Source organism: Aliihoeflea sp. (assembly GCF_052435475.1).
Taxonomy (GTDB): domain Bacteria; phylum Pseudomonadota; class Alphaproteobacteria; order Rhizobiales; family Rhizobiaceae; genus Aliihoeflea.
On record NZ_JBQVMV010000014.1, the window covers coordinates 1 to 56,008 of the forward strand.

Consider the following 56,008-nt stretch of genomic DNA (forward strand, 5'->3'; position numbering starts at 1 on the left):
ATCAAACTCTCATGGTGAAGAGATTGATTTTTGGCATATCTGGTCACGCTTGAATTGACGAGAACATTCACACCTGGACAAACCATCCGAAGACAATCCATCCTGGTAGACTTATTCTCTAGACAAAACGTGTCCGCCAAAGTCTCGTTCGGTACCATCAGACCCTAAGGCCCTCAAGTCCCGCGAGCACTTCGCCGCCCACGTATCTCTTTCTTCTCAATATGCAATTGTCAAAGAACAGACATTCGCCCAACCGGCAAAACGTCCCGGTCCATCCGCTTGCGCCTCAAGACCTCAAAGTCGACGCTCACATAAGAGCGATACTTTGTTGTGTCAACCAACTTTCGCTAAACTCAGAGGAAAACCTCCTCGTCGCCAGCAGCGTCGCCGCTGTCGTTGTTGAGCGGGTTATAGTCCCCACTCCCCAAAACTGTCAACGACCAATTCAAAGTTTTTGCGAAAGTTTTGTGTCACCCAACGGAACTCCCGACGGAAGATTTGCGCAGCGCCCTTCGCATACGCGCGCGTGCCTAATTGGTGCCCCATTGAATTCGCACGGAACGGGAAGCCGTGGATGGGCCGCGCCCGTTCCGGCCCTTTCGTTGACTTCGCAGGTCCCGGCGGGCAATTGTCCGTCACGCACTGCAAATCGGCCGCCCCGGTCCAGCGAATCGGGTGGCCCCATGAAGAGATTGCATGAACGATTTCGATCTGGCCGCACGGGAACTGGGTGACGAGCCGCCGCTCAACGGCGCCGGCCGCTCCGGCCCGCCCGACCGACGGGAGATATCGGCGCGCTGGCTGTCCGGCACGTTCCTGACGGGCATCACCTCGAGCATCCTGATGGGCGTCGCGCTCTTCGCCGCGCTCGATGCCGGCAACATCGTGCTGCGCGCCTCGCAGGCCGCCACACCGCTGCCCGGCGACCTGACCACGGCCGTGTCTGGCGAAGCCACCAAGACCGGCCGCCTCGTCGCCTCGCGCATCCTGGCGAGCACGTCCGACCGCCGCCGCATGGAAATCTCCACGCTCCAGCGCGAGGACGACGTCGACATCGTGCGCACCGTTCCATTCGTCCATGTCGACATGGCACTCGCCGCCGGCCACTCCACCGACCGCGACTATCCGGCCTTCGATCCGCTCGAGGTCTTCGCCGAAGAGGCGCCCGCCGCGCCCGCGGTGGCGATGGGCCAGATCTACGGCGCCAAGGTGGAGAGCGAAGTCAGCCTGCGCACCACCGCCTTCCCGCTCGCCGACGCCACCTACGATACGCGCAGCGAGTTGTCGGCCGAGGAGGTCGAGGCGGTCGTGCGCAACACTGGCGCGATCCTGACCGATGGCGACATTCAGGTCGCCGCGCTTCATTATGTCGACCCGCAGCGCTTCGGCGACGGCCTGGCCGGCACCGCGCTCGGCAATTACGGTATCCGCGTCGTCCCGGAGAACGTGTCGATCGCACCGCGCGATGCGCCAGCGGGTGCCGCCGCGCACGAATATGCCGAGGACATGGTGGTGGCCCGCAGCGAGGAGCCGATCGCCGAGCTGCTGGCCGAGGCCGGCTATGACGACCCGCCCTCCGTGGCGATGGCCGAGGCCGTTGCCAAACTCGTCGACAGCGAGACGCTGGCCGCCGGCTCGGTGCTGCGCATCGGCCTGGAAATCCGCGGCGACCGCGCCAGCATCATGCGCGCCAGCCTCTACCAGGAGGCCGCCCACCGCGCGACGGTCGCCATCGACGATCGCGGCCAGTTCGTGCCGGGCGACGAGCCCGAGCCCAATCCGGCGATCTCGATCGCCATGCAGGGATCGATCCCCGTCGTCGGCGCGACCGGCAACCTGCCGACTGTCTATGACGGCATCTATCGCGCCGCCTATTCCTACGGGCTCAACCGCGACATGACGCGGCAACTCATCCGGCTACTCGCCGCCGAGGTCGACTACCAGTCGCGCCTCGGACCGACGGACCGCATCGAGCTCTTCTTCTCCAACCCGGACACCGACGACAACGCGACCGGCGATTCCGAACTGCTTTATGTCAGCGCGTCCTTCGGCGCGACCACCCGCAGCTTCTACCGCTTCCAGATGGAAGACGGCACGCTCGACTATTTCGACGAGGAAGGCCGCTCGGCACGCCAGTTCCTGCTGCGCAATCCGGTCCCCAACGGGCGCTTTACGTCCGGTTTCGGCGGCCGGCGCCATCCGATCCTCGGCTATGTCCGCGCCCATACGGGCGTCGACTGGGCCGCACCCCGCGGCACGCCGATCATCGCCTCGGGCAACGGCACCGTCGACAAGGCCGGTTGGACCGGCGGCTATGGCCGTCAGACGATCATCCGCCATGCCAATGGCTATGTCTCGTCCTACAGCCACCAGCACGCGATCGCCGATGGCGTCGTGCCCGGCGCCCGCGTGCGGCAGGGCCAGGTCATCGGCTATGTCGGCTCGACCGGACTGTCGACCGGCAATCACCTTCACTACGAGCTGATCGTCAACGGCACCAAGGTGGACCCGATGCGCGTGCGCCTGCCGCAGAACCGTTCTCTCGAAGGCCCGGAGCTCGAAGCCTTCGCCTATGAGCGCGAGCGCATCGACGCGCTCCTGAACGGCGATCCCGTCCCGCCGCTGCGCATGGCCGCAACCAACTGAGCCAAAGAATAAGGGCCGCCGAAGCAGCCCTTATTCGTCCCTGTCGGTCCGAAACCCTATTCCTGAAACTCGACCGTCACGCCCTTCGAGACGAGCTTGGCGAGTTCCTGCGCATCCCAGTTGGTGAGCCGGATGCAGCCATTCGAATAGGTCTTGCCGATCTTCGACGGCTCGGGCGTGCCGTGGATGCCGTAGGTCGGCTTCGACAGCGCGATCCACACGGAGCCCACCGGCCCGTTCGGGCCGGGCGGGATCGTCAGCACCCGGTCGTTGTCGCCCGGGTTGAAGTTGTTGTTCGGATTGTAAGTGTATTCGGGGTCGAGCGCGATGCGCTCCACCGTGTGGCTGCCGGTCGGCGACGGCGTCGCCTGCGAGCCGATCGTCGCCGGATAAGCGACGACGAGCCTGCCCGTCGCATCGAAGGCGCGAACCTGCTTGGAACTCTTGTCGGCGATGATCCGGACGACCGGCTCTCGCTTGGGTCGCGGCACGTTGGCGACGCGGATTCGCGTTCCCGGCCGTTCGAAGTTCACGCCGGGATTGAGCGCACGCAGATAGTTCTCGTCCATGTGGAATCGCTCGGCGAGCTTTTCGGCGACCGACGTGTAGCCCAGCGTCTCGAGCTGCGCCTTCTCGCCGTAATCCTCGGGAACCGAGGCGATAAACGGACCGGCGGCATCGACGGGCGTGATCTCGTATTCGACGAAGGCGTCGCCGCCGGTTTCGGCAAGCACGTCGTCGATCGACTGCTTGTCATAGGTGCGCATGGCCTCGCCGCGCAGCTCCTGATAGGTCGCGATCGCCTTGTTGACGTTGTCGCCCATCCGGCCGTCGATCACGCCGGGCGAAGCGCCGATGCGCGACAGGACGATCTGGATCTTGGCCACGTCCTCGCTGGCGCCGGCAAGCGAAGCGCGCGGCGTCGAGATGGAGGGCGGCTGCGTTCCCGGATCGATCTCGATCACCGTTCCCGGCTGCGTCAGCCCTGCCGGCTCCTCGCCGGAAACGCTGGCGGTCGCCTCGTTGCCGAGCGGCTGGCGCTCGACGCCGCCGGCCGGCGGCTGCATTTGCGGCTGCGGTGCTGCAAGCTGGGGCGTGCTCGGCTGGGGCTGCGGAGCCGCCATTCGCGGCTGCGGCGGGATCGGCGGTGGCTCGCGAAATTCGGGGAAGCCGTCGGACCGGCCGCCGGGATAGCGCCCGAGTTCGCGCAGCCTTTGCTCACGGCGCAGGCGCTGGTCGTCCTCATACGGGTCGTAGCGCTCAGGCGCGACATAGTCGCCGCCCCACGGATCGGGCTCGATGAAGCGCTCGCGCTGGACCGCTCCGCCGCCGCCCTCGCCGACGATCGCGATGACCTCGCCCGTATAGGGGTCGACGAGAACTTCGCGCCCGAACTGATCGTAATAGACGTCGACCTCGCGCTGGGCGACCTGCACGCCATTGCGCGCATCGGCACGCCGTTCCGGCGGCTCGGCAACCGAGATGGCGGCGCCTGCGGTGCCGGCCGAAAGAAGCATGCCGAGAAGGGTGAGGGAAAACGGTCGTGCGATCATGTCTATCAAACCAGCCAGTTGCGTTACGGTTGCACGCAGTGATCAAACTTGATCACCGCCTCGCGGCGACGAGCCGACTATGGTTCATGAAGGATGAACGGGACATGAAAATGGCCGGCCCGGGCCTTCGAGGCTGCCCGGACCGGCCTATCTGAAATTATGATCAGGCCGCTTCGACGATGGAGGCGTCGCCATTCGCCGTGCGGAAGTTCAGCCGATCCGAACCGGACGTGACCTTGACACGCGCCCCGTCGAGGATGTCGCCGAGCAGGATGCGCTCGGCAAGCGGGTCCTGCAGCTCCTTCTGGATCACGCGCTTCAAGGGGCGCGCGCCATAGGCGGGGTCGTAGCCTTTGTCGGCAAGCCAGTCGATCGCCTCCTGGTCGAGCGAAAGCGCGATCTTTCGATCGGTCAGGAGCCGCTCCAGCCGCTCGAGCTGGATCGCCACGATCTTGCCCATGTCCGCGCGGCGCAGCCGGTGGAACAGGATCACCTCGTCGACGCGGTTGAGGAATTCCGGCCGGAACGAGGCCTTCACGACCGCCATCACCTCGTCGCGCGCCGCGTCGGCATCCTGGTCCTCGCCCAGCGCGACGAGATACTCGGCGCCGAGATTTGAAGTCATGATGATCAGCGTGTTGCGGAAATCGACCGTGCGCCCCTGACCGTCGGTCAGGCGCCCATCATCGAGAACCTGAAGCAGCACGTTGAAGACGTCGGGATGCGCCTTCTCGATCTCGTCGAACAGCACGACCTGATAGGGCCGGCGGCGCACGGCCTCCGTCAGCGCCCCACCCTCGTCATAGCCGACATAGCCGGGAGGCGCGCCTATCAGGCGCGAGACGGAGTGCTTTTCCATGTATTCCGACATGTCGATGCGCACCATCGCGCTCTCGTCGTCGAACAGGAAATTCGCGAGCGCCTTGGTCAGTTCGGTCTTGCCGACGCCGGTAGGCCCGAGGAAGATGAACGAGCCGATCGGCCGGTTGGGGTCCTGCAGTCCGGCGCGCGCGCGGCGAACGGCCTTGGACACAGCCTGCACGGCCTCGCCCTGGCCGACGACGCGCTTGCCGATCTCGTCCTCCATGCGCAGCAGCTTCTCGCGCTGGCCTTCCAGCATCTTGTCGACCGGAATGCCCGTCCAGCGCGAAACCACCTGCGCGACATGGTCGGGCGCGACGGTCTCCTCGACCATCGAGCCGACATTGTCCTGGCTTTCGGCCTCGGCAAGCTTCTTTTCGAGCTCGGGAATGCGGCCATAGGCAAGCTCGCCTGCCCGCTGGAATTCGCCTTTGCGCTGCGCAATCGCGAGTTCGTTGCGCGCCTCGTCGAGCTGGCCCTTGAGGTCAGCCGCGAGTCCGAGCTTTTCCTTCTCCGCCGCCCACAGGCTCGTCACCCGGGCAGATTCCTCTTCGAGGTCGGCCAGTTCCTTTTCGAGCCGCGCGAGGCGGTCCTTCGAGGCGACGTCCGTCTCCGTCTTCAGCGCTTCCCGCTCGATCTTGAGCTGCATGATGCGCCGGTCGACCTCGTCGAGCTCTTCCGGCTTGGAATCGACCTGCATGCGCAACCGCGACGCGGCCTCATCCACCAGATCGATGGCCTTGTCCGGCAGGAACCGGTCGGTGATGTAGCGGTTCGACAGCGTCGCAGCGGAAACGAGCGCCGAGTCGGAGATCCGCACCTTGTGATGCTGCTCGTACTTTTCCTTCAGCCCGCGCAGGATCGAGATCGTGTCCTCGACCGTCGGTTCGGCGACGAAGACCGGCTGGAAACGGCGGGCGAGCGCGGCGTCCTTTTCGACATGCTTGCGGTATTCGTCGAGCGTCGTCGCGCCGACGCAGTGAAGTTCGCCGCGCGCCAGTGCCGGCTTCAGGAGGTTCGACGCGTCCATCGCGCCGTCCGCCTTGCCCGCGCCGACCAGCGTGTGCATTTCGTCGATGAAGAGAATGATGCCGCCGGCGGCCGACTGGACCTCGGACAGCACGGCCTTCAGCCGCTCTTCGAACTCGCCGCGATACTTCGCGCCGGCGATGAGCGAGCCCATGTCGAGCGCCATCAACTGCTTGTCCTTGAGGCTTTCCGGCACGTCGCCATTGACGATGCGCAGCGCCAGCCCCTCGGCGATCGCCGTCTTGCCGACGCCGGGCTCGCCGATCAGCACCGGATTGTTCTTGGTGCGCCGCGACAGGACCTGGATCGTGCGGCGGATTTCGTCGTCGCGGCCGATCACCGGGTCGAGCTTGCCCGCCCGCGCATCGGCCGTCAGGTCGCGTGCATATTTCTTCAGTGCGTCATAGGCCTGCTCGGCCGAAGCCGAATCCGCCGTGCGGCCCTTGCGGATGTCGTTGATGACCTGGTTCAGAGCGACCGGCGTCACGCCGGCCTTGGCGAGGATGTCGGCCGTCTTCGCCGATTTCTCCATCGCCATCGCCGTCAACAGTCGTTCGACGGTGACGAAGGAATCGCCCGCCTTCTTGGCGACCTCCTCGGCGGTGGTGAACACCTTGGCGAGCGGCTGAGCCAGATAGAGCTGGCCGTTGCCGCCCTCCACCTTCGGCATCGCCTCCAGCGCCGTCTCGACGCCGAGGCGCACGTCACGCACATTTCCACCCGCACGCTCGATCAGCGAGGCGGCAAGGCCTTCCTCGTCGTCGACCAGCACCTTGAGCAGGTGCTCGGGCGTGAACTGCTGGTGATTGCGCGACAGCGCCATGGTCTGGGCCGCCTGGATGAAGCCGCGAACCCGCTCGGAATACTTTTCGATATTCATGTTATCTGTCTCCGTTCCGTCCCCGGCCTGACGGGCAGCACCGGTTCAGATTGTGGTGACGCGCCCCCGCTTGCTGCTGGCGGGCTCCGTTGTCCGAATATGGGAGCGGCAAGAGGCGCGCTCAAGTAAGCGCCGCATCGCCGGACAACAAAAAAGGGCGGTGGATGACCACCGCCCTTTCGGAATTTTCATCGCTGGCCCGATCAGGCCGCCGCCTCGCCGACATCGTCCGACTTCTCGTCGGCCGGGCCTGCGCTTTCGCCCTCCTCCGCCTTCAGGCGCGGACGGCGCGTGCGGCGCGGCTTGCGCTCGCCGGTATCGTCGCCGGCAGATTCGGCGCTCTGAACGCTTGCGGCAAGCTGGGCCGGGCTCGAGACGGCCGCAACCTCACCTTCGTCGGCACCCTGCTCGGCGCGCGGTGCACGCTCGCGGCGCGGCGCCCGCTGCCTGCGGCCTTCACCGACGGCAGCATCTTCCTGGTTGAGCGCGACCTCGGCCGGAACGCCGTCGATCACCGGCTGCGGACCGCTGCCGTCGGCAGCCGCCTGTTCGTCGCGGTTCTCGCGGTTGCCGCGATTGTCCCGGTCGCGATTGTCGCGGTTCGGGCGGTCGCCACGCGGCTGCTGGTTCTGGTCGCCGCGCTGGCTCTGATTGTTGTTGTTGCCGTCGAAGCCGGCATCGTTGTCGTCGCCGTCCTCGTCGTCATCATCGCGCGTGTCGCGCTGCTGCTGCTGCGTCGCGGCCTGCTGCGCAAGCGCTGTAGCGATGATGCGGTTATAGTGCTCGGCGTGCTGGAGATAGTTCTCCGCCATCACGCGATCGCCCGAACTCTGCGCATCCCGCGCGAGCGTCGTGTATTTCTCGGCGATCTGCTGCGCGGTGCCGCGGATCTTGACGTCCGGACCGTTGCTCTCATAGCTGCGGGTGAGCGGGTTCGGCCCCTTGCGGTTGTTGTTGTTGCCGTTGTTGCTGCTGTTATTATTATTGTTGTTGCCGCGTCCGCGCATGCGCCTGTTCTGCTGTGGCCTCATCAGTTTCTCTTCATCTTTCAGGAATATCCATGCGGCGCCCGGGCCTTGCCCGTTCCGCAATATCGCTCCGGCGATCAGCCGCTCGAAGCGCTATCGCCACTTGTCCCGCTTTTCGGTTTCGCGTCACGCCCGGACATTCCCCGCGCGAAGCAAAGGCGTCTCATACGCAGAAGGCAGTTTGTGTCACGGGAACCGAATCGATGACAGCACTGCCTGCTTCGTCACATCCGGTAGCCGAAACCTAGCGGGATTGCTTTGTTTTGCCAAGTCCTTTTTGCGGGGCATCCCCGGTCAGCCGCGCCGCCGGAAGATCAAAACGCGATCGTTTCCACCGAGATCTTTGCGTGCCGCCTGGTACGCGAAACCTGCACTCTCGAAGATTGCGGTGACCGCGTCCTTCTGGTCATGCCCGATCTCGACGCCGATCGATCCTGCGCTGGTCAGATGCGCCCCGGCGCCCGTTGCGATGGTTCGGTAGCAATCGAGCCCGTCCGGTCCGCCATCGAGCGCTGCTGGCGGGTCGAACCCGCGCACATCAAGATCGAGATCGGCGATATCTCTTGTCGCGATATAGGGCGGATTTGAGACGATCACGTCGAATTCGCCCGCGACACCCGCAAACCAGTCCGATTTCACTGTCCTGAACCGGTCCGCGACACCGTTCAGGTCGGCATTGGCGGCCGCCGTTTCAAGGGCATCGTCCGAAACATCGACCGCGACGCCGCTTGCCTGCGGCAGTTCGGCGAGAAGCGCGACCAGGATCGCACCCGTCCCGGTGCCGAGATCGAGGATGCGCAGCGCCCCCTCGCCCGCGACCGCCAGCATCGCATCGACCAGTACTTCCGTGTCCGGCCGCGGCTCCAGCGTCCCGACCGATATCCGCATCGGCAATCCGTAGAATTCGCGCGTCCCGAGGATGCGATGCACCGGCTCGCGCCCCGCCCGCCGCGCCAGCGCCGCCTCGATCTCTTCCACATGCGGCCCGGCGACGAGCTGGTCCGGCCGCGCGATCAGGTCGAGCCGCGTCGTCCCGGTCACATGCTCGACGATCAGCCGCGCGTCGATCTCGGCGCTGTCGATGCCGGCTTCCTCGAGGCGCCTCTTCGCCCGCCGCATCGTCTCGCCGAGTTCGACCGGCTCAGCCATGTGTGCCCATGTCGGCGAGCAGCTTCGACTGATGGTCCGAGATCAGCGCGTCGATCACCTCGTCGAGTTCGCCCTGCATCACGCGGTCGAGCTTGTAGAGCGTCAGATTGATGCGATGGTCGGTCAGCCGGCCTTGCGGGAAATTGTAGGTGCGGATGCGCTCCGACCGATCGCCCGAGCCGACCTGCGTCCGCCGCGATTCCGAGCGCTCGTCGGCGAGCCGCGTGCGCTCGATGTCGTAGAGCCGCGCGCGCAGGATCTGCATCGCCTTGGCGCGGTTCTGATGCTGCGACTTCTCCGCCGAGACCACCATGATGCCGGTCGGCAGGTGCGTAATGCGCACCGCCGAATCGGTCGTGTTGACGTGCTGCCCGCCCGCGCCCGAAGCGCGCATCGTGTCGATGCGGATATCCTCGGCGCGGATGTCGATGTCGACCTCCTCGGCCTCGGGAAGCACGGCAACGGTTGCCGCCGAGGTGTGGATGCGCCCGCCGCCTTCCGTCTCCGGCACGCGCTGGACGCGATGGACGCCCGATTCGAATTTCAGCTTGGCGAAGACGCCTTTGCCGGAAACCGTGGCGATGATTTCCTTGTAGCCGCCGACCTCGCCTTCGCTGGCCGAAATCAGCTCGATCTTCCAGCCCTGCGCCGCCGCGTAGCGCTCATACATGCGGAAGAGGTCGCCGGCGAAAAGCGCGGCCTCGTCGCCGCCGGTGCCGGCGCGAATTTCGATGATGGCGTTCTTTTCGTCGGCCGAATCCTTCGGCAGCATCAGAATCTGGATTTCCTGCTGCAACGCCTCGACGCGTTCGTCGACCGCCGGCCGGTCGGCCTCGGCAAGCTGGCGCATCTCCTTGTCGAGCGAGCGGTCGGCCAGCATCGCCTCGAGGTCGGCCAGTTCGCCCTCCGCCGCCAGCAATTCGCGCACCTTGCCGACGATGTCCTGCAGTTCGGAATATTCGGAAGCGAGCTTCACATAGGCGTCGGCCTCGGGCCCGGCCGCCATCTGCGCCTCGAGCATCTCGAAGCGCTTGATGACCTGGTCCATCCGGTCGCGCGGCAGTTCGATCATTCTGTGGAGTTCCTAAAGTGAGACGCCGTGCTGGTCGGCAAAGCCGGAGAGCAGCGCGCGTATATCGGCATGTTCGGCCGTCGTGTCGAGGGCGTCGTCGAGCACCCGCGTCAGCGTGCCAAGCGGCAGGTCGCGCAGCATCGCCTTGACCGGCCCGATCGCCGCCGGCGACATCGAGATCGAGCGGAACCCGACGCCCAGCAGCGCCATCGCAGGCAGCGGCCGTCCGGCCATCTCGCCGCAAAGCGTCACCGGCGTTGCGTGCGCCACGCCCGCCCGCGCCACCTGGCGCAGGAGCCGAAGGAACGGCACCGAAAGCGGCGTGAACCGGTCGGCCAGAAGCGTGTTGCCGCGATCGGACGCGGTCACGAACTGGAAAAGGTCGTTCGACCCGACCGAGACGAAATCGACCTTCGCCATCAGCTCGTCGAGTTGCCAGAGAAGCGAGGGCACTTCCAGCATCGCGCCGAGCTTGAAGCTCGTCGGCAGGTGGTGGCCAAAGCGGGCAAGATGGCGCACCTCGCGGTCGAAGATGTCGCGCGCCGCGTCGATCTCGGAAAGCTCCGTCACCATGGGCAGCATCACGCGCAGCTCGCGCCCGCCGGCCGCCTTCAAGAGCGCGCGGATCTGGGTGCGCAGGAGGCCAGGCCGGTCGAGCGTCAGGCGGATTGCGCGCCAGCCGAGCGCCGGGTTTTCTTCCTGTCCCGCGCCCTTGAAATAGGGCAGCACCTTGTCGCCGCCGATGTCGATCGTGCGGAAGGTCACCGGCTTCCTGCCGGCCGCCTCCAGCACGTCGCGGTAGAGCCGCTCCTGCGCCTCGGCGCGCGGGAAGGTCGCCGCCACCATGAATTGGAGTTCGGTCCGGAAGAGCCCGATCCCCGCCGCGCCCGCCTCGGTAAGCTGCGGCAGGTCGACCGCAAGGCCCGCATTCATCATCAGGTCGATATGGACGCCGTCCTTGGTCTCCGAAGGCTTGTCGCGCAATTCGCGATAAAGCTCCTGCCGGCGGGCGCGAAAACGTACCTTCTCCGCATAGGCCGCCTCGACGTCGGCTTGCGGGCGCAGATGGACCCGCCCTTCCTCCCCGTCGACGATGATTGCGTCGCCATTCTCGGACATCGAGACGACGCCCTTCATCTGGCCGGTGACGGGAATACCCATCGCGCGTGCCACGATCACCACATGGCTCGTCACGGCACCCTCTTCGAGCACCAGCCCGCGCAGCTTGTCGCGCGGATAGTCCAGAAGCTCGGCCGCGCCCATCTGGCGCGCGACGACGATGGCATCGCGGTTCATCAACGCCGCCAGCACCTCGGGACCGCGCCCCATCAATTGCCGCAGGAGCCGGTTGGCGAGATCGTCGAAATCGCTCATCCGCTCGCGCAGATAAGGGTCGGTCATGTGCAGCATGCGCGCGCGCATGTCGGACTGCACCTTCTCCACCGCCGCCTCGGCGGTCAGGCCGTTGCGCACGGCTTCTTCCAGCCGCCTGATCCAGCCGCGGTCGTTGGCGAACATGCGGTAGGCTTCCAGCACCTCGCGATGCTCGCCCTCGAAGGCGACGTCCCGGCGCGACAGCATGTCGTCGATCGACAGCCGCAGCGAGCCGAGCGCCTCGCCGAGCCGCTCCAGTTCGGTGTCCGTGTCTTCGTTGAAGAGGTTGGTGACGACGATGCGCGGCTCGTGCAGCACGACATGGCCGAGCCCGACGCCGTCATTGAGCGGCAGTCCGACGAAGCTCACCGGGCGCGACAGGTCGAGTTCCAGGCCGGGCCGCGTCAGCCGCGCCAGATCGCCGGTGGCGATCATCTCGGCGATGACCATGGCGATGGTTTCCAGCGCCTCGACCTCGTCGTCGCGATATTGCCGCATCGTGCGGTTCTGCACGACGAGAACGCCGAGCGTGCGCCCGGCCCTGAGGACTGGTACGCCGAGGAAGGAATTGTAGATCTCTTCGCCCGTCTCCGGGAGATAGGCGAAGGCGGGGTGCTTTTGCGCGTCGGAAAGGTTGAGTGCTCTTGCGCTCGCTGCGATCGTGCCGACGAGACCCTGGCCGAGCTTGAGCTGCGCCAGATGGACCGAACCGGGGTTCAGGCCCTCGGTGGCGTAGAGTTCGAGGATGGAATCGGCGCGCAGCACGTAGAGCGAGCAGACCTCGGCGACCATGTTGGAGGCGATTTCGCGCACGATCCGGTCGAGCCGCTCCTGCGGCTCAAGCGCTTCCGCCATGAGCTCGCGCAGCCGTCTCAGCAATACGCGCGGTCCCGCCGCCATGTCACGCATCGACCGTTCTCTCCAACGGCTCTACCCGGCCCTCGATCGTCGAGGGCCGGCAACCGACTCCGTGTCGGCCGTTCCCCTTCTTACTGCTTATCCAGCCCGTAGACGGAATGCAAAGTCCGCACGGCCAATTCAGTGTAGGCCGCGTCGATCAGGATCGAAATCTTGATCTCGGACGTCGTGATCGCGCGGATGTTGATGCCGCGGTCGGCCAGCGCCTTGAAGGCGATCGCCGCGACGCCCGCATGGCTGCGCATGCCGATGCCGATCACCGACACCTTGGCCATGCCCTCGTCATGCTGCAGCGCGTCGAAGCCGACCTGGTCCTTGTTCTTCTCCAGCACCGCAACCGCCTTGGCGACGTCGGCCGAAGGCACGGTGAAGGTCATGTCGGTGCGCGAACCATCCTCGGAAATGTTCTGGACGATCATGTCGACATTGATGTTGGCTTCGGCGAGCGGGCCGAAAATGCCGGCGGCCACGCCCGGACGGTCGGCGACGCGGCGCAGCGAAATCTGCGCCTCGTCCTTTGCGTAGGCGATGCCAGTGACGACTTGCTGTTCCAAGATTTCATCCTCGTCGCAAATGAGCGTGCCGGGCGGGTTGTCGAAATCGCCCATGCCGGGGGCGTCCGGATCTTCGAAGGAGGAGCGCACGAAGGTGCGCACCTTGTGTACCATGGCGAGTTCCACCGAGCGCACCTGCAGCACCTTGGCGCCGAGCGAGGCCATCTCCAGCATCTCCTCGAAAGAGATCTTGGCAAGCCTGCGCGCCTTCGGCTCGATGCGCGGATCGGTCGTATAGACGCCGTCCACGTCGGTATAGATGTCGCAGCGATGCGCCTTGACGGCGGCGGCGATGGCGACCGCGCTCGTGTCCGACCCGCCGCGCCCGAGCGTCGCGATCCGGTTGTCGGGCGCCAGCCCCTGGAAGCCGGCGATCACCGCCACCTGCCCCTCGCCGAAGCGCTTGGCGAGGAACGAGCCGTCGATCTCCTGGATGCGCGCGGCGCCATGCGCATTGTCGGTCTTGATCGGTATCTGCCAGCCCTGCCAGGAGCGCGCATGGACGCCCAGCCCCTGCAGCGTGATCGCCAGAAGGCCAGCCGTCACCTGCTCGCCAGAGGCGACGACGGCGTCATATTCGCGCGCATCGTGCATGGGCGAGGCTTCGCGGCACCATGAGACGAGCTCGTTGGTCTTGCCCGACATGGCCGAGACGACCACGGCCACCTCATGCCCCGCATCCACCTCGCGTTTGACGTGGCACGCGACATTGCGAATGCGGTTGATGTCGGCGACGGAGGTTCCGCCGAACTTCATCACGATACGCGCCATGAAAGGGAATTCCTCGGGGCAAAGATCGGTTCATGCCGCCCGTTCGCGAGGATCGGGCGGCGGCGCGGGTTGCATACTGAAATACCCTGCCTTGTGCAAGCGAAGGCGACCCGCGATGGAAAGCCGGATTACTTCTTGAGCCGGTATCCGGTGCGGAACATCCAGCTCACGATGCCAAGGCAGATGACGAGGAAGAAGAGTGTCATCGCCAGGCTCACCCAGACGCTTACATCGGAAGTGCCGATGAAGCTCCAGCGGAAGCCCGAAACGAGGTAGACGACCGGATTGGCGAGCGAGATCGTCTGCCAGACGGGCGGCAGCATGTCGAGCGAGTAGAACGTGCCGCCGAGGAACGCCAACGGCATGACGATCAACAGCGGAATGATCTGCAGTTTCTCGAACCCGTCCGCCCAGATGCCGATGATGAAGCCGAACAGCGAGAAGCTGACCGAGGTCAGCACGAGGAACAGCACCATCATGAAGGGATGCTGGATCTGCAGGTCGACGAAGAACGCCGCCGTCGCAAGAATCACGAGCCCGATCATCATCGACTTCGTCGCCGCCGCGCCGACATAGGCGAGCACGATCTCGAAATAGGAGATGGGTGCGGAAAGCACTTCATAAATCGTGCCGGTGAATTTGGGAAAATAGATGCCGAACGACGCGTTGGAGATCGACAGCGTCAGGAGCGACATCATGATCAGCCCCGGCACGATGAACGCGCCATAGGAAACGCCGTCGATCGTTTCGATGCGCGAACCGATCGCCGCGCCGAAGACGACGAAATAGAGCGAGGTGGAAACCACCGGCGAGATGATGCTCTGCATGATGGTGCGGAACGTGCGCGCCATCTCGAACGTGTAGATGGCCTTGACGGCGTGGAAATTCATGCTCGTTCCCTCACCAGGTCGACGAAGATGTCCTCGAGCGAACTTTGCCGCGTCTCGAGGTCGCGAAAGCGGATGCCTTCGCTCGAAAGTTCCGCCAGAAGCGCCGTGATGCCCGTTCGCTCGCCTTGCGTGTCGTAGGAATAGACGAGCCGGCGCCCGGCATCCGTGATCTCCAGCCCCCGCGCAGCCAGCCCCGCCGGGAGTTCGGACAGCGGCTCGACGAGTTCCAGCTCCAGCTTCTTCTTGCCGAAGCGCTGCATCAGCGTCGCCTTGTCCTCGACGAGGATGATCTCGCCTTTCGAGATGACGCCGATCCGGTCGGCCATCTCCTCGGCTTCCTCGATATAGTGCGTCGTCAGGATGATCGTGACGCCTGTCGCGCGCAGCCCGCGCACCATCTCCCACATGTCGCGCCGCAATTCCACGTCGACGCCCGCCGTCGGCTCGTCGAGGAAGAGCAGCTTCGGCTCATGCGCCAGCGCCTTGGCGATCATCACCCGCCGCTTCATGCCGCCCGACAAATTGATGACCTTTTCGTCCTTCTTGTCCCACAGCGACAGCGCCCGCAGCAGGCCCTCGATATGAGCCGGATTGCGGCCCTTTCCGAAGAGGCCCCGGCTATGGGAAACCGTTGCCCAGACACTTTCGAACGCATCCAGCGATACTTCCTGCGGCACGAGACCGATGATCGAGCGCGTCTTGCGGTAGTCGACGACGATGTCGTCCCCATGCACGTGAACGACGCCGTCGCTGGCATTGACCAGCCCGCACACGATGCCGATCAGCGTCGTCTTGCCGGCCCCGTTCGGCCCCAGCAGCGCAAAAATCTCGCCCGGCTGTACGTCGAGGTCGACGCCTTTCAGCGCGGTGAATCCGGAGGCATAGGTCTTGGTGAGATTTCGGATGGAGAGTGCGGGGGGCATGGCGGACTTTCGAAATGCGTGAGGCGCAGCGCATATAGGTCGCAGCACCAAGGACGCAATCGCCGCCCGCAATCCGACACCACGCTCCTGACATCGCGCGCGCTTGACTTTTCGCCGCCCTCGCCCGACTTGACCACCTCTGAAGGAGACACCCGCATGTCAGACGCCCAGCGCACCACCATCGACGCCGGCGAGGTCGAACGCTTTTCGCGCCTCGCCCAGGAATGGTGGAATCCGAACGGCAAGTTCAAGCCGCTGCACAAGTTCAACCCGGTGCGCCTCGCCTATATCCGCGACCAGGTGGCGACCCATTTCGGCCGTGATCCGCGCGCGGCCAAGCCCTTCGACGGCCTGCGCCTGCTCGACATCGGCTGCGGCGGTGGCCTTCTCTGCGAGCCGATGGCGCGTCTCGGCGCGGACGTCGTCGGCGCCGACGCCTCGGCCACCAACATCGAAGTGGCGAAGATCCACGCAGCCGAGGCGCGCGTGAAGATCGACTACCGCGCCACCACCGCCGAGGCGCTGGCAGATGCCGGCGAACAATTCGACGTCGTCCTCAACATGGAAGTCGTCGAGCACGTCGCCGACGTCGACCTCTTCCTTTCGAAATGCGCCCACATGGTGAAGCCCGGCGGCCTGATGTTCGTCGCCACCATCAACCGCACTCTGAAGGCGTGGGGCCTGGCGATCATCGGCGCGGAATACGTCCTCGGCTGGCTGCCCAAGGGCACCCACCAATACGACAAGCTCGTCCGCCCAGAGGAACTGGACAAGGGCCTCGCCGACACCGGCATGTCGATCGTCGACCGCACCGGCGTCACCTACAACCCCTTGACCGACCAGTGGAACCGCTCGCGCGACCTCGACGTCAACTACATGATCCTGGCGACGAAGCCCGCCTGACTGCCCAGCGCCACGCGCGAAGACCCGTCGAGATTCGGCCCTGAGCGGCCTGCAAACGGTGGCGTTCGAGAACCGGAGCGGAGCGTACACCAGTACGTGAGCACCGGAAGCGCAGAACGCCGCCGTTTGCAGGCCGCTCAGGGCCGAATATCGGCGGGTCTTTTAATTATGGTCGTCCGGAAACGTCGGCAGCGGCATGAAGTCCACACCGTCCTCGGCGAGGCTCTTGACCTCCTCGACCGACGCCTCGCCATAGATGCCACGCCGCTCGACTTCGCCGAAGTGAATTTTGCGCGCCTCGTCGGCGAACTTGTCGCCGACATAGTCAGCGTTCTGGCGCACCTGGTCGGCCATTTCCTTCAGCTTTGTCAGCATCTGGCGCTGTTCGGCGCCGACCGCGAGCGCGATCTTCTCCTGCTTGCGGCCCGTCGAGACCGCGGGCGCCATCAGCGCCTTGCCGACCTTGGCCGAATGGCAGGTCGGGCACGAAACGAGCCCGCGCTTGTGCTGGCCGTCATAGTCGTCATTCGACCGGAACCAGCCATCGAATTCATGGCCCGCATCGCAAACGAGATTGAACCGGATCATGATGCGTCGGCCAGCCCTGCGCCGTCGGCGATGGTGAAGTCGCGCGCGTTCTTCAAATTCGGCACCTTGCCCCGCGCGGCCGCCGAGGCGGCAAGGTCGATCTCGGCCAGCACCACGCCCGGCTCCGCGCCGTCCGCTTCGGCCAGAACTTTGCCCCACGGATCGACGATCAGCGAATGGCCATAGGTTTCGCGGCCGTCTTCATGCACGCCGCCTTGCGCGGCGGCGATGACGAAGGCGCCGTTCTCGATCGCGCGGGCGCGGATCAGGACATGCCAGTGCGCCTCGCCGGTCTGCCGCGTGAAGGCGGCCGGCACGGTCAGCACCGAGGCGCCGGCCAGCGCCTGCGCGCGGAAGAGCTGCGGGAACCGCAGATCGTAGCAGACGGCCAGTCCCACGCGCGAGAAGGGCAGGTCGACGACGGTCGAGACCCTGCCCGGCTCGTAGGTCGCCGATTCACGCCAGCTCTCGCCATTGTCGAGATCGACGTCGAACATGTGGATCTTGTCGTAGGTCGCAAGCCGCTTGCCGTCCGGCCCGAAGACGAAGGCGCGGTTGGCGACCTTGCCGTCCGGCCGCGCGATCGCGGTCGAGCCGACATGGACGACGATGCCGAGTTCGGCCGCAAGCGTCGCCGCCCGGGCGACCAGCGCATCCTTGTCGTCGGAAGTGATCATCGCCTTCAGCGCTGCCCGGTCGCGCACCAGAGCGCCCGTCATCTCGGGCGACTGGACATAGGTCGCGCCTTTGCCCGCCGCCTCGCGCACCAGCGCCTCGAAATCGGCGATGTTGCGCTCCAGCGACGTCGAGGACCGCATCTGCAGCGCGGCGACCTTGACCGTTTCGCTCATGCCCGGCCACCCTTCAGCATCGTGTCGAGCCGGCCTTCGTGATCGAGCGCATGCAGTTCGTCCGAACCGCCGACATGGCGGCCATGGATGAATATCTGCGGGAAGGTCGACCGGCCGTTGGCCTTGGCGATCATCTCCTGACGCAGTTCGGAAGAAAAGCTGGCATCATGCTCGACATAGGCGACGCCCTTCCTGTCGAGCAGCCGCTTGGCGGCCGCGCAATAACCGCACATCATGCGTGTGTAGATTTCGACGTCAGCCATCAATGCCCATATCCAGTGGGGTTTCCTTGCCCGACTATATAGGCTCTGGCAGCGCGCGCCGGAAGTCCCCGGAACGCCGGAAATCCGCAGGAAGCACGCGCGCGAAAGTCAGGACGGAGATTTCGGCAGCCCCCGCCCGCCGCAGGCACCGGGCAAGCGCCGAAACCGTCGCACCCGTCGTGTAGACGTCGTCGACGATGCATACATGCTTCCCGGCGATCAGCGGCTTCGACCCATCGGGCACCACGAAGGCGGCGCGGACATTGTCCTGCCGTTCCTTCGCCTTCAGCCCCACCTGCTGGCGGGTCTTCTTGATACGAATGACGGCCTCGGCGCCATACTTCTTTCCCGTTTGCCGGGCGATGGCCCGCGCCAGTTCGGCCGACTGGTTGAAGCGACGCGTGAAAAAACGCTGGCGGTGAAGCGGCACGGGAACGAGAGGTCCGCGCGGTCGATCAAATCGCGTCCGGCCCGCACCATCCAGCCTGCGAGCCATGGCGCAAGGTCGGTGCGGTCCTGATATTTGAGGCTCTGCGCCAGCCGCCGCGCCGCGCCGTCATAGGCGACGGCCGCGCGCGAGCGATCATAGGCGGGCGGCGTGGCGATGACGGCCGGCGAGATCGCACCCGCCCCCATGTCATGGGCGAAAGGCACGCCCGAGATGGCGCACCAGGGCTCGTCGAGAAAGTGAATGTCGCCCCAGCACGCGGCGCAGAGCGTTCCGCCTTCGGCGACGATCCTGCGGCAGCCAAGGCATGTCGGCGGGAAGAACATGCGGCCTGCGATCTGCCCGGCTGCAACGCCTGCGGACTTGATCTTTGCGAGCCGTTCCACCACGAGACTTCTCAAGCCCGGCTTCCCATATCCAGTCCACTGCCGGGCAATGTCGCATCAGGACCCAATGGACGCAATCTTCGATCAGAACCGGGCGCTTGCGCATAAGCTGCGCGCGCTTTCCCAGACCGGCCGCCACGGCGATTTCCTGATGCGCGCGGCATCGGTCGAACTCGCCGAGCGCCTCGCCACTGTCAGCCGCGATTTCGACCGCGCGGTCGTGCTCCACGGCGTCGTCGATGAAGCCGCGCGCGCCGTGGCATCGACGGGCAAGGCCGGAACCATCGACCGCATCGAAGCCGCCCGCGGATTGCTCGACGCCAAGCCCGGCGAGGTCTCGCCCGTCGATCATCTCGCCTTGCCGCCCGAAAGCGCCGACCTGGCCGTCTCGCTCTATGCGCTCGGCGAGGTCGACGACGTGCCGGGAACGCTGGTCCAGATCCGGCGCCTTTTGCGGCCGGACGGCCTCTTCCTGGGCTGCCTTCCCGGCGCCGGCACGTTGAAGGAATTGCGCGAAGTCTTGTTGACGGCCGAAGCCGAACTGACCGGCGGCGCGGCAAGCCGCGTCCATCCCTTCGTCGACATTCGCGATGCCGGCGGCCTGTTGCAGCGTGCCGGCTTTGCGCTCCCCGTCGCCGACATCGAGGAAGTGATCGTTCGTTACGACACGATGTTCGACCTGATGCGCGACCTGCGCGCCATGGGCGTCACCAGCAGCCTCGTCGGCGCGCGGCCGGTGCGGCGCGCCGTTCTCGTCAGGGCCGCCGCACTCTACGCCGAGCGCTTCGCAGACCCTGACGGGCGCATTCGTGCGACGTTCGCGACAGTCTGGCTCTCGGGATGGGCGCCGCATGGCTCGCAGCAAAAGCCCGCACGGCGGGGCAGCGCGACAGCGTCGCTTGCAGAGGCGCTCAATACGGACTGAATATCAGTTGTTCAGGACTTCGCTGATCTTGCTTTCATTGCCGCTCCAGAGCTCGGAGATGGCCGTGCCGGTCGCCGATGCGCCGCCGACGATCGCCACGCCGATCAGCGCTGCGATCAGGCCGTATTCGATGGCCGTCGCACCACTTTCGTCCGCCAGGAATCGTTTCAGCATCGGGCGCCTCGTCATTCAGCGTGTCCCTTTTCCTAGCACCCAGAAGTTAGGAAGCTGCCAAGAGGCGTCGTTAAGGAAGTGTGGAGCGATGCGGCTCGATTGCCTCAGCAGGAGCCCGAACGCGCGCCCGACTCGCGGATGATGCAGACCGAATTCGGGTCCTGCTGCAGCACGCTGCGTCGGATCGTATAGGCCTCGCCGCCGCCGCGGGGCGTGATGCTGCCGGTGGACATCCGGTCGATGCCCGGCGACTGCACCGATGCGAACATCCGGTCGCGGGCATGCTTGTCGGCGATCGGCACGAGGATCAGCGTGAGCGCGATGGCCGCCGAGCCGAACAGCAGCGTCACACGCAGGATGCCTGCGCTGGTCTGGCTGATGAAGGATCGGCCCGAGTGGTCTAGCCCGCCGCGTTCCATGCGAAGTCCTGTTGCCCGGATGATATTCCACAGGACTTTTGCAGGATTGGCTGAATCATCGATTAACGCGAAAGCTCAAAGTCGAAATTTCGACTGCCTCGTCTTGCTCTAGGGTGTGTTGAGATTCAGGGGACATGAGCACCGGAAGCGCAGAAACCTGTCATTTGCAGGCCGCTCGGGCCTGAATATCGACACACCCTACAACAGGTCGATGAGGAACGGGATCAGCGGCTCGTCGGCCGGCGGCATCGGATAATCGCGCATCTTGGTCGGGCGCACCCATTTCAGTTGCTGCGCTTCCAGCGGCTGCGGAATGCCCCAGAAGCGGCGGCAGACGAACAGCGGCATCAAAAGGTTGAATGTCTCGTAGGAGTGACTGGCGAAGGTCAGCGGCGCAAGGCATACCGTCTTGGTCTCGATGCCGAGTTCTTCCTTGAGTTCGCGAACGACGGTTTCCTCCGGCGTCTCGCCGGGCTCCACCTTGCCGCCGGGAAACTCCCACAACCCGCCCAACTGCTTGTGCGCCAGCCGCTGCGCCAGAAGCACGCGCCCGTCCGCATCGACCAGCGCGCAGGCCGCGACGAGCAGCAGGCGTTTCGGTGCATCGTCTGCCGCATCGCTCATATGTTCGCCTCCGGTTCGGCACGGTATTCGTATGGGTAGGCCGTCGAAAAGCCGAAGGATCTGTAGAGCGCGATCGCGGCAGCGTTGCTCTCGTCCACCATCAGGAAGCCGGCACGCGCACCCTTCGCACCGGCAAAGGCGAGCGCGGACGAGACGACCTTGCGGGCAAGCCCCTGCCCGCGAAAGGCGGGCGTGGTCGCAACCTCGTAGATGCCGGCAAGCGTACCATCGACGGTGCACATCGCCTTGGCGGCCGGCCGGCCATCGATGGACAGCACAAACAGCCCCAGTTTCGCCGGAACGCGCGCCAGAAGCGCTTCCAGCGGCGTCGCGCGCGCCGGATCGATCGCTCCGATCGAAATCCCGGCCCGGCAGAACGCGGTGGGAGATACCATCTCCGCATCCGCTTTGGCGTCGGGCATCGCGCCCAACTCCGCGCGCATGACGAGCGACGGCGTGATCACCGGCCAGCCCCTCTCGTCGAGCTGATCGACGAGGCGCGGTCCGGTCAGCGGCGTGATGCGAAACGTGACGGGAAACCCGGCCGCGGCGAACCGCGCCCGCAGCCCCGGCAACCGGCTTTCCAGCCCGTCGCAATCGGAACGGTCGAGCGGGGTGACGGAGTTCGAACGCCGCGTCGGCAGGCCAGGCGTCGTGCGCACCGACCATGTGCCGTCATAGGAGACGTTTTCAGCCGGCCAGGCGCGAAAGCCCGCCGCCTCCAGCCGCCTGACGGTGGGCAGGTCGGCGTTTGCCATCCTAGCTGCGGTAGTCGCCATTGATGGCGACATATTCCTTGGTGAGGTCGCAGGTCCAGACCGTCGCCTGCCCGCGCCCGAGGCCAAGGTCGACGCGGATGTCGATCTCGTCGCCTTCCATGTAGGAGGAGGTTGCTTCCTCCGAATAGTCCGGGTCCCGCTCGCCGGCATGGGCGACGCGGATGTCGCCGAACCAGATCGACAACATGTCGCGATCGGCCGGCTCTCCGGCCTTGCCGACGGCCATGACGACGCGGCCCCAATTGGCGTCCTCGCCGGCAACCGCGGTCTTGACCAGCGGCGAATTGGCGATGGAGAGCGCCACGCGCTTGGCCGACCGCGCATTCTTCGCGCCGGTCACCGTGACGCCGATCTGCTTGCGCGCGCCCTCGCCGTCGCGCACGACCTGCAAGGCCAGCGCCTTCAGCAACTTGTTGAGCGCGCGGCGGAAATTGGAAAGCCGCGGGTCCTCGGCGTCCTCGATCCGAGCCGCGCCGCGCTTTTCGGCGGCGCCGGTGGCGAACAGCATCAGCGTGTCGGAGGTCGAGGTGTCGCTGTCGACCGTCACCGAATTGAACGTCATGCCGACGCCCTTCGACAGCAAATCCTGCAACGCCCTGGCGCCGATCGGCGCGTCGGTAGCGACGAAGGACAGCATCGTCGCCATGTCCGGCGCGATCATTCCAGCACCTTTTGCGATGCCGTTGAGGGTCACGTCGATGCCGTCGATCTGGCAGGTCGCGGTCAGATATTTGGGGTAGGTGTCGGTCGTCATGATCGCCTTGCCGGCCTCGGCCCACAGGCCAGGTTCGGCGCGAACGACCATGTCGTCGAGCAAATGAGCGAATTTTTTGGCGTCAAGAGGCTCGCCTATGACGCCAGTCGAGGCCAAAAACACCTCTTTTGAGCTGGAACCGGCCGCTTTTGAGGCCAAAACAGCCGTCATTTCGGTGGTTTCACGGCCCTTTTTTCCGGTGAAAGCGTTCGCATTTCCCGAATTCACCACCAGAATGCGCGCCGATCCGCCGGGCAGATTCGCCCGGCAGAAGTCGACCGGAGCCGACGGGCATTTCGACTTGGTGAAGACGCCGGCGACGGTCGTCCCCTCGTCGAAGACCATCGCCAGGAGGTCGGTGCGACCCTTATACTTGATGCCGGCCTCCGCCGTCGCGATCCGGACGCCGTCGATGGGCGGCATCTGGGGATAGCTTTTCGGGGCGAGCGGAGAAACGGCGTCGGACATGGCGCTGGTCTTCGTGTCTGGAGCTTATTCGGCCGGGTCGGTGGTCTCGTCGGACGGAGCGGCTTCGATGGCGCCTTCGGCGCCAGCTTCGGCATCCGATTCCGACTGCGCGCCGGGCTGCGCCGCCGCTTCCATCTCGTCCAGCGTCGCCTTCAGTTCTGCATCGGCGATGTCGATTTCGGCCGCCTCGCGGATTTCCTCGACGGTCTCGAAATAGCGCTCGCGCAGGAGGATGGAGCGGATCTGCGGGCCGACCTGCTCGAAGGCCGGCGGCTGCTGCTGGCGCTTGTCCTCGACCTTGAGGACGTGCCAGCCGAACTGCGTCTGGATCGGCTCGGACGAGTGGGCGCCGACGTCCATCGCGAAGGCGGCCTGCTCGAATTCCGGCACCATCTGGCCCTGGCCGAAATAGCCGAGGTCCCCGCCCTGCGCGGCCGCGCCGTCGGTGGAATTCTCCTTGGCGAGCTCCTCGAAATCGGCCCCGCCGTCGAGCTCGGTAATCAGCTCCTGCGCCTTTTCCTCGCTGTCGACGATGATGTGGCGGGCGCGCACTTCGTTGGCAGGCGGCGTGTTGGCGATTTCCTGGTCGTAGCGGGCGCGGACCTCTTCGTCCGTGACGCTGGCTGCGACCTGCTGCTCGATGAAGGCGCTGTGCAGCGCGCGCTCGCGCAGGAAATTCATCTGGCGCTGGAATTCCTCGCCATCGTCAAGCCCTTCCTCTTCGGCCTTGGCGGCGAGGAGGCGGATTTCGATCAGCGCGGAAAGCGCGGCGGCGCGGCGCTGTTCGGGCGAGAGGTTGGCGAATTGCTGTTCAAGACCCTGAAGGGCCAGAGCAAGGTCCCCTTCGGTCACGTCCTGGCCGTCCACGGTCGCGACGACCGCGGCAGGATCGGCGGCGACGGCCGGCTCGGGCGCTGCCGGAGCGGTTTCCTGCGCGAAGGCTGCGCCGGAAGTCAGCGCGACGAGCGCGACGGCAGCGGACAAGCGGCGAAACAAAACATTCATGAAGAAACTCCAGTGAGGGTTCGATGCTGTTTCCAGCCCTTGCGAATGTGGCGGAATTCCGCATTTGCGCCCGCAGGCGGCGGCGTTGACATCGCTTGTGCCCCCTCTTATCTGTCCTTCGTCTTGGCGTCCAGAACCGTTTTCCGGGCGCTTTTCCGTCTTTTCACATGCCCGTTACCCCCTCGACGGGCGGTCCGGTCCAGACCGGAAAACTTTCTTTTCGAAAGGACCTTTGATGGTCAGTCTCGCTGGCGTCGCGCGCAAGATTTTTGGTTCCTCGAACGATCGGCGCATCAAGGGACTGCGGCCGCGGGTCGAGGCGATCAACGCTCTCGAAGCCGAGCTTTCCGGCCTTTCCGACGAGGCGCTGCGCGCCCGCACGGAAGAGTTCAAGAAGCAGATCGCCGAAGGCGTCTCGCTCGACGATCTCCTCATTCCCGCCTTTGCGACGGTACGCGAGGCCTCCAAGCGCGCGCTTGGCCTGCGCCCGTTCGACGTGCAGTTGATCGGCGGCATGGTTCTGCATGAAGGCGGCATTTCCGAGATGCGCACCGGCGAGGGCAAGACGCTCGTCGCCACCTTGCCCGTCTATCTCAACGCGCTCGCTGGCGAGGGCGTCCATGTCGTCACCGTCAACGACTACCTCGCCCGCCGCGACGCGGAGTGGATGAGCAAGGTCTACGGTTTCCTTGGTCTGTCGACCGGCATCATCGTCCACGGCCTGTCGGACGAGGAGCGCAAGGCCGCCTATGCCTGCGACGTCACCTATGCCACCAACAACGAACTCGGCTTCGACTATCTGCGCGACAACATGAAATACGAGCGCGCCCAGATGGTGCAGCGCGGACATTTCTACGCCATCGTCGACGAGGTCGATTCGATCCTGATCGACGAGGCGCGCACGCCGCTGATCATCTCCGGCCCGCTCGAAGACCGATCGGAACTCTATCAGCAGATCGACAAGTTCATTCCGCTGCTTGCCGCGGAAGACTACGAGATCGACGAGAAGCAGCGCACCGCCAACTTCACCGAGGAAGGCACCGAGAAGCTCGAAAATCTCCTGCGCGAAGCCGGGATGCTCAAGGGCGCCTCGCTCTACGACATCGAGAACGTCGCCATCGTGCACCACGTCAACAACGCGCTGAAGGCCCACCGCCTGTTCCAGCGCGACAAGGACTATATCGTCCGCAACGACGAGGTCGTGATCATCGACGAGTTCACCGGCCGCATGATGCCGGGCCGCCGCTTCTCGGAAGGCCTGCACCAGGCGCTGGAAGCCAAGGAACACGTCAAGATCCACCCCGAGAACCAGACGCTGGCCTCGATCACCTTCCAGAACTACTTCCGCATGTATTCCAAGCTCGCCGGCATGACCGGCACGGCGCAGACGGAAGCCGAGGAATTCGGCAACATCTACGGCCTCGGCGTCTCCGACATCCCGACCAATCTGCCGGTCCAGCGCCTCGATGAGGACGATGAGGTCTACCGCACCGTCGAGGAGAAGTTCCGCGCCATCGTCCGCGAGATCAAGGAGGCCAGCGCCAAGGGCCAGCCGGTCCTCGTCGGCACGACTTCGATCGAAAAGTCCGAACAGCTCGCCGAACGGCTGCGCAAGGACGGCTTCACCGACTTCCAGGTCCTGAACGCCCGTCACCACGAGCAGGAAGCCTCGATCGTGGCGCAGGCCGGCAAGCCCGGCGCGATCACCATCGCGACCAACATGGCCGGTCGCGGCACCGACATCCAGCTCGGCGGCAATGCCGACATGCGCGTTGCGGCCGAGCTCGGCGACATGCCTGCCGGCCCCGAGCGCGAGGCGAAGGAAAAGGCGATCCGCGAGGACGTGCAGCGCCTGAAGGAAAAGGCGCTCGGCGCGGGCGGCCTTTACGTGCTCGCCACCGAACGTCACGAATCGCGCCGCATCGACAACCAGCTTCGCGGCCGCTCGGGCCGTCAGGGCGATCCGGGCCGCTCCAAGTTCTTCCTGTCGCTGCAGGACGACCTGATGCGCATCTTCGGCTCGGACCGCATGGATTCCATGCTGACCAAGCTGGGCCTCAAGGAGGATGAGGCGATCATCCATCCCTGGATCAACAAGGCGCTGGAAAAGGCGCAGAAGAAGGTCGAGGCGCGCAACTTCGACATCCGCAAGAACCTTCTGAAATATGACGACGTCATGAACGACCAGCGCAAGGTCGTGTTCGACCAGCGCATCCAGTTGATGGAAGGCGGCAACGTCACCGACACCGTCGCCGAAATGCGCGAGGACGTGGTCGAGGATCTGGTCGCGCGCCACATTCCCGAAAACGCCTATGCCGAGCAGTGGGACGTCGCGGGCCTCAAGGAAGGCGTGCGCGAGGGCCTCAATCTCGACCTGCCGGTCGACGAATGGGCGGCCGAGGAAGGCATCGACGAAGAGCAGATCCGCGAGCGCCTGATGGAAGCGGCCAACGCGGCGGCGGCCGAGCGCGCCGAGCGTTTCGGCCCCGATATCATGACCTATGTCGAGAAGTCGGTGATGCTGCAGACGCTGGACAGCCTGTGGCGCGAGCATCTGGTCAATCTCGACCATCTGCGATCGGTCGTCGGCTTCCGCGGCTATGCGCAGCGCGACCCGCTGAACGAATACAAGACCGAGGCCTTCGAGCTCTTCCAGTCGATGCTCGCCAATCTGCGCCAGGTCGTCACGAGCCAGTTGATGCGCGTCGAACTCGTGCGCCAGGCCGCCGATGCGCCGCCGCCGCAGGCACCTGCCGTCGAAGGCCACCATCTCGACCCGGTGACGGGCGAGGACGACTTCGCGCAGGGCGCCTCGGGCGAAGACAATCGCATTGTCGCTCCCGAGGACCGCGACCCGAACGATCCGGGCACCTGGGGCAAGGTCGGCCGGAACGAGCTATGCCCCTGCGGCTCGGGCAAGAAGTACAAGCACTGCCACGGCACATTCGCCTGACGATCAGATCGACGTGCCGGGATGCCCGGCACGTCGCAGGATTGGGACGATCGCCACGATGGCGACGAAGCCGATGATGCCGGCGGCGGCGATGACGCCGAGCGCCGCCTGCGCGCCGAAGCGCTCGAAGATGGCGGCGGCCAGGAACGGCGCGCCGGCCGACACGAACAATCGCACCGAATTGATCCTGCCCGTGCGCGCGCCATAGCCGTCGGCGCCGAAAAGCGTGAGCGGCAGGACGCCGCGCACGATGTAGGAAAGCCCCTGCCCCGCGCCGAAGACGAGCGCGAAGACGATGGCGGCGGGCAGGTACCCCGCGCCCCCGATCAGGAAACCGAGCCCTGCCGGCAAGGCGCCGGTGGCGAACAGCGCCACGCTCATGACGCTGATGCGCGGCCCGGCGGTGAATTCCGCAATGCGCCCGGCGACCTGCGCCGGCCCGATCAAGGCGCCGATCAGCGCCGCCGATGCACCGAGCCCGAGCGCGCCCAGAAGGCCGATCAGGTGGAGATGCACCGCCGACATGACGAAGGCGTTGGCTGCGAAGGCGACCAGCAGAAGCCGGAATGCGAGCCGGCGGTCACGGTCCGACGCGATGGTTCCCTGCGCCAGGCGCTGGGCAAATCCGGCCTCGCCGGCAATGCTGCGCGGGACGCGGGACGCGAGATAAAAATGGGCGGGCACGCAGACCGCCAGATTGAGGCCTGCGAACATCAGCAGGATGGTTCGCCAGTCGACCGAAATCGTGAGCCAGCTCGTCAGCGGCCAGAAGATCGTCGAGGCGAAACCGGCGATGAGCGTGATGCCGGTGATGGTTCGCCGCGCATTGGACGGCGACAGCCGCGCAGTCAGCACGAAAGCCGCTTCGTAGAGCACGAGCACCGAACTCATCTGCGACAGGATGAGAAAGAGGCCGAACGCCGCCTTGCCCGGCGCCAGCGCCCAGCCGACCAGCAGCAGCGCGCTGAAACACGAGCCGGCCGTCATGACGAGGGCGGGGTCCTTGCCGTCGAGCAGCCGGCCGGCGCGCGGCGCGATGAAGCCGGACGCCAGAAGCGCGATCGAGAAGAGGCCATAGACCCCGGTCAGCGACAGGCCGACATCCTGCGCCATGAACGGGGCGAGGACGCCGAAGGAATAATAGAGGCTGCCATAGCCGATGGTCTGGGTGATGCCTATGACGATGGCGATGACGAAATCAGAAGGCGCAGGCTTGGGCATGAGGCGGGCCGTCATCCGGCCCGGCGGGCGCCGAACCGATTCTTAAAGTGTTTGGCCCTATGCCATATGGCTGGACGCGAGAAGGGAAAGTTTAGAGCGTGCGAGTCTCCGCTGCAACGACGGCCGAACGCATTTTGCCCGAGCGGCTCGCCTCGCGCGCACGCCCGCATCTCGAAGCATTCGACGCCCTTGCCTTCGGTTCGGGAGAGCGCAGCCACGCGGCGCGCATGTCGTTCACCGCCTTCGCCGTGCGCGTCACCTCCGCATTCATCGCCTTCGCCAGCCAGGTCTTCCTGGCGCGCTGGATGGGCGGTTTCGAATATGGCGTCTTCGTCCTCGTCTGGACGGCGATGCTGATCCTGGGCAATTTGTCGTGCCTCGGCTTCCACACCTCCATGATCCGCTTCATTCCCGAATATCGAGGCCAGGGACGTGTGGCCGAGTTGCGCGGCGTGCTTCTGGGCAGCCGGCTGATCGTGTTCGCGGCCTCGACGCTTATCGCGCTCGCCGGTGCCGCGATGATCCACGCCTTGTCGGACCGGATCGAGCCGCATCATGTCGTGCCGTTCCTGCTCGGCATGGTCTGCCTGCCGATGATGGGCCTTTCGGACCTTATGCAAGGGGTGGCGCGGGGCCACGCCTGGCCGTTCCACGCCATGCTGCCGACCTATATCGTGCGCCCGCTCCTGCTGTTGATCCTGATGGTCGTCGCGGTTGCGGTCGGCGCGCCGGCCAGTGCCGAAACCGGCATGTACGCCGCCATCGTCGCCGTCTATGCGACCACATTGTTCCAGCTCGTGACGGTCTCGAACCGCGCCGAGCGCCAGGCCGCGGCCGGCCCGCGCGCTTTCGGGGTGCGCGGCTGGGTGGTCGTCTCGCTGCCGGTGTTCCTGATCGAGGGGTTCATCTACATCCTGACCAATGCCGACGTTCTGATGGTCGGCTTCTTCCTGCCGCCGACCGACGTCGCGGTCTATTTCGCGACCGTGAAGACGCTGGCGCTGGTCCATTTCGTCTATTTCGCAGTGCGCGCCGGCGTCGCGCAGCGCTTCGCCGGACTGATGCACGGCGACCGGGCGGACGAACTCGCCACCTTCGCGCATGACACGGTGCGCTGGACGTTCTGGCCGACGCTCGCCATGGCGGCGCTGCTGCTCGCGGCGGGCGAGCCGCTGCTGATGCTGTTCGGCGCCGAATTCACGGCGGGCTATCCGCTGCTCTTCGTGCTCGTCGCCGGCGTCGTCGCGCGGGCCGTGGTGGGCCCGGCCGAGAGCGTCCTGACCATGGGCGGCTACCAGAATGCCTGCGCACGGCTCTATGCGCTGGTGCTGGTCGTCAATGTGGCGCTCAACTGCGTCCTGATCCCGCTCTACGGGCTTTGGGGCGCGGCGATCGCCACCGCCGTCGCGATGGCATGCGAGGCGGTGTTCCTCGCCTTCACGGTGCGCGCCAAGCTCGGCATCGACATGTGGATGGGCGCCGCGGCGCCGAAGACGGGGAATGCGTGATGGGCGCGACGGCTGAAGGGCGGCACCCGGCCGCGATGCTCGACCATTTCGCCGGCGACACGGCGAGCGACCGCGAAGCGGCTAGGCTGGAGCGCGTGCGCCGGCTCGACATCTACCCCGCCTCGACCGGCTACGACCTCGTCACCGAGCTCGACCATCTGGCACAGCGCGCGATCGAACCGAACGTGTTCTTCAACCCGCGCTTCCTTGCGCCCGCCATGCCCCGGCTCGAAGACCGCGAGGTGCGGCTTGCCGTCATGCGCGACGAACGCGATGCCCGGAGCAGGCTGCGCCTGCTGGTCCCGTTCTCGGTCGAACGTCCGCTGCTGCGCCTTGGCCCACCGGCCATCCGCACCTGGGCGAGCCCGTTCGGACCGCTCGGCACGCCGCTCGTCGATCGCGACGACCCGCAGGGCATCGTCGCCGATTTCTTGCGCCTGATCGCAGCGCCCGAAAAAGCCCTGCCGAAGCTGATCCAGTTTCCCGACATTCGCATCGACGGCATCTTCGCCGCGACGCTGCAGAGCGCAGCGGCCGAGCTCAACCTGCCCATCCTGCGCGTCATGGAGCGCGAGCGGCCCGTCCTGCATTCGGATCTCGACGGCGACGCCTACCTCGCCGGCACGCTCAAGAAGCACTACCGCGAACACCGCCGCCTCGAACGCCGGCTCGCCGAAAAGGGCGACCTCTTCTACGACATCGCCGAGACGCCGGAGGAAAACCGGCTCGCCGTCGAGACCTTCCTGGCGCTGGAGGCGAGCGGATGGAAAGGCCGGGCCGGCACGGCGATGGTTGTCGACCGCTTCCGCGCCGCCTTCGTTCGCGAAGCGGTGGCAGGCTTGAGCGAACGGGCCATGTGCCGCATCCACACGCTGTCGCTTTCGGGCCGACCGATTGCCTCGCTCGTCGTCTTCGTCGAATCAGGCGTCGCCTATACGTGGAAGACTGCGTTCGACGAGGAATTCGCCGCCTGGTCGCCGGGCGTGCTGCTGATGGCGGAAGTGACGCGCCGTCACCTTGAGGACCTCAACGTCACCATGAGCGATTCCTGCGCCGTTCCCGATCACCCGGTCCTGAGCCGCATGTGGTCCGAACGCTCGACGCTGGCGACGCTGATCGTCGGGCTCGAACCCAAGGCGGACAGGCTCGTCAACGCGTCCGCGCTCGGGCTCGAGCGCGAGGCGCGGCTGCGCGATCTCCTGCGCCGCGCACGCTCGAGCGTCAGGCGCACCCTGCGGCGATGAGTTTCGCAAGCTTGCTTTTTGCGCCCTGCCAGCCGATGTAGGGAAGGCGGGCTGCGGCCTGCATCGAAAGCGGTGCGACGAAAGAGTGCCTGATGGATTCCGATAGATTCGCCCTTAGCCTGATGATCGTCTTCGGCAGCCTCATCATCGGCGGGCTCATGCTCGCCGGCCTGATGTGGACCGACAAGCCGACCTTTCTCTACGCGCTGGGCGGCGCGGTCTCGATCTGGTTCTGTTCGTTCGCCGTCATGTTCGATCAGAAGCGCGCCTATCTCGTGCTGCTGGTGATCGCGATCGTGCTCGTCGCCGCCTCGATCACCGCCTTCGTGCGCTGACCGTTCAGCAATAGCGCTCCGGCCCGTTGGCCTGACCTTCCGAATAGCGGTCGCCATGGGCGAAGCCGACCGGCAGGATCGCCTCGATGGCGTCGAGATCGGCCGGTGAAAGCACGACGTCGGCCGCCGCGGCATCTTCCTCCAGATGCGCCGCGCTGCGGGTTCCCGGTATCGGGATGACGTGGTCGCCGCGCGCCAGCGTCCATGCGATCGCAAGCGTTGCCGGCGAGAGGCCGCGCGCCTTCGCAAACGCTGCGAATTTCGCGACATAGGCGCTGTTGTAGCCGAAATTCGGCTCGATGAAGCGCGGGTTCAAGCGCCGGAAATCGCCCTCGCCGAACCGCGCCGGATCGACCGGGGTCGACGAGAAGATGCCGCGCCCAACCGGCGAGAATGCGACCAGCGCCGTGCCGAGACGCTTGGTCGCTTGCAGGAGCCCGAGTTCGGGAAGCCGCGTCCACAGCGAATATTCGTTCTGGACGGCGGCGACGTGGTGGACGGCATTGGCGCGTTCCAGCGTCGCCGGTGAAATCTCCGACAGCCCGATCGCGCCGATCTTGCCCTCTTCCTTCAACCGCACCAGCGTCTCCATCACGTCCTCGATCGGCCGCGACTGTTCGCGGCGGTGGACGTAGAACAGCGCGACATGGTCGACGCCGAGGCGCTTCAGCGAAGCTTCGAGCGAGGCGCGCAGATGCTCGGGCGAATTGTCGAAACCGCGCACCGGCTTGTTCTTGATCCCGGCCTTGGTGGCGATGGTGAAGCGATTCGGATGATCCTTGACGAAGGCCCCGATCACCTCCTCCGCCACGCCTTCGCCGTAGATGTTGGCGGTGTCGAGATGGTCGACGCCGAGGTCGAGCGCGCGGGCGAGCGTGCGATGGCTCTCGGCCATGTCCGTCGCACCGTAGATTCCGCCGAAACTCATGCAGCCGAGGCCGACCGCGCCGACTTCAGGTCCGTTCTTGCCAAGTTTGCGTCTTTGCACGGGAGATTTCTCCGAAGGGGCGGGTGGCGCTGCGCGTCGCAGCGATCGGCTACGGATGGTGCCCCTGGCCGGGATCGAACCAGCACTCCTTGCGGAACTCGATTTTGAGTCGAGCGCGTCTACCAATTCCGCCACAGGGGCCCTGGAGCGGGGAGCGCTCCAAGATGGCTGCGGACTATACGGTCCGACCCGAACCCGTCAACCGGAATATCGGCCGCCCGCGACGGGGAAACGCATTGCGCCTGCGGCCGATTCGCTCTAGCTGTGCCCGGCCGAAACGGGGAACCCCATGCTTCGCAGACTCTACGACTGGACGATGTCGCTCGCGCGCACCCGCCACGCCGAAAAAGCCCTGGGCGGCGTGTCGTTCATCGAGAGCTCGTTCTTCCCGATCCCGCCCGACACGATCCTGATCCCGATGGTTCTGGCCGAGCGCCGGCGCTGGTTCCGCTATGCGGTGATCTGCACCGTCGCATCGGTTCTGGGCGCGCTTCTGGGCTATGCCATCGGCGCCTGGCTGTTCGAGGCGGTCGGCCGGCCGATCCTCGCCTTCTACGGCAAGGAGGATTCGTTCGGCCAGGTCGCTGCCTGGTACAATGAGTGGGGTGGCTGGGGCGTGCTCTTCGCCGCCGTCACGCCGTTCCCCTACAAGGTCCTGACCATCTTTTCGGGCGCGACGGGCCTCGATCTCGTGACGTTCATCGTCGTTTCGATCATCGGGCGCGGCCTGCGGTTCTTTTTCGTCGCCTGGCTGCTCTATCGCATCGGCGAGCCGATCCGGCTCTTCATCGAAAAGCATCTCGGCCTTCTCTTCACCCTGTTCATGGTGTTGCTGATCGGCGGCTTCGTCGCCGTGCGCTATATGTTCTGAGAGGACGCGAAATGGCCGTGAACGACCCGATCGGACGCTTCCAGCAGGCTGCGCTCGCACTGCTCGCCGTCGGCATGACGGTCACGGTCGGCACCGCGCTCGGCTTCCAGCATCTGGCCGGCTACATCCCCTGCAAGCTGTGCCTCGAACAGCGCACGCCCTACTATATCGGTGCCCCGATCATGATCGCGGGCCTCGTCGCCGCCTTCGCCAAGGCGCCGCCGCTTCTGGTGCGCGGCATCCTCCTCGCCGGCGCGCTGATCATGACATGGAGCCTTTATCTCGGTGTCTTCCATGCCGGCGTCGAGTGGGGCTGGTGGCTGGGACCGTCCGACTGCGGCGTGGTCGCGCCCGCCCCGACCGGCGGCAGCCTGCTCGACGCGCTGGACAGCGTCATCCCGCCCTCCTGCGACCAGGCCGCGGGGCGCTTCATCGGCCTTTCTTTCGCCGGATGGAACGCGGTCGCGAGCTTCGTTCTGGCCGGAATCGGCTATGTCGCGGCGTTCAGGAAGGCCTGATCCCGGCCGCGACGCGAAAATCAGTCAGGGCTGGGCGAAAATGGTGGCGTGCGAGAACCGGAGCGCAGCGTACCTCTGTACGTGAGCACCGGAAGCGCAGCACGACGCCATTTGCAGCCAGCGCTGGCGGATTTTCAGGGCTCCAGTTCGACATCCCAGTAGAGATAATCGATCCAGCTTTCGTGCAGATAGTTCGGCGGAAACAGCCGGCCATTGTTGTGGAGGTCGTGCACGGTGGGCTCGTAGGGCTTTTGTCGTGGCCACATCTTCGCTTCGCGCGGCAGCATCCCGCCCTTTCTGAGATTGCATGGCGAACAGGCCGCAACGACGTTGTCCCAGGTCGTGGCGCCGCCGCAGCGGCGCGGGGTGACGTGATCGAAGGTCAGATCCTCGTGCGTGCCGCAATATTGGCACTGGAAGCGATCGCGCAGGAAGACGTTGAAGCGGGTGAAGGCGGGATGGCGCGAAGGCTTCACGTAGCTCTTCAGGCACACCACGCTCGGCAGCTTCATCTGGAAGGAAGGCGAGGATACGGAATGCTCGTATTCGGCGACGATGTTCACGCGATCGAGGAACACGGCCTTGATCGCATCCTGCCAGGACCAGAGCGACAGCGGGTAATAGCTGAGCGGGCGGTAATCCGCGTTCAGCACCAGTGCGGGCAAGCCATCCGGCGAGACGGCAACCGTCAAGACCTGACCTCCTTCGAAGCGGCATCGATCGACACGGACAATGTAAGCCCGACGTGACAGGGATGTGAAGCGACTTGTTGACGCTGCGTCGCTTATCCCAAAGGCGTTTGCGGATCGGCCTCGGCAGGCGTCAGCATCGGCGCGGCGCTGCGCCCCATCGTGGCGTGGTGATAGGCCCAGAAGAGGCGCGCGGCGACCCCGCGCCACGGGCTCCAGAGTTCGGCGATTGCGTGGAGATCGCGCTCGTTCGGACGCTCGTCCATGCCGAAGGCGCGGCCGACTGCATTTTGCAGCGCGACGTCCTTGACCGGGAAGATGTCGGGATGGCCGGCGGAAAAGAGCAGATAGATCTGCGCCGTCCAGGGGCCGATTCCGGGCAGTACGGTGAGTTGGCCGATCGCCTCCTCGGCATCGAGCAGGCAGAGGGCCTCGAGGTCGATGGCGCCGGCATCGAGCGATTCGGCCAGCGCCAGGATCGCCCGCTGCTTGGGCCGCGATATGCCGGCTTCGCGCAGCATGTCCGGCCCGCCTTCGGCGACGGCGTGCGCCGTCAGCGGATCGGCAAGCGCCGTCAGCCTGCGCATCATCGCCTGCGCGCTGGCGCGCGAGACCTGCTGCGACACGATGATGGACACGAGGCTCGCAAAGCCGGGCTCGCTGCGCCTCAGCGTGACCTCTTCGGCAACCCGGATCACCTCGCCCAGCCGCGGATCGGCGGCGGCGAGCGCGCTCAATCCTTCGGCGATGTCGTCCAGCGTGTCGATGCGGCGCATGATATTTGTCCTTTGCGGCGAACAAGCGTAGCAATCGGCGCTGACCTTGCGCAACGATCATCGGCCCGAATGTCGCTTCCCGTCTTCCGCTTCGCGCCCAGCCCCAACGGGCCGCTCCATCTCGGCCACGCCTATTCCGCGCTTCTGAACCACGATCTGGCGCGGCAGATCGGTGGGCGGTTTCTCCTGCGCATCGAGGATATCGACCGGGAGCGCTGCCGGCCGCAATTCGAACGCGCGATCCGCTTCGATCTCGAATGGCTGGAGCTCGAATGGGAAGAGCCGGTGCGGCGCCAGTCCGATCATTTCGACGACTATCGCGCCGCGCTCGACCGACTGATCGAGGCCGAGCTCGTCTATCCCGCGTTTCTGTCGCGCGGCGACGTGCGCGCCTTCATCGCCGAGGAAGAGGCACAAGGGATGGACTGGCCGCGCGATCCTGACGGCGCGCCGCTCTATCCGACCATCGAGCGCCGGTTGTCTCGGCGCGAGCGCCAGGCGCGGATCGATGCGGGCGCTCCGTTTGCCTGGCGGCTCGACATCGACGCGGCGATGGATCAGGTTTCTGGCAGGCTCGACTGGCAGGAGCAGGGCGCGGGGCCGGCGGGCGAAACGGGCACGATCGCGGCAGACGTCCGCGCGTGGGGCGATTTCGTCATCGCGCGCAAGGATGTGCCGACGAGCTACCAGCTCTCGGTCGTCGTCGACGATGCGATCCAGGGCGTCAGCCATGTCGTGCGCGGGCGCGATCTGTTTCACGCGACGTCGGGCCAGCGATTGCTGCAGGAACTGCTCGGCCTGTCGGCGCCGGCCTATCTCCACCACGATTTGATCCTGGACGATGACGGGCGAAAACTCTCGAAAAGCCATTTCGATACGGGACTGGATGCCTTGCGCAGCGCCGGGCTGGAACCCCACGACATCCGCCGCATGGTCGGGCTCTAGCTAGAGGCGCAACCGGCTGCCGATCGCCTTCAGACCTGCCAGAACCGCGACCGTGATGAACGCGCCGCCGAGCCCGTAGGTGGTCGCGAGCCGCAGGTCGGCGAATGTGTGACCGACATGGTTGTAGAGCGCGATCGTCAGGAAGAAGCCGGCCACCAGCACGACCGTGTTGCCGATCGGCCCGAAACCGTCCGGCCCCATGATGGCGTCCATGCAAAGGCCGAGCAGGAACGACAGAATCGCGACGGATGCCAGCGCCAGGCACAGCCAGATGAAACTAAGATTCCAAAGCATGCGATATCCTTCCCCTCCAAGGGTCAAGGATGCGCCCCGTCTGCATTCACCCGCATCTGCCATGAAACTGCGCTTCAATTCTTTCGATTTGCTTGCGCGGGCCAACGCAATTAGAGCGGCTTCAACCTGTCCGCGAAAGTTTCCATGCCGCTCCTCATCCGCCTCGTCCCCGTCGTCTTCGTGCTGCTCTGGTCGACCGGCTTCATCGGCGCGCGATACGCGATGCCTTGGGCTGAGCCCTTCGCCTTCCTCGCGGTTCGCTTCGGCCTGACGATCCTCCTGCTCGCCTTGCTGCTCGCCGCGATAAGCTGGCGGGCGATGGATCGGCGGCAGGCGGTGCACGCGATGATCGCCGGCGCGCTGATCCACGGCGTCTATCTTGGCGGCGTTTTCTGGGCGATCCGCAACGGCATGCCGGCGGGACTTTCGGCGCTGATCGTCGGCCTGCAGCCGCTCGCGACCGCGATGCTGGCGGCGGCTTTTCTCGGCGAAAGGCTGACGGTGAAGCACTGGGCGGGCATGGCGCTCGGCCTTGCAGGCGTCGCCATCGTGCTGGCGCCCAAGCTCGGGGCGCTGGGCGGCGTGACCGCGGCGACGCTCGCATCGTCGATCCTCGCCATGCTGGCGATCAGCGCCGGGACCGTCTGGCAAAAGCGCTTCGTGGCGAGCGGCGACCTCGTCGTCGGCACGATCTGGCAATATGTCGGCGGCGTCGCGCTGATGCTCGTCGCGACCTTGGCGTTCGAGACGCAGACCTACCAGATGACCGGCGAACTGGTCTTCGCGATGGCCTGGCTGGTGCTCGTCCTCTCGCTCGGCGCGATCTTCCTCCTGATGTACCTCATCCGCGAGGGCGAGGTGGCGAAGGTGTCGTCGCTGTTCTTCCTCGTGCCCTCGGTGACGGCGCTCGTCGCCTGGGTGCTTTTCGACGAGACGCTCAATGCGGTGCAGATCGCCGGCATGGTGCTGACGACGATCGGCGTGGCGGTTGCCACGAAGAAAGTTCAGCCCGGAACGCGGGCGCGCGCCTCGAAATAGCGCTTCATCGCGGCGTTGAGCTCGCCGCCCATGATGAAGATCACCGAGACGATGTAGAGGAAGACCAGCGCGATCATGATCGAGGCGAGGCCGGCATAGGTCGTGGCATAGGACGAGAACTGCGAGAGGTAGTTCGCGAATGCCGTCGAGCCGATGACCCAGCCGATCAGCGTGAAGATGATGCCGGGCACGATGTCGACGAAGCGTCGCTTGCCGGCGGGCAGCCAGAAATGCACCGCGACGAGCCCGATCACGATGACCAGCGAGGCGACGATGAAGCGCCAGATCGTGATCGTGCCCATATAGGGCTCGAGCCACGGCACATGCTCCTGCGCGAGGTCGCCGATCAGCGGCGCGACGACGAGCAGCGCCGAGACGATGACGAATCCGACCGTCGCGATGAAGACGAAGGCGAGGCTTTGCAGGCGCAGCGTGAAGATCGAGCGCGTTTCGCTGACGCGGTAGGCGCGGTTGAGCGAGACGCGCAAAGCCTCGATGCCGTTGGAGGCGAAGAAGGCGGCGATGATGACGCCGATGGTCAGGAAATCGCCGCGCTGCACGGTCAGCACGCTCGTCACCTCGTAGGCGATCGGGGAGGCGATCTCCTCGGGCCAGGTGTCGAAGACGAGATGAACGGCGGTGTCCGCGAAGGCCTTGGCGCCGAGGAAGCTGGCGAGCGAGGTGGCGAAAATCAGGAATGGAAAAAGCGCGAGCAGAGCCGACAGGGCAAGATGGCTCGCCATCGCCCAGCCGTCGTCATTGTTGAAATGCCCGAGTGCATCACCCAGCACCCGCTTCGTCGCGACAACCTGTCGGATCATCGTCGGACCAGCAAAGACATCGACCAATCAAGCCTCGAAACGCGGTTTCGGTTCAGTTCAGGTACGGGTTTCGCCGTCCTGCGGTTTCACTCCTAGCGCGTCCCGCTTGCCCGAAACTCGACCCGGGTGAGGCAATCGGCCGCCGCCACTGGAAGATTGCGCAGGCGCGCTCCATAATGGTTGCCAACCACATGTCCAAATGCGCGCCGCGCAGTCCTCAACGTTTCGCGGCGCCTTTCTTTCCAGTCGGGAATATCGATGTCCACCGTCTTCAACGTCATAGCCGTCCTGTTCATGGTCGCGGTCGCCTTCGTGCTCGTGCGCGGGCTGATCAACATGATGCGCGGCGGTTCCGGCAACACGTCCAACAAACTGATGCAGGCGCGCATCGTCCTGCAGTTCCTCGCGCTCGTCTTCGTCATGCTGGCGCTCTATTTCTCGCGCCAGTCCGGAGGCTGACTTGGTCATTCTGAATCGCATCTACACCCGCACGGGCGATGACGGCACGACGGCGCTGGGTTCGGGCGAGCGCCGGCCGAAATTCGACCTGCGAGTCGCTTCCTACGGGACGGTCGACGAGGCCAATGCCTGCATCGGCATGGCGCGTGTCCACACGCAAGGCACGCATGGCGATATCGACGCCATGCTGGTGCGCATCCAGAACGACATGTTCGACCTCGGCGCCGATCTCGCCGCCCCCGACACCGGCGCGCCCCTGCCCTACGAGCCGCTGCGCATCGTCGCCTCGCAGGTCGCCCGCGTCGAGGCCGATATCGACGTCCTCAACAAGCGCCTCCAGCCGCTGCGCACCTTCGTCCTGCCGGGTGGGGCGCCCGCCGCGGCCGCGCTGCACCTCGCACGCACCGTGACGCGCCGGGCCGAACGGATGATGGTGGAGCTGTCGCGCATCGAGGGCGAGATCGTCGGCGCGGATGCGATCCGCTACATCAACCGCGTCTCCGACTTCCTCTTCGTAGCCGCCCGCGCCGTCAACGACGACGGCCGCGCCGACGTGTTGTGGGTGCCCGGCCAGAACCGCTGATGTTCATCCCGCTCCACGACGCCAACCGGCTCCGCTTCATCAAGGCGCAATATGTGACGGTCGGGCTGATCGCGGTGAACGTCATCGCCTATTTCTGGAGCGTGGCCGGCGGCTGGGAGGCGACGCAGGCGGCTGCCTATTCCTACGGATACATCCCCTCGGTCGCCTTTGACCATGTCGACCTGCCGCCCGAACTCGTCGTTCTTCCCGGCGAAGCGTCCTACGTCACCTACGCGTTCCTGCATGGCGACCTGCTCCATCTAGGCGGCAACATGCTGTTTCTGTGGGTCTTCGGCGACAATGTCGAGGACGCGATGGGACATTTGAAATTTCTCGCCTTCTATCTCGCCTGCGCCGTTGCCGGCGCACTTTTCCACGGCATGATGGCACCGATGTCGCAGGTTCCACTGATCGGCGCATCCGGTGCGGTGGCGGGCATCGTCTCGGCCTATCTGCTGCTGCATCCGCGCGTGAAGATCTGGGTGCTGGCCTTCGGCCGCCTGCCCCTGCGAATTCCGGCCTGGATCGTGCTGGCGCTGTGGATCGGCTTCCAGTTCGTCATGTTGGCGCTGGCCGGCGAGGACCAGATTTCCTGGGCGGCGCATATTGGCGGCATCATTGCGGGCGCGGTTCTGCTGGTCGTGCTGAAGCGCTCCGAAGTGCCGCTTCTCGACCGCCACATCGTCACGCCGCAGGCGGCGGTCGTCGCGCCGGCGCGTGCGGATGCGACGCGTTCGCGCGGTCCGTGGGATCGCTAGATTTCAACCGTTTTGAGCGCCCGGCGCTCTATTGACGCTCATTCCGCCACAAACTACGGTCCGCCGCGATTGTGCCGGGCAGCCCCGGAATGTCGATTTCTGACAAGCGGTGCAGCACGCATCCTGTTAGACGCAGACGCTACATCCAAGGGAAAGGTTTCAAGCGAATGAAAGTTCTGGTCCCCGTCAAGCGGGTGGTGGATTACAACGTCAAGATCCGCGTCAAGGCGGACGGCTCGGGCGTCGATCTTGCCAATGTGAAGATGTCGATGAACCCGTTCGACGAGATCGCGGTCGAAGAGGCGATCCGTCTCAAGGAAGCCGGCAAGGCCGAGGAGATCGTCGTCGTCTCCATCGGACCCCAGCAGGCCCAGGAAACGCTGCGCACCGCGCTCGCCATGGGTGCCGACCGCGCGATCCTCGTCAAGGTCGACGAGACCACCGAGGCGCTGACCGTCGCCAAGATCCTGAAGGGCGTCGTGGACGAAGAAAACCCCGGCCTCGTCATCCTCGGCAAGCAGGCGATCGACGACGACGCGAACCAGACCGGCCAGATGCTCGCCGCCCTACTCGGCTGGAGCCAGGCGACCTTCGCCTCCAAAATCGAGATCGATGGTGACAACGCCAAGGTGACGCGCGAGGTCGATGGCGGCCTGCAGACGATCCAAGCCAAGATGCCGGCGATCGTGACCACCGATCTGCGTTTGAACCAGCCGCGCTATGCTTCGCTGCCGAACATCATGAAGGCCAAGAAGAAGCCGCTCGACGAGAAGTCGGCCGCCGATTACGGCGTCGAGGTCAAGCCGCGCCTGAAGGTGCTGAAGACCGAGGAGCCGGCCGGCCGCAAGGCGGGCGTCAAGGTCAAGGACGTCGCCGAACTGGTGGCGAGCCTCAAATCCGCCGGCGTGCTTTAAACTCAAGGCAAAAGGAACAGACAAATGGCTATTCTTCTGATTGCCGAACACGACAACGCGACCCTTTCCGACCAGACCGCCAAAGCGCTTTCGGCGGCTTCCAAGATCGGCAGCGACGTCGACGTGCTGGTGGCGGGCAAGGGCGCGCAGGCTGCAGCCGATGCAGCAGGTAAGCTGGCCGGTGTTCGCAAGGTGCTTCTGGCCGAGGCCGACGAACTGGCCGAGCGCCTCGCCGAGCCCCTCGCGGCCCTCGTCGTCAAGCTCGCCGACGGCTACGACACGATCATCGCGCCGGCCACCACCATGGCCAAGAACGTGATGCCGCGCGTCGCCGCGCTCCTCGACGTGATGCAGCTTTCCGACATCGTCGAGGTCGTCTCCGCCGACACGTTCAAGCGCCCGATCTATGCCGGCAACGCGATCCAGACCGTGCAGTCGACCGACGCCAAGCGCGTGATCACCGTCCGCACCGCCTCGTTCCAGGTAGCCGGCGAAGGCGGCTCGGCTTCGGTCGAAAGCGTTTCGGCCGCCGACAATCCCGGTCTGTCGACATTCGTCGAGAACCGGATCGCCGCCTCCGATCGTCCCGAACTGACATCGGCGAAGATCATCATCTCGGGCGGGCGCGCATTGGGCTCTAAGGAAAAGTTCGAGGAGGTGATGCTGCCGATCGCCGACAAGCTCGGCGCAGCCGTCGGCGCCAGCCGCGCTGCCGTCGATGCCGGCTACGCGCCGAACGACTGGCAGGTGGGCCAGACCGGCAAGGTCGTGGCTCCGGAGCTCTACATCGCGGCGGGCATCTCCGGCGCGATCCAGCACCTGGCCGGCATGAAGGACTCCAAGGTCATCGTCGCCATCAACAAGGACGAAGAAGCGCCGATCTTCCAGGTCGCCGATTACGGCCTCGTCGGCGATCTTTTCACGGTGCTGCCGGAGCTTGAAAAGGCGCTCTGACGCGGACACCGCGAATTGTTGCAAATGAAAGCGGGCGGGACTGGACGAACCAGTCCCGCCCTTTTACTTTGCGCCGCAATATGAAGTGAAGACGCCGCGCTTGAAGGCGTCTCGACGGGATTACATCACGATGACGGGTACAATCAGGACGATCGGCGTGGTCGGCGCCGGCCAGATGGGCGGCGGCATCGCGCATGTCGCGGCGATCTCGGGCTACAAGGTCAAGGTCTACGACATTTCGTCCGAGCGGATCGAATCCGGCATCGCCACGATCAGCGGCAACCTCGCCCGGCAGGTTTCGTCCGGAAAGCTCGAAGAAAAAATCCGCCAGCAGGCGCTGTCGTCGATCGTGCCGGCCCCGGCGATCGAGGATATGGCCGACTGCGATCTCGTCATCGAGGCGGCAAGCGAAGACGAGACGATCAAGCGCAAGATCTACGCGCAGCTCTGTCCGCTCCTGAACCCCGAAGCGATCCTCGCGACCAACACTTCGTCGATCTCGATCACCCGCCTCGCCGCGCAGACCGACAGGCCCGAGCGCTTCATCGGTATCCACTTCATGAACCCGGTGCCGGTGATGAAGCTGGTCGAACTGGTGCGCGGCATCGCCACCGAGGATTCGACCTTCGAGGCCGCCCGCGGCTTCGTCGCCAGCCTCGACAAGACGATCACCGTCGCCGAGGATTTCCCGGCCTTCATCGTCAACCGCATCCTGCTCCCGATGATCAACGAGGCGATCTACACGCTTTATGAAGGCGTCGGTTCGGTCGAGGCGATCGACACGGCCATGAAGCTGGGCGCGAACCACCCGATGGGCCCGCTGCAGCTTGCCGATTTCATCGGGCTCGACACCTGCCTGTCGATCATGCAGGTGCTGCATGACGGCCTTGCCGATTCCAAGTATCGGCCCTGCCCGCTTCTGGTGAAATATGTCGAAGCCGGTTGGCTCGGCCGCAAGTCCGGGCGCGGATTCTATGACTATCGCGGCGAGCACCCAGTCCCAACCCGTTGATTGTTGCGCGTTTTCTAAATTATGGCAATTTTGCCACTTCGCCAGATTTCGGACGCGATCACGTCACAGTTTACTTCTGGTTGTGCAACTTTCGCGTACCCCTTCCGTTGCTGAACCGTCTCAACTGGAGGGCAATTTCATGAAGCGCATTCTCATCGGCCTGGCCGCAACATTCGCCGCAAGCTCGGCCATGGCGGCCGACGTCATCTACAACGAACCGGCCCCGATGCCGATGGACGTGGTTTCCGGCATGAGCTGGGCCGGCTTCTACGCGGGTATCCAGGCAGGTTACGGCTTCGGTTCGACCGGCCAAATCCAGCTTGATCCGTTCACCAACCCGGCTCTGATCGCAGCATTCACGCCGCTCGGCGCACCGGACGGCTCCAGCCTGGCCGCGAACGGCGACTTCGATGACGGTTTCGTTGGCGGCGTCCATGTCGGTTATGACTGGCAGTCGGGCAACATCGTCTACGGTGCGGTGCTCGACATCAGCTACACCGACATCGGCGACGAGCAGCGCGCCTTCTCGCGTTCGCCGGCCGAATACGTGATCTCGCGCGATCTCGACTATCTGGCGACCCTGCGTGGCCGTCTCGGCTACGCCTTCAACGAAAACTTCCTCGGCTATGTGACGGGTGGCGTGGCCTATGGCGACGTCGACTTTAGCTATCGTCAGGGTGCCGCGTCGCCCGGCACGCCCACCACTTTCGGCGGCCAGGACAACGATTTCGGCTACACGGTCGGCGGCGGTGTCGAAGCGCGCGTGACGCAGAACTGGTCCGTTGGCCTCGAATATCTCTACACCAATCTGGGTGGCAACGACTTCGGCGCCAATCTCGTCAACACGACGGCCGGCGTCGGTCCGTTCGGCGATGCGGGAACCGCTGGGACGAACCTCACCGGAACCGATGGCGACTTCGACTTCCACACGATCAATGCGAAGCTGACCTACCGCTTCTGATCGTTCCTAAACGAATGCAGAAAAGGCCGGCTCTCAGCCGGCCTTTTTCATGTTCGCATCCGCGCCGGCCTCGACCCGGTTTCGCCCGAGCCGCTTCGCCTCGTAGAGGCGCTGGTCGGCGAGCGAAAAGAGATCGCGGAACTTGGCGCTGCCCGAAAACGCTGTGCATCCGACGCTGATCGTCAGGCGATGGTGCGATCCGTCGATGTCGAGCGGGGCGGATGCGACCGCCTGGCGGATGCGCTCGGCGATCCGCACCGCCTGCGCCGGCGCGACGCCGCCGAGCAGCACCGCGAACTCCTCGCCGCCCATGCGGCCGACGAGATCGCCCTGGCGTACGCAGCTTCTGATCACCGACGCGATGCGGATGAGGGCGAGGTCGCCCTGGTGGTGGCCGTAGAGATCGTTGACCTGCTTGAAGTGATCGGCGTCGATGACGAGCAGCGCGCCTTGCGCGCCTGCGTCGCCCTGGTCGAGATGACGCTCGACATTCGCCACCAGCGCCCGGCGGTTGAGGCATTTCGTCAGATGATCGGTCGAGGCAAGCTCGGCGAGCTGGTGGTTGGCGCTCGCGAGCTCCCGGAGCTTCAGCGTCAGGTAGAAGAACAGCGGCCCGGCGAGGATGATCGGCAGCACGGTCGCGCTGATCAGCCCCTGCCGCAGCGCGAGCGCATCCATATGCCGGAAGGCGAGCCAGTTCCAGGCGAGCGAGATCGCGAGGCAACCGACCGTACCCAGGATCGTCCAGCGGGCGAGCATCACCGCGCCACGGCGCGAAATCCTGGGCGGTGCGGCAGTGGCCATGGCGGTTCGTGTCAAGCCGGACCTCCTCCAACGTCAGCTTTTCGCGGATATTGGCCGCGAGCGATGAACATTCGGTTAGACTTGGCCCGAACTTTTGCTCCAGCCGGCGCGATCGACGTTAACCGGGTGCGAAAATCCAGATTCTCCAGGCTTTACAAACCGAAACGCAGGTTGGAATATCGCCGCCAATCCGGGCTCATTCAGATCCGGGCGAACGTAAAACTCAGGAACACTCTCCAAAGGGAGGCATATCATATGTCCAATTTCCGCAAGATCTTCGCCGCTTCGGTGGCTGGCGCCGCGCTTCTTGCCGCTGGTGCCGCTTCCGCGCAGGAAGAGATCAATGTCGGCATCATTCTCGGCTTCACCGGCCCGCTGGAAAGCATCACGCCGGGCATGGCCGCCAGCGCCGAGCTCGCCTTCAATGAAGTCAACGAGAGCGGCCTTCTGCTCGACGGTGCGACGCTGAAGCCGGTCCGCGCGGACTCGACCTGCATCGACAACGCCGCCGCGACGGCCGCCGCCGAACGCCTCGTCACCACCGACAACGTCGCCGCGATCATGGGCGCCGACTGCTCGGGCGTGACGATCGGCATCGCCAACGGCGTCGCCGTGCCGAACGGCCTCGTCATGGTCTCGCCCTCGGCCACCTCGCCGGCGCTCTCGACCATCGAGGACAACGACTACTTCTTCCGCACCGCGCCTTCCGATGCGCGCCAGGGTGAAGTGCTGACGGAAGTCCTGACCTCGCAGGACATCACCTCGGTCGCCGTTTCCTACACCAACAACGACTACGGCAAGGGCTTCTCCGACGCCTTCGTCGCCGCCTTCGAGGCGGCCGGCGGCTCGGTCACGATCGCAGCCCCGCATGACGACGGCAAGGGCGACTACTCGGCCGAAGTCGGCGCACTCGCCGCTGCCGGCGGCGACGTTCTCGTCGTCCTCGGCTATGTCGACCAGGGCGGCGTCGGCATCATCCGCTCGGCGGTCGACACCGGCGCGTTCGATCGCTTCGCGCTCGGCGACGGCATGTACGGCCAGAGCCTGATCGACGCCATCGGCGACGACCTCGAAGGCACGATCGGCGTTCTGCCGGGCGCCGAAGGCGAAGGCTCGGAGATGTTCGCGACCATCGCGGGCGAAGCCGACATCGACCCGACCAGCTCCTACACCGGTGAAAGCTACGACGCCGGCGCGCTGATCGCACTCGCCATCCAGAAGGCCGGCTCCGCCGACCGCACCGCCATCCGGGACGCGCTTCTCGAAGTCGCCAACGGCCCCGGCGAGCCGATCCTTCCGGGTGAACTGGCCAAGGGCCTGCAGATCCTCAAGGACGGCGGCGATGTCGACTATGTCGGCGTCACCAATGTCGAGCTGATCGGCCCCGGCGAAGCCGCTGGCACCTACCGCGAATACGTCGTCGAAGGCGGCGAGTTCAAGACGGTCGGCTATCGCTGATCTGACGGCGGTCGTGTAAGATTATGGCCCGGCGACGACCTCGCCGGGCCATTTTCGTTCAAAATGGTCGCACCCACGGGTGTGTTTGGGTCGCGCACTCGACTTTTACGTTTGCACTCGCTATTGGCGCTCCCACGAATTGCGGGGCGTCAGGCCGTGGCCCTGCAGATCCGACGAGGAGAGGCGTCAGGAACCGAGGCGACAGCCGGAGCGCATGCGCGCTGCAAGGCTCGCCCCGCGGATGCGAGCCCCTCTCACGACGGCACAATCAAGAAAAACCTCGGCCGAGGGGAATTGCATGATCAAGGTAGACGATCTGCATATGCACTTTGGAGGCATCAAGGCGGTCGATGGCGCAAGCATCGAAATCGCCAAGGGCTCCATCACGGGCCTGATCGGCCCGAATGGCGCCGGCAAGACGACGCTCTTCAACGTGATCGCAGGCCATTACAAACCCACCTCCGGAAAGGTCTGGCTCGACGGCCAGGACATCACCGGAATGCCGCCGCACGAGCTCTTCCACATGGGGCTTCTGCGCACCTTCCAGATCGCCCACGAATTCTCGACGCTGACGGTGCGCGAAAACCTGATGATGGTGCCGCCCGCGCAGCCCGGCGAGACGCTGGTCGATGTGTGGCTGCGCCCCTCCAAGGTGCGCGAGCGCGAGGCCGAGGTTCGAAAGCGCGCCGACGAGGTGATCGAGTTTCTCGAAATCAGCCACGTCGCCGACGAACTTGCCGGAAACCTCTCAGGCGGCCAGAAGAAGCTTCTGGAACTCGGCCGCACCATGATGGTCGACGCCAAGATCGTGTTCCTCGACGAGGTCGGCGCGGGCGTCAACCGCACGCTCCTGAACACGCTGGGCGACGCCATCGTGCGGCTCAACAAGGAGCGCGGCTACACGTTCTGCATGATCGAGCACGACATGGACTTCATCGGCCGCCTCTGCGACCCGGTGATCGTCATGGCCGAGGGCCGCGTGCTGGTCGAGGGCAAGGTCGACGAGGTCAAGGCCAACGAGCAGGTCATCGAGGCCTATCTCGGCACCGGCCTCAAGCAACGGCCGCCCAAGGCGAAGCAGGGAGGTGCCGCATGAGCTTCCTCATCGGCGAGAACATGACCGGCGGCTACGGCGGCGCGGACATTCTCCACTCCTGCACCATCGCCGTCGACAAGGGCGAAATCGCAGTCATCGTCGGCCCCAACGGTGCTGGCAAGTCGACCGCGATGAAGGCGATGTTCGGGATGCTGGGACTGCGCGAGGGCCAGGTGCGCCTCGGTGAAAAGGACATCACCAAGCTTTCGCCGCAGGACCGCGTCGTGGCCGGCATGGGCTTCGTGCCGCAGACCTCGAACGTCTTCGTCACGATGACCGTCCAGGAAAACCTGGAAATGGGCGCCTATATCCGCAAGGACGACTTTTCCGACACGATGGCGCAGGTCTTCGACCTGTTCCCGATCCTGAAGGAAAAGCGCAGGCAGCCGGCCGGCGAACTGTCGGGCGGCCAGCGCCAGCAGGTGGCCGTCGGCCGCGCACTGATGACGCAGCCCTCCGTGCTGATGCTCGACGAGCCGACGGCCGGCGTTTCGCCGATCGTCATGGACGAACTCTTCGACCGCATTCTCGACGTTGCCGCCACCGGCATCGCCGTGATGATGGTCGAGCAGAACGCGCGCCAGGCGCTCGCCATCGCCGATCGCGGCTATGTGCTCGTCCAGGGCCGAAACCGCTTCACCGACACCGGCGAAGCCCTTCTCGCCAATCCCGAGGTTCGCGCCTCGTTCCTGGGAGGTTGACGATGGACTTTCTCAACGCCCTCGTCATGTTTGCCAACTTCGTGTTCCTGCCGGGCCTCGCCTATGGCGCGCAGCTCGCGCTCGGCGCGCTCGGCATCACGCTGGTCTTCGGCATCCTGCGCTTCTCCAACTTCGCCCATGGCGACCTGATGGCGTTCGGCACCATGATCACCATTCTGGTGACCTGGTGGCTGATCTCGATGGGGGTCACGCTCGGGCCGTTGCCGACGGCGCTGCTGGCGCTCCCCATTGGCATCATCGGCGCCGTCATCATGGCGCTGATCATCGACCGGACGGTCTTCCGCTTCTATCGCCAGCAGCGATCCGCATCGATCGTGCTGGTCATGGCGTCGGTCGGCGTCATGTTCATCCTCAACGGCATCGTCCGCCTCATCATCGGGCCGAACGAGCAGCGTTTCGCCGATGGCGAGCGCTTCCTGATCACCGTCCGCGAGTTCCGCGAGTGGACGGGGCTTGCGGAGGGGCTGGCGATCCGCCTGCCGGTCGCGATCACCGTCATCGTGGCGGTCGTCGTGGTCGTCGCATTGTTCTGGTTCCTCACCTATTCGCGCACCGGCAAGGCCATGCGCGCCTATTCGGACAATGAGGATCTGGCGCTGCTCTCGGGCATCGATCCCGACAAGGTGGTTCGCGTCACCTGGGTGATCGCGGCGGCGCTGGCAACGATCGCCGGCGTGCTCTACGGCCTCGACAAAAGCTTCCGCCCCTTCACCTATTTCCAGCTCCTGCTGCCGATGTTCGCGGCCGCCATCGTCGGCGGCATCGGACAACCGATCGGCGCCATCGCCGGCGGGTTCGTCGTCGCCTTCTCGGAGGTGACGCTGACCTATGCCTACAAGCGGGTGCTCGAATATATGGGCTTTGCGCCCGACGGGCTGGTCCAGCTTCTGTCGACCGAATACAAGTTCGCGATTTCCTTCGTGATCCTCGTCATCGTCCTGTTGATTAGACCGACGGGCATTTTCCGGGGGAGAGTGCTGTGAGCAATCGAAACCGCATCATCGTCCTTTATTCGATCATGGCGGGCCTGTTGCTGCTCGTCGGCTTCGGGCAGAGCTGGACGCTCAGCCTCACGATCCTCAATCTGTGCCTGATCTCGGCGATCATGGCGCTGGGCGTGAACATCCAGTGGGGCTATGCCGGCCTCTTCAATGTCGGCATCATGGGCTTTGCGGCGCTCGGCGGCCTCGCCGGCATCGTCGTCTCCATGCCGCCCGTTCCCGGCGCATGGGAGGCAGGCGGGACGGGCATCGGCCTGACGATCGTCGCGCTGGTCGGCACGGTCGGCCTGATCGTCCTTGCCCGCAAGAACATCCACGGCAAAAAGGGCAATTTCGTCGCGATCCTGATCGCGGTGGCAGGCTATTTCGTCATCCGTCATTTCTTCGATCCGGCCGTCGCCGCGATCGAGGGCTATGATGCGGCCCGCACCGGCTATCTGGGCGGCCTCGGCCTGCCGATCGTCTTCTCCTGGCTCGTCGGCGGCGTCTTTGCCGCGGGCGCGGCCTGGATGGTGGGCAAGATCGCGCTCGGACTCCGCGCCGACTACCTCGCGATCGCCACGCTCGGCATTTCGGAGATCATCATCGCCGTCCTGCGCAACGAGGAATGGCTGACCCGCGGCGTCAAGAACGTCTCGGGCCTGCCGCGCCCCGTCGCCTACGAGGTGCAATTGCAGCAGGCACCGTGGTTCCTCGACCTGGCGACGACGCTGAACCTGAACCCGATCTTCGCCTCGGCGCTTTATGTGCGGCTCTCCTACGCGATCCTGTTCGCCATCGTGCTGATCATCATCATGTTTCTGGCCGAGCGCGCGCTCAATTCGCCCTGGGGCCGCATGATGCGCGCGATCCGCGACAATCGCGACGCGGCCGAAGCGATGGGCAAGGACGTGACCCGGCGCCATCTCCAGGTCTTCATCCTCGGCTCGGCGGTGGTCGGCATCGCCGGCGCCATGCTGACGACGCTTGACGGCCAGTTCACGCCCGGCCAGTACCAGCCGCTGCGCTTCACCTTCCTGATCTGGGTGATGGTGATCGTCGGCGGCTCCGGCAACAATTGGGGCGCGGTGCTGGGCGGCTTCCTGATCTGGTTCGTCTGGGTCGAGGCCGAACCGGTCGGCGGCTGGGTGATGTCGGTCCTGACCTCGGGCATGGACGCCTCGAACCCGGTTCGGGCGCAACTCGTCGACGCCGCACCCTATATGCGGCCGCTGATGATGGGCCTGATCCTGCTCCTGTGCCTGCGCTTCAGCCCGCGCGGGCTGATCCCCGAGCGCATATCCCGGGCAAGGCACTGAAACTGAAAAAGGGCGCCGCGAGGCGCCCTTTTGCTCATGTGCTCCCTCACGCGTCATCCCGACCGAAATCGAGCGAAACGAGATGAGAGCCGGGACCCATTCCGTGAGGTCGACGGCACGGAATGGGTCCCGGATTCGACGCAACGCTGACGCGCTGCGCCGCTCCGGGATGACCCCCGAGGGGGTTACATCGCTGCTTCAATCAGCCTCTTGGCATCCTCGCTCGCCCATTCGGCCGGGCCGTTCATGTGGCCGAGGAGGCAGCCCTCAGCATCGACGAGCAGCGTCACCGGCAGGCCGACGGCGAGGTTGCGCCGTTTCAGATCGTTGAAGAGACCGAGCGTGTTGTCGCGATAGTAGGCAAGACGGTCGACGCCGGTCTCCTCGAGGAACGCCTTGGGCTTGGTGTCATCGCCGGTGTCGATGTTGACCGCGACGACTTCGAAATCCTCGCCGCCCAACTCGGCCTGGAGTTGGTTGAGCGCCGGCATTTCCTCGCGGCACGGTGCGCACCATGTCGCCCAGAGATTGACCAGCGTCACCTTGCCGAGATCAGAAAGCCGCATCGGCTGGCCGTTCGGATCATTGAACGCGATGTCCGAGACGAGGCGCGGCGGATCGGCCGGCAGCATCGCCGCCACCTCGCCGGTGATCAGCGGGTCGATGGCAGCGACCGCCTCGGTCTTCGCCTTGCAGGCGGCGATGGCCTCAGGGTCGGGCGCGGCGCCCGCCACCATCGGCGCATTGTTGCCAGAGGGGCCGCCCATCACGTATACGCCGAGCGCACCGGCAAGAACGCCGGCGACGGCCGCGATCCCGATCAGCCGGCCCGCCGGAAGGTTCGATTTGCCATCAGTCATATGTCTATCTCCGGGGATTCGGATATCACGATGAGCGAAAAGAAGGCTAGCAACCAGATGTGGGGCGGACGATTTGCCTCGGGTCCCGCCGCCATCATGGAAGCGATCAACGCCTCGATCGGCTTCGACAGGAAGCTGTACGCGCAGGATATCCGCGGCTCGCTCGCGCAGGCCGACATGCTGGCCGAAACCGGCATCATTTCGGCCGCTGACCGCGACAAGATCGCGCAAGGGCTGAACCAGATCCTCGGCGAGATCAAGGCCGGCACGTTCGAATTCTCCGCCCGGCTCGAAGACATCCACATGAATGTCGAGGCGCGGCTCGCCGACCTGATCGGCCCGGCCGCCGGACGGCTCCACACCGCGCGCTCGCGCAACGACCAGGTGGCGACGGATTTCCGCCTCTGGGTCAAGGAAGAGCTGCAGCGCACAGACGCAGCGCTCGTCGGCCTGATCGAGACGTTCCTGAGGCGTGCGGAAGAGCACGCCGCGACCGTCATGCCCGGCTTCACCCATCTTCAGACCGCCCAGCCGGTCACCTTCGGCCATCACTGCATGGCCTATGTCGAGATGTTCGGCCGCGATCTGTCGCGCGTGCGCGACGCGATCGAACGCATGGACGAGAGCCCGCTCGGCGCGGCCGCGCTGGCCGGCACCGGCTTTCCGATCGACCGCGCGATGACGGCGAAGGCGCTCGGCTTCCGCGAGCCGACGCGCAACTCGATCGACACCGTGTCCGACCGCGACTTCGCGCTCGAATTCCTCTCCACTGCCTCGATCTGCGCGACGCATCTGTCGCGGCTCGCCGAAGAGATCGTCATCTGGTCGACGCCGCAATTCGGCTTCGTGCGCCTGTCGGACCAGTTCTCGACCGGTTCCTCGATCATGCCGCAGAAGAAGAACCCGGACGCCGCCGAACTCATCCGCGCCAAGACCGGCCGCATCAACGGCCACATGATCGCGCTCCTGACGGTGATGAAGGGCCTGCCGCTCGCCTATTCCAAGGACATGCAGGAAGACAAGGAGGCCGTCTTCGACGCGGCCGAGACGCTCGACCTGATGATCGCGGCGATGACCGGAATGATCGCCGACATGACGATCCAGACCGCGGCGATGAAGAAGGCCGCCGGCGCCGGTTACTCGACCGCCACCGACCTTGCCGACTGGCTGGTGCGCGAGGCGGGCCTGCCCTTCCGCGAGGCGCATCACGTCACCGGCCGCGCCGTGGCGCTCGCCGAAAGCCGCAAGGTGACGCTCGACCGGCTGACCATCGACGAGCTCAAATCGATCGACGAGCGCATCACCGACGGCATCTTCCAGGTGCTCTCCGTTCAGGCCTCGGTGAAGAGCCGCACCTCCTTCGGCGGCACCGCCCCGGAGGAAGTGCGCCGCCAGATCCGCTACTGGACGAAGCGCCTGAAACAGGATGCAACGAAGCGCAAAAGCCGCTAAAGACGAAACTCAAATCGCATCGATCCGGACGGGCTTCATGGCATCTGGCAGACTTTTCGTATCCGTCGCGCTCCTGACGGCCATCGCCATGAGCGTCGCCGCCTGCGGGCGGCGCGGGCCGCTCGACACGCCTTACGAGGCCGCAGTCGAGGCGCGTCAGGAAGCGATCGACAACGATGTGAGCCCCGTGCCACCGCAGCCCGAACGGCCTGTCCGCGATCGTCCGTTCATCCTCGACAGCCTCCTTTAGACAGCCGCGCCCGTGAACCATTTCGAACACAGGAACGGCGTCCTCCACGCCGAAGAAGTCTCGCTGCTCGACATCGCGGCGGAAGTCGGCACGCCCTTCTACTGCTATTCGACCGCGACGCTGGAACGCCACTACACCGTCTTCGCAAACGCCTTCGCCGACATGGACGCGCTCGTCTGCTACGCGATGAAGGCGAACTCCAACCAGGCGGTTCTGAAGACGCTGGCAAAGCTCGGCGCCGGCGCCGACGTCGTCTCCGAAGGCGAATTGCGCCGCGCGCTCGCCGCGGGCATTCCGGCCGAGAAGATCGTCTTTTCAGGCGTCGGCAAGACCGCGCGCGAGATGGACTTCGCGCTTCAGGCCGGCATCCACTGCTTCAACGTCGAATCCGAACCCGAGCTGGAACTTCTGTCGGAACGCGCGCAGGCGGCGGGCAAGGTCGCGCCGATCTCGCTGCGCATCAACCCCGACGTCGATGCAAAGACCCACAAGAAGATTTCGACCGGCAAGGCCGAGAACAAGTTCGGTATCGCGCTCGCGCGGGCAAGCGAGGCCTACGCGCGCGCGGCCGCGTTGCCGGGGCTCAAGATCGTCGGCGTCGACACCCATATCGGCAGCCAGATCACCGAATTGCAGCCCTTCGACGATGCCATCGCGCTGATGGTCGAACTCGTCGGCCAGTTGCAGGCGGACGGCCATGCGATCGAGCATATCGATGTCGGCGGCGGGCTCGGCATTCCCTACCGGATCGACAACGCCCCGCCGCCGCTGCCAGACGCCTATGCCGAGATGGTACGCCGCCGGCTGAAGCCGCTCGGCCTCAAGGTGATCTTCGAGCCCGGCCGGCTGATCGCCGGCAATGCCGGCATTCTGGTCAGCCAGGTCGTCCATCTGAAGGAAGGCGACGCCAAGAACTTCCTGATCGTCGATGCGGCGATGAACGATCTGATCCGCCCGACGCTCTACGACGCCTTCCACGACATCCGCCCGGTGGTCGAACAACCGGTGGACGCGCCGCGCATGAATGTCGACATCGTCGGCCCGGTCTGCGAGACGGGGGATTATCTGGGTCATGACCGCGACTTGCCGAAGATGAAGGCGGGCGACCTGATCTGCGTGTCGACTGCGGGTGCCTATGGCGCCGTGCAGGCGGGCACCTACAACACGCGCCTCCTCGTGCCCGAAGTGCTGGTGTCCGGCGACCGATTCCACGTCGTTCGCCCGCGCCCGACCTATGACGAACTAATCGGCCTCGATTCAATCCCCGACTGGCTCTGAACGACCCGCGGGCCGGTTTCACGATTTGGTGGCCGGCCTCGCCTTCGCCGCGTTTGCTGTTATCCTGACACCGATACCGCCAGGAACGCGGATGAAGCGGACGGCTGATGGCCATTGACCTCAAACGACTAAGCGATTTTCTCAAGAGCGGCCCGATCGTCGGCCTGCGTCGCACCCGCGTCTCGACACGCGCGTCGATGCTCGTCGAGCGTCTGTGGCCCCTCCTGCTGCCGCTCTGCGTCGTTGTCTCGCTGTTCGTCAGCCTGTCGTGGCTCGGCGTCTTCCGCATTCTGCCGGACTGGCCGCGGCTCGGGCTCGTCGCATCGTTCGCGGTGGTGGCTCTTGTCGCAATGTGGCCGCTACGGCTGTTCCGCAATCCGACCGCCGCTGAGATCGATCGTCGGATCGAGACGTCCAACGCGCTGCGGCATGCGCCGCTGCGCAGCCAGGACGACAAGCTTGCCGGCAGGGACGACCCGTTTGCCGCTGCCCTCTGGCAGGAACATCGCAGGCGTCTCGCCGGCGACCTGAAGGGCCTGAAGGGCGAACTTCCGCGCACCGGCATTCCCGATCGCGACCCCTGGGCGTTGCGCGCCGTCGCGCCGCTTCTCTTCGTGGTCGCCTTCGCTTTCTCGCTTGGGCCGGGCGGCGGTTCGCTGACGGACGGTTTCCGGGCTGCTGCAGGTCCTCAAATCATCCCACCGCGCATCGACGCCTGGGTGACGCCGCCGGCCTATACCGGCAAGGCGCCGCTCTACATGACCGCCGACGCCAACCGGGCGCAGAGCCTCTTCACCGTTCCAGAAGGCTCTATCGTCGCCGTGCGTGTGACCGGCGGCACCGGCGCCGAGGCGCTGAGCTATCTCGACGCGCACACCGCCGAGGAAACGGCCTTTGAGCCCACTGCGCCGACGGCGCCGGTCACCGCATCGAGCCGGGCAGGCGCAGCGCAGGCGGTGAGCCAGTTTTCCGGTCCCCTCGCGGCCGACGGGCTTTTGTCGCTGCGCCGGGACGCGGAAGGCGAGGAGATCGTCAACTGGTCGTTCACCGTCACCCCCGACGCAGCCCCCCAGATCCGATTTGCCGAGGAGCCGACGCGGGCCGTCAACGGCGCACTCCAACTGACCTATGAAATCGAGGACGACTACGGCACCGTTTCGGCGCAGGCCCTGTTCGCGCCTGCCGATCCGGCACCGGGCGCGCGCCCGCTCTATGATGCGCCGGAAATGCGCCTCACCCTGCCCCGCCGGCGCGGCGACGAGATCGTCGCGCGTACCTCGCGCGACCTGACCGAGCATCCGTGGGCGGGAACGCTTGTCGACCTGACGCTGGAAGCCGAGGACGGCGCAGGCCAGACGGGGCTGAGCGACGTCGAGCGCTTCACCCTGCCCGAACGCCCCTTCACCAACCCGCTCGCTTTGGCGCTGGTCGAACAGCGCCAGCTTCTCGCGCTCGACGCGAATGCCAGGCAGCGCGTGCTCGATCTGATGGACGCGATCACTCTCCGGCCCGAGGACACGATCCCCGAACTGACGCACTATCTGGGCATCGTTGCCGCGCGGGCGCGTCTCGACGAGGCGTCGAGCGATGACCAGTTGCGCGGCGTCGTCGATTATCTTTGGGAGATCGCGGTCACAATCGAGGACGGCTCGCTGACCGACGCCGAACGTCGCCTGCGCATGGCTCAGGAAGCATTGCGCAAGGCGCTGGAG

At 65.4% G+C, this 56,008-nt stretch carries 53 protein-coding genes, 1 tRNA gene and 1 pseudogene (1 of these 55 cut by a window edge); 27 read left to right on the forward strand and 28 right to left on the reverse strand.

Annotation, left to right across the window (positions count from 1 at the left end; all coding sequences use genetic code 11):
- The first annotated feature begins 696 nt into the window (after positions 1-696).
- Positions 697-2,646: a M23 family metallopeptidase gene (locus ACT6QU_RS14820; RefSeq protein ID WP_444565909.1), complete on the forward strand. Its 1,950-nt coding sequence runs from the start codon at positions 697-699 to the stop codon at positions 2,644-2,646.
- Between the two features lie 56 nt (positions 2,647-2,702).
- Here ACT6QU_RS14820 and ACT6QU_RS14825 read toward each other — a convergent pair whose 3' ends face one another.
- From ACT6QU_RS14825 to ACT6QU_RS14865, 9 genes are all read right to left on the reverse strand, one after another.
- On the reverse strand, positions 2,703-4,199 hold the full coding sequence (locus ACT6QU_RS14825) for a L,D-transpeptidase family protein (protein WP_444836981.1): 1,497 nt from the start codon (positions 4,197-4,199) through the stop codon (positions 2,703-2,705).
- Positions 4,200-4,362: 163 nt separating this feature from the next.
- Positions 4,363-6,969 carry an ATP-dependent chaperone ClpB gene (gene clpB, locus ACT6QU_RS14830; protein ID WP_444836689.1) on the reverse strand — a complete coding sequence of 869 codons (2,607 nt, stop codon included), beginning with the start codon at positions 6,967-6,969 and terminating at the stop codon, positions 4,363-4,365.
- Between the two features lie 203 nt (positions 6,970-7,172).
- On the reverse strand, positions 7,173-8,000 hold the full coding sequence (locus tag ACT6QU_RS14835) for a DUF4167 domain-containing protein (RefSeq protein WP_444565912.1): 828 nt from the start codon (positions 7,998-8,000) through the stop codon (positions 7,173-7,175).
- 291 nt (positions 8,001-8,291) lie between these two features.
- On the reverse strand, positions 8,292-9,146 hold the full coding sequence (gene prmC / locus ACT6QU_RS14840; protein WP_444565913.1) for a peptide chain release factor N(5)-glutamine methyltransferase: 855 nt from the start codon (positions 9,144-9,146) through the stop codon (positions 8,292-8,294).
- Entirely contained in the window at positions 9,139-10,218 is a 1,080-nt protein-coding gene (gene prfA, locus ACT6QU_RS14845; RefSeq protein ID WP_444565914.1) for a peptide chain release factor 1, read from the reverse strand. The genes prmC and prfA overlap by 8 nt, the downstream gene beginning before the upstream one ends.
- Before the next feature lie 12 nt (positions 10,219-10,230).
- Positions 10,231-12,501, reverse strand: coding sequence for a phosphoenolpyruvate--protein phosphotransferase (gene ptsP / locus ACT6QU_RS14850; protein ID WP_444565915.1), 2,271 nt, complete (start codon positions 12,499-12,501; stop codon positions 10,231-10,233).
- Positions 12,502-12,581: 80 nt separating this feature from the next.
- Positions 12,582-13,835, reverse strand: a complete 1,254-nt coding sequence (locus ACT6QU_RS14855; protein ID WP_444565916.1) for an aspartate kinase — start codon at positions 13,833-13,835, stop codon at positions 12,582-12,584.
- Between the two features lie 128 nt (positions 13,836-13,963).
- A complete protein-coding gene (locus ACT6QU_RS14860) occupies positions 13,964-14,725 on the reverse strand; it encodes an ABC transporter permease (protein ID WP_024586990.1) in 762 nt (253 codons plus the stop codon).
- Positions 14,722-15,648, reverse strand: a complete 927-nt coding sequence (locus tag ACT6QU_RS14865) for an ATP-binding cassette domain-containing protein (protein WP_444565917.1) — start codon at positions 15,646-15,648, stop codon at positions 14,722-14,724. Before ACT6QU_RS14865 ends, ACT6QU_RS14860 begins: the two co-directional genes overlap by 4 nt.
- Positions 15,649-15,804: 156 nt before the next feature.
- On the opposite strand from ACT6QU_RS14865, the gene ubiG reads away from it, so the two are divergent.
- The gene (gene ubiG / locus ACT6QU_RS14870; RefSeq protein WP_444565918.1) at positions 15,805-16,551 is read left to right on the forward strand and encodes a bifunctional 2-polyprenyl-6-hydroxyphenol methylase/3-demethylubiquinol 3-O-methyltransferase UbiG; all 747 of its coding nucleotides are present in this window, start codon (positions 15,805-15,807) and stop codon (positions 16,549-16,551) included.
- 162 nt (positions 16,552-16,713) lie between these two features.
- Here the strand turns inward: ubiG and ACT6QU_RS14875 are convergent, their stop codons facing one another.
- The 4 genes and pseudogenes from ACT6QU_RS14875 to ACT6QU_RS14890 all read right to left on the reverse strand — a co-directional run bounded on the left by ACT6QU_RS14875 (position 16,714) and on the right by ACT6QU_RS14890 (position 19,090).
- Positions 16,714-17,139 carry a DUF1178 family protein gene (locus ACT6QU_RS14875; protein ID WP_444564340.1) on the reverse strand — a complete coding sequence of 142 codons (426 nt, stop codon included), beginning with the start codon at positions 17,137-17,139 and terminating at the stop codon, positions 16,714-16,716.
- Positions 17,136-17,990 (reverse strand): carbon-nitrogen hydrolase family protein, encoded by an 855-nt coding sequence (locus ACT6QU_RS14880; RefSeq protein ID WP_444564341.1) that lies wholly within the window; start codon positions 17,988-17,990, stop codon positions 17,136-17,138. Before ACT6QU_RS14880 ends, ACT6QU_RS14875 begins: the two co-directional genes overlap by 4 nt.
- Positions 17,987-18,253, reverse strand: a complete 267-nt coding sequence (grxC, locus tag ACT6QU_RS14885) for a glutaredoxin 3 (protein WP_444564342.1) — start codon at positions 18,251-18,253, stop codon at positions 17,987-17,989. Before grxC ends, ACT6QU_RS14880 begins: the two co-directional genes overlap by 4 nt.
- Before the next feature lie 34 nt (positions 18,254-18,287).
- Positions 18,288-19,090: pseudogene (locus ACT6QU_RS14890) on the reverse strand (ComF family protein).
- A 64-nt stretch (positions 19,091-19,154) separates the two neighbouring features.
- On the opposite strand from ACT6QU_RS14890, the gene ACT6QU_RS14895 reads away from it, so the two are divergent.
- A complete protein-coding gene (locus ACT6QU_RS14895; protein ID WP_444564343.1) occupies positions 19,155-20,012 on the forward strand; it encodes a methyltransferase domain-containing protein in 858 nt (285 codons plus the stop codon).
- Between the two features lie 3 nt (positions 20,013-20,015).
- On the opposite strand, the gene ACT6QU_RS14900 is transcribed toward ACT6QU_RS14895, so the two are convergent.
- The 6 genes from ACT6QU_RS14900 to ACT6QU_RS14925 form a co-directional block, all read right to left on the reverse strand.
- Positions 20,016-20,186: a Flp family type IVb pilin gene (locus ACT6QU_RS14900; protein WP_444564344.1), complete on the reverse strand. Its 171-nt coding sequence runs from the start codon at positions 20,184-20,186 to the stop codon at positions 20,016-20,018.
- Between the two features lie 104 nt (positions 20,187-20,290).
- The gene (locus tag ACT6QU_RS14905) at positions 20,291-20,605 is read right to left on the reverse strand and encodes a hypothetical protein (protein WP_444564345.1); all 315 of its coding nucleotides are present in this window, start codon (positions 20,603-20,605) and stop codon (positions 20,291-20,293) included.
- Between the two features lie 198 nt (positions 20,606-20,803).
- Positions 20,804-21,229, reverse strand: a complete 426-nt coding sequence (locus ACT6QU_RS14910; RefSeq protein ID WP_444564346.1) for a (deoxy)nucleoside triphosphate pyrophosphohydrolase — start codon at positions 21,227-21,229, stop codon at positions 20,804-20,806.
- Positions 21,226-21,987, reverse strand: a complete 762-nt coding sequence (locus ACT6QU_RS14915; protein ID WP_444564347.1) for a GNAT family N-acetyltransferase — start codon at positions 21,985-21,987, stop codon at positions 21,226-21,228. Before ACT6QU_RS14915 ends, ACT6QU_RS14910 begins: the two co-directional genes overlap by 4 nt.
- A gap of 1 nt (position 21,988) precedes the next feature.
- Entirely contained in the window at positions 21,989-23,230 is a 1,242-nt protein-coding gene (gene argJ, locus ACT6QU_RS14920) for a bifunctional glutamate N-acetyltransferase/amino-acid acetyltransferase ArgJ (RefSeq protein ID WP_444564348.1), read from the reverse strand.
- Between the two features lie 24 nt (positions 23,231-23,254).
- On the reverse strand, positions 23,255-24,235 hold the full coding sequence (locus ACT6QU_RS14925) for a peptidylprolyl isomerase (protein ID WP_444564349.1): 981 nt from the start codon (positions 24,233-24,235) through the stop codon (positions 23,255-23,257).
- A 235-nt stretch (positions 24,236-24,470) separates the two neighbouring features.
- Here ACT6QU_RS14925 and secA point away from each other — a divergent pair, with 235 nt between their 5' ends.
- Positions 24,471-27,188 (forward strand): preprotein translocase subunit SecA, encoded by a 2,718-nt coding sequence (secA, locus tag ACT6QU_RS14930; RefSeq protein ID WP_444836690.1) that lies wholly within the window; start codon positions 24,471-24,473, stop codon positions 27,186-27,188.
- A gap of 3 nt (positions 27,189-27,191) precedes the next feature.
- Here the strand turns inward: secA and ACT6QU_RS14935 are convergent, their stop codons facing one another.
- Positions 27,192-28,409, reverse strand: coding sequence for an MFS transporter (locus ACT6QU_RS14935; RefSeq protein ID WP_444564351.1), 1,218 nt, complete (start codon positions 28,407-28,409; stop codon positions 27,192-27,194).
- Positions 28,410-28,507: 98 nt separating this feature from the next.
- On the opposite strand from ACT6QU_RS14935, the gene ACT6QU_RS14940 reads away from it, so the two are divergent.
- The 3 genes from ACT6QU_RS14940 (at position 28,508) to ACT6QU_RS14950 (ending at position 31,496) form a co-directional block, all read left to right on the forward strand.
- Entirely contained in the window at positions 28,508-29,917 is a 1,410-nt protein-coding gene (locus tag ACT6QU_RS14940; protein ID WP_444564352.1) for a lipopolysaccharide biosynthesis protein, read from the forward strand.
- Complete coding sequence (locus ACT6QU_RS14945) at positions 29,917-31,161, forward strand: GNAT family N-acetyltransferase (RefSeq protein WP_444564353.1); 1,245 nt, start codon at positions 29,917-29,919, stop codon at positions 31,159-31,161. Before ACT6QU_RS14940 ends, ACT6QU_RS14945 begins: the two co-directional genes overlap by 1 nt.
- Before the next feature lie 89 nt (positions 31,162-31,250).
- Positions 31,251-31,496: a hypothetical protein gene (locus tag ACT6QU_RS14950; protein WP_024587008.1), complete on the forward strand. Its 246-nt coding sequence runs from the start codon at positions 31,251-31,253 to the stop codon at positions 31,494-31,496.
- Positions 31,497-31,500: 4 nt separating this feature from the next.
- Here the strand turns inward: ACT6QU_RS14950 and ACT6QU_RS14955 are convergent, their stop codons facing one another.
- Complete coding sequence (locus ACT6QU_RS14955; RefSeq protein WP_444564354.1) at positions 31,501-32,484, reverse strand: aldo/keto reductase; 984 nt, start codon at positions 32,482-32,484, stop codon at positions 31,501-31,503.
- A 56-nt stretch (positions 32,485-32,540) separates the two neighbouring features.
- A tRNA-Leu gene (locus tag ACT6QU_RS14960) sits at positions 32,541-32,625 on the reverse strand.
- A gap of 148 nt (positions 32,626-32,773) precedes the next feature.
- On the opposite strand from ACT6QU_RS14960, the gene ACT6QU_RS14965 reads away from it, so the two are divergent.
- Together ACT6QU_RS14965 and ACT6QU_RS14970 are read left to right on the forward strand one after the other, a co-directional pair.
- Positions 32,774-33,355 carry a YqaA family protein gene (locus tag ACT6QU_RS14965; protein WP_444564355.1) on the forward strand — a complete coding sequence of 194 codons (582 nt, stop codon included), beginning with the start codon at positions 32,774-32,776 and terminating at the stop codon, positions 33,353-33,355.
- Positions 33,356-33,366: 11 nt separating this feature from the next.
- Positions 33,367-33,873, forward strand: coding sequence for a disulfide bond formation protein B (locus ACT6QU_RS14970; RefSeq protein ID WP_444564356.1), 507 nt, complete (start codon positions 33,367-33,369; stop codon positions 33,871-33,873).
- A gap of 134 nt (positions 33,874-34,007) precedes the next feature.
- On the opposite strand, the gene ACT6QU_RS14975 is transcribed toward ACT6QU_RS14970, so the two are convergent.
- Positions 34,008-34,565 (reverse strand): HNH endonuclease, encoded by a 558-nt coding sequence (locus tag ACT6QU_RS14975; protein WP_444564357.1) that lies wholly within the window; start codon positions 34,563-34,565, stop codon positions 34,008-34,010.
- Between the two features lie 92 nt (positions 34,566-34,657).
- Positions 34,658-35,338, reverse strand: coding sequence for a DNA-3-methyladenine glycosylase family protein (locus tag ACT6QU_RS14980; protein WP_444564358.1), 681 nt, complete (start codon positions 35,336-35,338; stop codon positions 34,658-34,660).
- A 69-nt stretch (positions 35,339-35,407) separates the two neighbouring features.
- Between ACT6QU_RS14980 and gluQRS the strand changes: the two genes are divergently transcribed.
- Positions 35,408-36,283, forward strand: coding sequence for a tRNA glutamyl-Q(34) synthetase GluQRS (gene gluQRS / locus ACT6QU_RS14985; RefSeq protein ID WP_444564359.1), 876 nt, complete (start codon positions 35,408-35,410; stop codon positions 36,281-36,283).
- Here gluQRS and ACT6QU_RS14990 read toward each other — a convergent pair whose 3' ends face one another.
- Positions 36,284-36,577, reverse strand: coding sequence for a hypothetical protein (locus ACT6QU_RS14990; RefSeq protein ID WP_444564360.1), 294 nt, complete (start codon positions 36,575-36,577; stop codon positions 36,284-36,286).
- Between the two features lie 144 nt (positions 36,578-36,721).
- Between ACT6QU_RS14990 and ACT6QU_RS14995 the strand changes: the two genes are divergently transcribed.
- Entirely contained in the window at positions 36,722-37,615 is an 894-nt protein-coding gene (locus ACT6QU_RS14995; RefSeq protein ID WP_444564361.1) for a DMT family transporter, read from the forward strand.
- On the opposite strand, the gene ACT6QU_RS15000 is transcribed toward ACT6QU_RS14995, so the two are convergent.
- Positions 37,582-38,436, reverse strand: a complete 855-nt coding sequence (locus ACT6QU_RS15000; protein WP_444564362.1) for a YihY/virulence factor BrkB family protein — start codon at positions 38,434-38,436, stop codon at positions 37,582-37,584. The genes ACT6QU_RS14995 and ACT6QU_RS15000 overlap by 34 nt on opposite strands.
- A gap of 258 nt (positions 38,437-38,694) precedes the next feature.
- On the opposite strand from ACT6QU_RS15000, the gene ACT6QU_RS15005 reads away from it, so the two are divergent.
- The 7 genes from ACT6QU_RS15005 (at position 38,695) to ACT6QU_RS15035 (ending at position 44,077) form a co-directional block, all read left to right on the forward strand.
- Positions 38,695-38,895 carry a twin transmembrane helix small protein gene (locus tag ACT6QU_RS15005; protein ID WP_444564363.1) on the forward strand — a complete coding sequence of 67 codons (201 nt, stop codon included), beginning with the start codon at positions 38,695-38,697 and terminating at the stop codon, positions 38,893-38,895.
- Between the two features lies 1 nt (position 38,896).
- On the forward strand, positions 38,897-39,478 hold the full coding sequence (locus ACT6QU_RS15010) for a cob(I)yrinic acid a,c-diamide adenosyltransferase (RefSeq protein ID WP_444564364.1): 582 nt from the start codon (positions 38,897-38,899) through the stop codon (positions 39,476-39,478).
- Positions 39,478-40,236 (forward strand): rhomboid family intramembrane serine protease, encoded by a 759-nt coding sequence (locus ACT6QU_RS15015; protein WP_444564365.1) that lies wholly within the window; start codon positions 39,478-39,480, stop codon positions 40,234-40,236. The genes ACT6QU_RS15010 and ACT6QU_RS15015 overlap by 1 nt, the downstream gene beginning before the upstream one ends.
- A gap of 167 nt (positions 40,237-40,403) precedes the next feature.
- Positions 40,404-41,150, forward strand: coding sequence for an electron transfer flavoprotein subunit beta/FixA family protein (locus ACT6QU_RS15020; protein ID WP_444564366.1), 747 nt, complete (start codon positions 40,404-40,406; stop codon positions 41,148-41,150).
- A gap of 24 nt (positions 41,151-41,174) precedes the next feature.
- Complete coding sequence (locus tag ACT6QU_RS15025; protein ID WP_444564367.1) at positions 41,175-42,104, forward strand: electron transfer flavoprotein subunit alpha/FixB family protein; 930 nt, start codon at positions 41,175-41,177, stop codon at positions 42,102-42,104.
- A 130-nt stretch (positions 42,105-42,234) separates the two neighbouring features.
- Entirely contained in the window at positions 42,235-43,116 is an 882-nt protein-coding gene (locus ACT6QU_RS15030; protein ID WP_444564368.1) for a 3-hydroxybutyryl-CoA dehydrogenase, read from the forward strand.
- Between the two features lie 139 nt (positions 43,117-43,255).
- Positions 43,256-44,077: an outer membrane protein gene (locus ACT6QU_RS15035; RefSeq protein WP_444564369.1), complete on the forward strand. Its 822-nt coding sequence runs from the start codon at positions 43,256-43,258 to the stop codon at positions 44,075-44,077.
- Between the two features lie 33 nt (positions 44,078-44,110).
- On the opposite strand, the gene ACT6QU_RS15040 is transcribed toward ACT6QU_RS15035, so the two are convergent.
- On the reverse strand, positions 44,111-44,896 hold the full coding sequence (locus tag ACT6QU_RS15040) for a GGDEF domain-containing protein (RefSeq protein ID WP_444564370.1): 786 nt from the start codon (positions 44,894-44,896) through the stop codon (positions 44,111-44,113).
- 240 nt (positions 44,897-45,136) lie between these two features.
- On the opposite strand from ACT6QU_RS15040, the gene ACT6QU_RS15045 reads away from it, so the two are divergent.
- From ACT6QU_RS15045 to ACT6QU_RS15065, 5 genes are all read left to right on the forward strand, one after another.
- A complete protein-coding gene (locus tag ACT6QU_RS15045; protein WP_444564371.1) occupies positions 45,137-46,339 on the forward strand; it encodes an ABC transporter substrate-binding protein in 1,203 nt (400 codons plus the stop codon).
- A 298-nt stretch (positions 46,340-46,637) separates the two neighbouring features.
- On the forward strand, positions 46,638-47,435 hold the full coding sequence (locus ACT6QU_RS15050) for an ABC transporter ATP-binding protein (protein ID WP_444564372.1): 798 nt from the start codon (positions 46,638-46,640) through the stop codon (positions 47,433-47,435).
- Positions 47,432-48,136 carry an ABC transporter ATP-binding protein gene (locus ACT6QU_RS15055; RefSeq protein WP_024587029.1) on the forward strand — a complete coding sequence of 235 codons (705 nt, stop codon included), beginning with the start codon at positions 47,432-47,434 and terminating at the stop codon, positions 48,134-48,136. The genes ACT6QU_RS15050 and ACT6QU_RS15055 overlap by 4 nt, the downstream gene beginning before the upstream one ends.
- A gap of 2 nt (positions 48,137-48,138) precedes the next feature.
- Positions 48,139-49,140: a branched-chain amino acid ABC transporter permease gene (locus tag ACT6QU_RS15060; protein WP_444564373.1), complete on the forward strand. Its 1,002-nt coding sequence runs from the start codon at positions 48,139-48,141 to the stop codon at positions 49,138-49,140.
- The gene (locus ACT6QU_RS15065; RefSeq protein ID WP_444836691.1) at positions 49,137-50,456 is read left to right on the forward strand and encodes a branched-chain amino acid ABC transporter permease; all 1,320 of its coding nucleotides are present in this window, start codon (positions 49,137-49,139) and stop codon (positions 50,454-50,456) included. Before ACT6QU_RS15060 ends, ACT6QU_RS15065 begins: the two co-directional genes overlap by 4 nt.
- Before the next feature lie 185 nt (positions 50,457-50,641).
- On the opposite strand, the gene tlpA is transcribed toward ACT6QU_RS15065, so the two are convergent.
- Positions 50,642-51,316, reverse strand: coding sequence for a thiol:disulfide interchange protein TlpA (gene tlpA, locus ACT6QU_RS15070; RefSeq protein WP_444564375.1), 675 nt, complete (start codon positions 51,314-51,316; stop codon positions 50,642-50,644).
- Between the two features lie 30 nt (positions 51,317-51,346).
- Here tlpA and argH point away from each other — a divergent pair, with 30 nt between their 5' ends.
- The 4 genes from argH to ACT6QU_RS15090 all read left to right on the forward strand — a co-directional run.
- Entirely contained in the window at positions 51,347-52,768 is a 1,422-nt protein-coding gene (argH, locus tag ACT6QU_RS15075; protein ID WP_444564376.1) for an argininosuccinate lyase, read from the forward strand.
- Positions 52,769-52,805: 37 nt separating this feature from the next.
- The gene (lptM, locus tag ACT6QU_RS15080; RefSeq protein WP_024587033.1) at positions 52,806-53,018 is read left to right on the forward strand and encodes an LPS translocon maturation chaperone LptM; all 213 of its coding nucleotides are present in this window, start codon (positions 52,806-52,808) and stop codon (positions 53,016-53,018) included.
- A gap of 12 nt (positions 53,019-53,030) precedes the next feature.
- Complete coding sequence (lysA, locus tag ACT6QU_RS15085; RefSeq protein WP_444836692.1) at positions 53,031-54,296, forward strand: diaminopimelate decarboxylase; 1,266 nt, start codon at positions 53,031-53,033, stop codon at positions 54,294-54,296.
- Between the two features lie 107 nt (positions 54,297-54,403).
- Positions 54,404-56,008, forward strand: the 5' portion of a protein-coding gene (locus ACT6QU_RS15090) for a TIGR02302 family protein (RefSeq protein WP_444564378.1). 948 nt of this gene lie beyond the right edge of the window; only the first 1,605 of its 2,553 coding nucleotides appear in the window; the start codon lies at positions 54,404-54,406; its stop codon lies off the right edge, out of view.

Coding starts and splice junctions, on each gene's coding strand:
- ACT6QU_RS14820 (WP_444565909.1), top strand. CDS start 697: ATGAACGATTTCGATCTGGCCGCACGGGAACTGGGTGACGAGCCGCCG.
- ACT6QU_RS14825 (WP_444836981.1), bottom strand. CDS start 4,199: ATGATCGCACGACCGTTTTCCCTCACCCTTCTCGGCATGCTTCTTTCG.
- clpB (WP_444836689.1), bottom strand. CDS start 6,969: ATGAATATCGAAAAGTATTCCGAGCGGGTTCGCGGCTTCATCCAGGCG.
- ACT6QU_RS14835 (WP_444565912.1), bottom strand. CDS start 8,000: ATGAGGCCACAGCAGAACAGGCGCATGCGCGGACGCGGCAACAACAAT.
- prmC (WP_444565913.1), bottom strand. CDS start 9,146: ATGGCTGAGCCGGTCGAACTCGGCGAGACGATGCGGCGGGCGAAGAGG.
- prfA (WP_444565914.1), bottom strand. CDS start 10,218: ATGATCGAACTGCCGCGCGACCGGATGGACCAGGTCATCAAGCGCTTC.
- ptsP (WP_444565915.1), bottom strand. CDS start 12,501: ATGCGTGACATGGCGGCGGGACCGCGCGTATTGCTGAGACGGCTGCGC.
- ACT6QU_RS14855 (WP_444565916.1), bottom strand. CDS start 13,835: ATGGCGCGTATCGTGATGAAGTTCGGCGGAACCTCCGTCGCCGACATC.
- ACT6QU_RS14860 (WP_024586990.1), bottom strand. CDS start 14,725: ATGAATTTCCACGCCGTCAAGGCCATCTACACGTTCGAGATGGCGCGC.
- ACT6QU_RS14865 (WP_444565917.1), bottom strand. CDS start 15,648: ATGCCCCCCGCACTCTCCATCCGAAATCTCACCAAGACCTATGCCTCC.
- ubiG (WP_444565918.1), top strand. CDS start 15,805: ATGTCAGACGCCCAGCGCACCACCATCGACGCCGGCGAGGTCGAACGC.
- ACT6QU_RS14875 (WP_444564340.1), bottom strand. CDS start 17,139: ATGATCCGGTTCAATCTCGTTTGCGATGCGGGCCATGAATTCGATGGC.
- ACT6QU_RS14880 (WP_444564341.1), bottom strand. CDS start 17,990: ATGAGCGAAACGGTCAAGGTCGCCGCGCTGCAGATGCGGTCCTCGACG.
- grxC (WP_444564342.1), bottom strand. CDS start 18,253: ATGGCTGACGTCGAAATCTACACACGCATGATGTGCGGTTATTGCGCG.
- ACT6QU_RS14895 (WP_444564343.1), top strand. CDS start 19,155: ATGGACGCAATCTTCGATCAGAACCGGGCGCTTGCGCATAAGCTGCGC.
- ACT6QU_RS14900 (WP_444564344.1), bottom strand. CDS start 20,186: ATGCTGAAACGATTCCTGGCGGACGAAAGTGGTGCGACGGCCATCGAA.
- ACT6QU_RS14905 (WP_444564345.1), bottom strand. CDS start 20,605: ATGGAACGCGGCGGGCTAGACCACTCGGGCCGATCCTTCATCAGCCAG.
- ACT6QU_RS14910 (WP_444564346.1), bottom strand. CDS start 21,229: ATGAGCGATGCGGCAGACGATGCACCGAAACGCCTGCTGCTCGTCGCG.
- ACT6QU_RS14915 (WP_444564347.1), bottom strand. CDS start 21,987: ATGGCAAACGCCGACCTGCCCACCGTCAGGCGGCTGGAGGCGGCGGGC.
- argJ (WP_444564348.1), bottom strand. CDS start 23,230: ATGTCCGACGCCGTTTCTCCGCTCGCCCCGAAAAGCTATCCCCAGATG.
- ACT6QU_RS14925 (WP_444564349.1), bottom strand. CDS start 24,235: ATGAATGTTTTGTTTCGCCGCTTGTCCGCTGCCGTCGCGCTCGTCGCG.
- secA (WP_444836690.1), top strand. CDS start 24,471: ATGGTCAGTCTCGCTGGCGTCGCGCGCAAGATTTTTGGTTCCTCGAAC.
- ACT6QU_RS14935 (WP_444564351.1), bottom strand. CDS start 28,409: ATGCCCAAGCCTGCGCCTTCTGATTTCGTCATCGCCATCGTCATAGGC.
- ACT6QU_RS14945 (WP_444564353.1), top strand. CDS start 29,917: ATGGGCGCGACGGCTGAAGGGCGGCACCCGGCCGCGATGCTCGACCAT.
- ACT6QU_RS14965 (WP_444564355.1), top strand. CDS start 32,774: ATGCTTCGCAGACTCTACGACTGGACGATGTCGCTCGCGCGCACCCGC.
- ACT6QU_RS14970 (WP_444564356.1), top strand. CDS start 33,367: ATGGCCGTGAACGACCCGATCGGACGCTTCCAGCAGGCTGCGCTCGCA.
- ACT6QU_RS14980 (WP_444564358.1), bottom strand. CDS start 35,338: ATGCGCCGCATCGACACGCTGGACGACATCGCCGAAGGATTGAGCGCG.
- gluQRS (WP_444564359.1), top strand. CDS start 35,408: ATGTCGCTTCCCGTCTTCCGCTTCGCGCCCAGCCCCAACGGGCCGCTC.
- ACT6QU_RS14990 (WP_444564360.1), bottom strand. CDS start 36,577: ATGCTTTGGAATCTTAGTTTCATCTGGCTGTGCCTGGCGCTGGCATCC.
- ACT6QU_RS14995 (WP_444564361.1), top strand. CDS start 36,722: ATGCCGCTCCTCATCCGCCTCGTCCCCGTCGTCTTCGTGCTGCTCTGG.
- ACT6QU_RS15000 (WP_444564362.1), bottom strand. CDS start 38,436: ATGATCCGACAGGTTGTCGCGACGAAGCGGGTGCTGGGTGATGCACTC.
- ACT6QU_RS15005 (WP_444564363.1), top strand. CDS start 38,695: ATGTCCACCGTCTTCAACGTCATAGCCGTCCTGTTCATGGTCGCGGTC.
- ACT6QU_RS15015 (WP_444564365.1), top strand. CDS start 39,478: ATGTTCATCCCGCTCCACGACGCCAACCGGCTCCGCTTCATCAAGGCG.
- ACT6QU_RS15020 (WP_444564366.1), top strand. CDS start 40,404: ATGAAAGTTCTGGTCCCCGTCAAGCGGGTGGTGGATTACAACGTCAAG.
- ACT6QU_RS15025 (WP_444564367.1), top strand. CDS start 41,175: ATGGCTATTCTTCTGATTGCCGAACACGACAACGCGACCCTTTCCGAC.
- ACT6QU_RS15030 (WP_444564368.1), top strand. CDS start 42,235: ATGACGGGTACAATCAGGACGATCGGCGTGGTCGGCGCCGGCCAGATG.
- ACT6QU_RS15035 (WP_444564369.1), top strand. CDS start 43,256: ATGAAGCGCATTCTCATCGGCCTGGCCGCAACATTCGCCGCAAGCTCG.
- ACT6QU_RS15045 (WP_444564371.1), top strand. CDS start 45,137: ATGTCCAATTTCCGCAAGATCTTCGCCGCTTCGGTGGCTGGCGCCGCG.
- ACT6QU_RS15050 (WP_444564372.1), top strand. CDS start 46,638: ATGATCAAGGTAGACGATCTGCATATGCACTTTGGAGGCATCAAGGCG.
- ACT6QU_RS15055 (WP_024587029.1), top strand. CDS start 47,432: ATGAGCTTCCTCATCGGCGAGAACATGACCGGCGGCTACGGCGGCGCG.
- ACT6QU_RS15060 (WP_444564373.1), top strand. CDS start 48,139: ATGGACTTTCTCAACGCCCTCGTCATGTTTGCCAACTTCGTGTTCCTG.
- tlpA (WP_444564375.1), bottom strand. CDS start 51,316: ATGACTGATGGCAAATCGAACCTTCCGGCGGGCCGGCTGATCGGGATC.
- argH (WP_444564376.1), top strand. CDS start 51,347: ATGAGCGAAAAGAAGGCTAGCAACCAGATGTGGGGCGGACGATTTGCC.
- lptM (WP_024587033.1), top strand. CDS start 52,806: ATGGCATCTGGCAGACTTTTCGTATCCGTCGCGCTCCTGACGGCCATC.